Annotated in this window: 52 protein-coding genes, 1 other RNA gene, 1 pseudogene and 1 riboswitch (2 of these 55 only partly in view); of the genes and pseudogenes, 23 read left to right on the top strand and 31 right to left on the bottom strand. The window is 66.2% G+C overall.

From position 1 onward, the window contains the following. From carB to hrcA, 8 genes are all read right to left on the bottom strand, one after another. Positions 1–984, bottom strand: partial view of a carbamoyl-phosphate synthase large subunit gene (gene carB / locus ACYVBS_RS10995; protein WP_460823639.1) — the beginning only. Its footprint begins 2265 nt before the window's first position; 984 of the gene's 3249 nt are visible here — the first part of the coding sequence; it begins with the start codon at positions 982–984; its stop codon lies beyond the left edge, outside the window. Position 985: 1 nt separating this feature from the next. After that, positions 986–2122 carry a glutamine-hydrolyzing carbamoyl-phosphate synthase small subunit gene (gene carA, locus ACYVBS_RS10990; RefSeq protein WP_460823638.1) on the bottom strand — a complete coding sequence of 379 codons (1137 nt, stop codon included), beginning with the start codon at positions 2120–2122 and terminating at the stop codon, positions 986–988. A gap of 278 nt (positions 2123–2400) precedes the next feature. After that, on the bottom strand, positions 2401–3114 hold the full coding sequence (gene dapB, locus ACYVBS_RS10985; protein ID WP_460823637.1) for a 4-hydroxy-tetrahydrodipicolinate reductase: 714 nt from the start codon (positions 3112–3114) through the stop codon (positions 2401–2403). A 49-nt stretch (positions 3115–3163) separates the two neighbouring features. Then, complete coding sequence (locus tag ACYVBS_RS10980) at positions 3164–5353, bottom strand: DUF1631 family protein (protein WP_460823636.1); 2190 nt, start codon at positions 5351–5353, stop codon at positions 3164–3166. A 91-nt stretch (positions 5354–5444) separates the two neighbouring features. After that, a complete protein-coding gene (gene dnaJ, locus ACYVBS_RS10975) occupies positions 5445–6575 on the bottom strand; it encodes a molecular chaperone DnaJ (RefSeq protein ID WP_460823635.1) in 1131 nt (376 codons plus the stop codon). Positions 6576–6741: 166 nt separating this feature from the next. Next, positions 6742–8658, bottom strand: a complete 1917-nt coding sequence (dnaK, locus tag ACYVBS_RS10970; RefSeq protein WP_460823634.1) for a molecular chaperone DnaK — start codon at positions 8656–8658, stop codon at positions 6742–6744. A 102-nt stretch (positions 8659–8760) separates the two neighbouring features. Continuing rightward, positions 8761–9294: a nucleotide exchange factor GrpE gene (grpE, locus tag ACYVBS_RS10965; protein WP_460823633.1), complete on the bottom strand. Its 534-nt coding sequence runs from the start codon at positions 9292–9294 to the stop codon at positions 8761–8763. Between the two features lie 87 nt (positions 9295–9381). Next, positions 9382–10440: a heat-inducible transcriptional repressor HrcA gene (hrcA, locus tag ACYVBS_RS10960; RefSeq protein WP_460823632.1), complete on the bottom strand. Its 1059-nt coding sequence runs from the start codon at positions 10438–10440 to the stop codon at positions 9382–9384. Positions 10441–10622: 182 nt separating this feature from the next. Between hrcA and recN the strand changes: the two genes are divergently transcribed. Next, the gene (gene recN / locus ACYVBS_RS10955; protein WP_460823631.1) at positions 10623–12290 is read left to right on the top strand and encodes a DNA repair protein RecN; all 1668 of its coding nucleotides are present in this window, start codon (positions 10623–10625) and stop codon (positions 12288–12290) included. An 87-nt stretch (positions 12291–12377) separates the two neighbouring features. Here recN and fur read toward each other — a convergent pair whose 3' ends face one another. Continuing rightward, positions 12378–12782 carry a ferric iron uptake transcriptional regulator gene (fur, locus tag ACYVBS_RS10950; RefSeq protein ID WP_460823630.1) on the bottom strand — a complete coding sequence of 135 codons (405 nt, stop codon included), beginning with the start codon at positions 12780–12782 and terminating at the stop codon, positions 12378–12380. Positions 12783–12871: 89 nt separating this feature from the next. Here fur and ACYVBS_RS10945 point away from each other — a divergent pair, with 89 nt between their 5' ends. Further along, a complete protein-coding gene (locus tag ACYVBS_RS10945; RefSeq protein ID WP_460823629.1) occupies positions 12872–13261 on the top strand; it encodes an outer membrane protein assembly factor BamE in 390 nt (129 codons plus the stop codon). A gap of 45 nt (positions 13262–13306) precedes the next feature. On the opposite strand, the gene ACYVBS_RS10940 is transcribed toward ACYVBS_RS10945, so the two are convergent. Continuing rightward, entirely contained in the window at positions 13307–13576 is a 270-nt protein-coding gene (locus ACYVBS_RS10940) for an RnfH family protein (protein ID WP_460823628.1), read from the bottom strand. Beyond that, positions 13573–14007 (bottom strand): type II toxin-antitoxin system RatA family toxin, encoded by a 435-nt coding sequence (locus tag ACYVBS_RS10935; protein ID WP_460823627.1) that lies wholly within the window; start codon positions 14005–14007, stop codon positions 13573–13575. Before ACYVBS_RS10935 ends, ACYVBS_RS10940 begins: the two co-directional genes overlap by 4 nt. Before the next feature lie 42 nt (positions 14008–14049). Between ACYVBS_RS10935 and smpB the strand changes: the two genes are divergently transcribed. Beyond that, complete coding sequence (gene smpB, locus ACYVBS_RS10930) at positions 14050–14553, top strand: SsrA-binding protein SmpB (RefSeq protein ID WP_460823626.1); 504 nt, start codon at positions 14050–14052, stop codon at positions 14551–14553. A gap of 112 nt (positions 14554–14665) precedes the next feature. Here smpB and ACYVBS_RS10925 read toward each other — a convergent pair whose 3' ends face one another. Next, entirely contained in the window at positions 14666–16852 is a 2187-nt protein-coding gene (locus ACYVBS_RS10925) for a CHASE domain-containing protein (protein ID WP_460823625.1), read from the bottom strand. Between the two features lie 127 nt (positions 16853–16979). Between ACYVBS_RS10925 and ssrA the strand changes: the two genes are divergently transcribed. Continuing rightward, positions 16980–17333, top strand: a transfer-messenger RNA (tmRNA) gene (gene ssrA, locus ACYVBS_RS10920). Positions 17334–17384: 51 nt separating this feature from the next. Here ssrA and ACYVBS_RS10915 read toward each other — a convergent pair. The 9 genes from ACYVBS_RS10915 to ACYVBS_RS10875 all read right to left on the bottom strand — a co-directional run bounded on the left by ACYVBS_RS10915 (position 17385) and on the right by ACYVBS_RS10875 (position 25666). Then, on the bottom strand, positions 17385–17963 hold the full coding sequence (locus tag ACYVBS_RS10915; protein WP_460823624.1) for a TMEM165/GDT1 family protein: 579 nt from the start codon (positions 17961–17963) through the stop codon (positions 17385–17387). Positions 17964–17972: 9 nt separating this feature from the next. After that, positions 17973–18140: riboswitch (yybP-ykoY riboswitch) on the bottom strand. 159 nt (positions 18141–18299) lie between these two features. After that, the gene (locus tag ACYVBS_RS10910) at positions 18300–18998 is read right to left on the bottom strand and encodes an OmpA family protein (RefSeq protein WP_460823622.1); all 699 of its coding nucleotides are present in this window, start codon (positions 18996–18998) and stop codon (positions 18300–18302) included. An 83-nt stretch (positions 18999–19081) separates the two neighbouring features. Further along, the gene (locus ACYVBS_RS10905) at positions 19082–20497 is read right to left on the bottom strand and encodes a WS/DGAT/MGAT family O-acyltransferase (RefSeq protein ID WP_460823621.1); all 1416 of its coding nucleotides are present in this window, start codon (positions 20495–20497) and stop codon (positions 19082–19084) included. 110 nt (positions 20498–20607) lie between these two features. Continuing rightward, the gene (locus ACYVBS_RS10900) at positions 20608–22032 is read right to left on the bottom strand and encodes a cryptochrome/photolyase family protein (RefSeq protein WP_460823619.1); all 1425 of its coding nucleotides are present in this window, start codon (positions 22030–22032) and stop codon (positions 20608–20610) included. A gap of 128 nt (positions 22033–22160) precedes the next feature. Further along, positions 22161–23573, bottom strand: a complete 1413-nt coding sequence (locus tag ACYVBS_RS10895; protein WP_460823618.1) for a replicative DNA helicase — start codon at positions 23571–23573, stop codon at positions 22161–22163. A gap of 319 nt (positions 23574–23892) precedes the next feature. Beyond that, positions 23893–24345 carry a 50S ribosomal protein L9 gene (rplI, locus tag ACYVBS_RS10890; RefSeq protein WP_460823617.1) on the bottom strand — a complete coding sequence of 151 codons (453 nt, stop codon included), beginning with the start codon at positions 24343–24345 and terminating at the stop codon, positions 23893–23895. 133 nt (positions 24346–24478) lie between these two features. Next, positions 24479–24709: a 30S ribosomal protein S18 gene (gene rpsR, locus ACYVBS_RS10885; RefSeq protein ID WP_036136221.1), complete on the bottom strand. Its 231-nt coding sequence runs from the start codon at positions 24707–24709 to the stop codon at positions 24479–24481. An 11-nt stretch (positions 24710–24720) separates the two neighbouring features. Then, positions 24721–25149: a 30S ribosomal protein S6 gene (gene rpsF / locus ACYVBS_RS10880; RefSeq protein ID WP_460823616.1), complete on the bottom strand. Its 429-nt coding sequence runs from the start codon at positions 25147–25149 to the stop codon at positions 24721–24723. A 178-nt stretch (positions 25150–25327) separates the two neighbouring features. After that, entirely contained in the window at positions 25328–25666 is a 339-nt protein-coding gene (locus ACYVBS_RS10875; RefSeq protein ID WP_460823615.1) for a HesB/IscA family protein, read from the bottom strand. Between the two features lie 183 nt (positions 25667–25849). On the opposite strand from ACYVBS_RS10875, the gene asnS reads away from it, so the two are divergent. From asnS to ACYVBS_RS10800, 15 genes are all read left to right on the top strand, one after another. Next, positions 25850–27250, top strand: a complete 1401-nt coding sequence (gene asnS / locus ACYVBS_RS10870; protein ID WP_460823614.1) for an asparagine--tRNA ligase — start codon at positions 25850–25852, stop codon at positions 27248–27250. A gap of 3 nt (positions 27251–27253) precedes the next feature. Continuing rightward, on the top strand, positions 27254–27562 hold the full coding sequence (locus ACYVBS_RS10865) for a hypothetical protein (RefSeq protein ID WP_460823613.1): 309 nt from the start codon (positions 27254–27256) through the stop codon (positions 27560–27562). After that, positions 27559–27861, top strand: a complete 303-nt coding sequence (locus tag ACYVBS_RS10860; protein ID WP_460823612.1) for a hypothetical protein — start codon at positions 27559–27561, stop codon at positions 27859–27861. Before ACYVBS_RS10865 ends, ACYVBS_RS10860 begins: the two co-directional genes overlap by 4 nt. 122 nt (positions 27862–27983) lie before the next feature. Continuing rightward, a complete protein-coding gene (locus ACYVBS_RS10855) occupies positions 27984–28772 on the top strand; it encodes an SDR family oxidoreductase (RefSeq protein WP_460823611.1) in 789 nt (262 codons plus the stop codon). 52 nt (positions 28773–28824) lie between these two features. Beyond that, the gene (locus tag ACYVBS_RS10850; RefSeq protein WP_460823609.1) at positions 28825–30249 is read left to right on the top strand and encodes an aldehyde dehydrogenase; all 1425 of its coding nucleotides are present in this window, start codon (positions 28825–28827) and stop codon (positions 30247–30249) included. A 7-nt stretch (positions 30250–30256) separates the two neighbouring features. Further along, the gene (gene can / locus ACYVBS_RS10845; RefSeq protein ID WP_460823608.1) at positions 30257–30919 is read left to right on the top strand and encodes a carbonate dehydratase; all 663 of its coding nucleotides are present in this window, start codon (positions 30257–30259) and stop codon (positions 30917–30919) included. Position 30920: 1 nt separating this feature from the next. Beyond that, the gene (locus tag ACYVBS_RS10840; protein WP_460823607.1) at positions 30921–31358 is read left to right on the top strand and encodes a RidA family protein; all 438 of its coding nucleotides are present in this window, start codon (positions 30921–30923) and stop codon (positions 31356–31358) included. A 30-nt stretch (positions 31359–31388) separates the two neighbouring features. Next, positions 31389–31937 carry a 3-hydroxyanthranilate 3,4-dioxygenase gene (locus ACYVBS_RS10835; protein ID WP_460823605.1) on the top strand — a complete coding sequence of 183 codons (549 nt, stop codon included), beginning with the start codon at positions 31389–31391 and terminating at the stop codon, positions 31935–31937. A 13-nt stretch (positions 31938–31950) separates the two neighbouring features. After that, positions 31951–32961: an amidohydrolase family protein gene (locus ACYVBS_RS10830; RefSeq protein ID WP_460823604.1), complete on the top strand. Its 1011-nt coding sequence runs from the start codon at positions 31951–31953 to the stop codon at positions 32959–32961. A 48-nt stretch (positions 32962–33009) separates the two neighbouring features. After that, entirely contained in the window at positions 33010–34305 is a 1296-nt protein-coding gene (gene kynU, locus ACYVBS_RS10825) for a kynureninase (RefSeq protein WP_460823603.1), read from the top strand. Further along, positions 34295–35653, top strand: coding sequence for an FAD-dependent oxidoreductase (locus ACYVBS_RS10820; protein ID WP_460823602.1), 1359 nt, complete (start codon positions 34295–34297; stop codon positions 35651–35653). Before kynU ends, ACYVBS_RS10820 begins: the two co-directional genes overlap by 11 nt. 4 nt (positions 35654–35657) lie before the next feature. Beyond that, positions 35658–37130, top strand: a complete 1473-nt coding sequence (sbcB, locus tag ACYVBS_RS10815) for an exodeoxyribonuclease I (RefSeq protein WP_460823601.1) — start codon at positions 35658–35660, stop codon at positions 37128–37130. Between the two features lie 9 nt (positions 37131–37139). After that, positions 37140–37826 (top strand): DUF2461 domain-containing protein, encoded by a 687-nt coding sequence (locus ACYVBS_RS10810; protein WP_460823600.1) that lies wholly within the window; start codon positions 37140–37142, stop codon positions 37824–37826. 2 nt (positions 37827–37828) lie between these two features. After that, positions 37829–39118 (top strand): MFS transporter, encoded by a 1290-nt coding sequence (locus ACYVBS_RS10805; RefSeq protein ID WP_460823599.1) that lies wholly within the window; start codon positions 37829–37831, stop codon positions 39116–39118. 187 nt (positions 39119–39305) lie between these two features. Then, positions 39306–39869 carry a DUF2939 domain-containing protein gene (locus ACYVBS_RS10800; RefSeq protein ID WP_460823598.1) on the top strand — a complete coding sequence of 188 codons (564 nt, stop codon included), beginning with the start codon at positions 39306–39308 and terminating at the stop codon, positions 39867–39869. Positions 39870–39988: 119 nt separating this feature from the next. On the opposite strand, the gene ACYVBS_RS10795 is transcribed toward ACYVBS_RS10800, so the two are convergent. From ACYVBS_RS10795 to ACYVBS_RS10775, 5 genes are all read right to left on the bottom strand, one after another. After that, a complete protein-coding gene (locus ACYVBS_RS10795) occupies positions 39989–40897 on the bottom strand; it encodes a 5'-nucleotidase (protein ID WP_460823597.1) in 909 nt (302 codons plus the stop codon). Between the two features lie 265 nt (positions 40898–41162). Then, positions 41163–41936: an NAD kinase gene (locus tag ACYVBS_RS10790; RefSeq protein ID WP_460823596.1), complete on the bottom strand. Its 774-nt coding sequence runs from the start codon at positions 41934–41936 to the stop codon at positions 41163–41165. A 66-nt stretch (positions 41937–42002) separates the two neighbouring features. Then, positions 42003–46985, bottom strand: a complete 4983-nt coding sequence (locus tag ACYVBS_RS10785) for an NAD-glutamate dehydrogenase (RefSeq protein ID WP_460823595.1) — start codon at positions 46983–46985, stop codon at positions 42003–42005. A gap of 59 nt (positions 46986–47044) precedes the next feature. Then, a complete protein-coding gene (locus ACYVBS_RS10780; RefSeq protein WP_460823594.1) occupies positions 47045–47197 on the bottom strand; it encodes a hypothetical protein in 153 nt (50 codons plus the stop codon). 6 nt (positions 47198–47203) lie between these two features. Next, positions 47204–48379 carry an acyl-CoA dehydrogenase family protein gene (locus tag ACYVBS_RS10775; protein ID WP_460823687.1) on the bottom strand — a complete coding sequence of 392 codons (1176 nt, stop codon included), beginning with the start codon at positions 48377–48379 and terminating at the stop codon, positions 47204–47206. Between the two features lie 156 nt (positions 48380–48535). Here ACYVBS_RS10775 and ACYVBS_RS10770 point away from each other — a divergent pair. The 3 genes and pseudogenes from ACYVBS_RS10770 to metH all read left to right on the top strand — a co-directional run. Next, a pseudogene (locus ACYVBS_RS10770) lies at positions 48536–49462 on the top strand (ArsR/SmtB family transcription factor); the annotation flags it as partial. 27 nt (positions 49463–49489) lie between these two features. Further along, positions 49490–50590, top strand: coding sequence for a homocysteine S-methyltransferase family protein (locus tag ACYVBS_RS10765; protein ID WP_460823593.1), 1101 nt, complete (start codon positions 49490–49492; stop codon positions 50588–50590). 27 nt (positions 50591–50617) lie between these two features. Beyond that, on the top strand, positions 50618–53305 hold the full coding sequence (gene metH / locus ACYVBS_RS10760) for a methionine synthase (RefSeq protein WP_460823592.1): 2688 nt from the start codon (positions 50618–50620) through the stop codon (positions 53303–53305). Positions 53306–53341: 36 nt separating this feature from the next. Here the strand turns inward: metH and ACYVBS_RS10755 are convergent, their stop codons facing one another. Next, positions 53342–54199, bottom strand: coding sequence for a PA4780 family RIO1-like protein kinase (locus ACYVBS_RS10755; protein WP_460823591.1), 858 nt, complete (start codon positions 54197–54199; stop codon positions 53342–53344). 93 nt (positions 54200–54292) lie between these two features. On the opposite strand from ACYVBS_RS10755, the gene ACYVBS_RS10750 reads away from it, so the two are divergent. Next, entirely contained in the window at positions 54293–55003 is a 711-nt protein-coding gene (locus ACYVBS_RS10750) for an rRNA pseudouridine synthase (protein WP_460823590.1), read from the top strand. A 59-nt stretch (positions 55004–55062) separates the two neighbouring features. Here the strand turns inward: ACYVBS_RS10750 and ACYVBS_RS10745 are convergent, their stop codons facing one another. From ACYVBS_RS10745 to ACYVBS_RS10730, 4 genes are all read right to left on the bottom strand, one after another. Continuing rightward, positions 55063–55785 carry a DUF2058 domain-containing protein gene (locus tag ACYVBS_RS10745; RefSeq protein WP_460823589.1) on the bottom strand — a complete coding sequence of 241 codons (723 nt, stop codon included), beginning with the start codon at positions 55783–55785 and terminating at the stop codon, positions 55063–55065. Positions 55786–55849: 64 nt separating this feature from the next. Continuing rightward, positions 55850–56080, bottom strand: coding sequence for a SlyX family protein (locus ACYVBS_RS10740; protein ID WP_460823588.1), 231 nt, complete (start codon positions 56078–56080; stop codon positions 55850–55852). After that, complete coding sequence (locus ACYVBS_RS10735) at positions 56077–57426, bottom strand: UDP-glucose dehydrogenase family protein (protein WP_460823587.1); 1350 nt, start codon at positions 57424–57426, stop codon at positions 56077–56079. The genes ACYVBS_RS10740 and ACYVBS_RS10735 overlap by 4 nt, the downstream gene beginning before the upstream one ends. Positions 57427–57507: 81 nt before the next feature. After that, positions 57508–57671 carry the end of an FKBP-type peptidyl-prolyl cis-trans isomerase gene (locus ACYVBS_RS10730; protein WP_460823585.1) on the bottom strand. The gene runs 616 nt beyond the window's last position, so only the last 164 of its 780 coding nucleotides appear in the window; the start codon falls outside the window, past its right edge — the gene reads right to left on this strand; it ends in the stop codon at positions 57508–57510.

Genomic DNA, 57671 nt, shown 5'->3' with positions numbered 1-57671 from the left:
CACCGCCAGCTTGGCCGCGATCTTGGCAATCGGGAAGCCGGTGGCCTTGGACGCCAGTGCCGAGGAACGCGACACGCGCGGGTTCATCTCGATCACCACCACGCGGCCGTTCTGCGCGTTGATGCCGAACTGCACGTTGGAGCCGCCGGTGTCCACGCCGATCTTGCGCAGCACCGCGATCGACGCGTCGCGCAGGCGCTGGTATTCCTTGTCGGTCAGGGTCTGCGCCGGGGCTACGGTGATCGAGTCACCGGTGTGCACGCCCATCGCGTCGAAGTTCTCGATGGAGCAAACGATGATGCAGTTGTCCGCCTTGTCGCGGACCACTTCCATTTCGAACTCCTTCCAGCCGAGCACCGACTCTTCGACCAGCACTTCGGTGGTCGGCGACAGCTCGAGGCCACGGTTGACGATTTCGATCAGCTCTTCGCGGTTGTACGCGATGCCGCCGCCGCTGCCGCCCAGGGTAAACGAGGGGCGGATGATCGTCGGGTAACCCACGCGGGTCTGGATGTCGAGCGCTTCCTCCAGGGTGTGCGCGACTTCGGCCTTCGGGCATTCCAGGCCGATTTCCTTCATCGCCACGCGGAACAACTCGCGGTCCTCGGCCATGCGGATGGCCTCGCGCGAGGCGCCGATCAGCTCGACGTTGTACTTCTCCAGCACGCCGTTGTCGGCAAGGTCCAGCGCGCAGTTCAGCGCGGTCTGTCCGCCCATCGTCGGCAGCAGTGCGTCCGGCTTTTCCTTGGCGATGATCTTTTCGACCGTCTGCCAGTTGATCGGCTCGATGTACACGGCGTCGGCCATGTTCGGGTCGGTCATGATCGTGGCCGGGTTGCTGTTGACCAGCACCACGCGGTAGCCCTCGTCACGCAGGGCCTTGCACGCCTGCGCGCCGGAGTAGTCGAACTCGCAGGCCTGGCCGATCACGATCGGGCCGGCGCCGATGATCAGGACGGTCTTGATGTCAGTGCGCTTTGGCATGTCAGTTGTTCTCCGCGCGCTGGCTGTGCATCTGCGCAATGAAACGATCAAAGAGCGGGGACACGTCGTGCGGACCCGGGCTGGCTTCCGGGTGGCCCTGGAAGCTGAAGGCCGGCGCGTCGGTCAGTGCGATGCCCTGGTTGGTGCCGTCGAACAGCGAGCGATGGGTCACGCGCACGTTGGCCGGCAGCGTCGGCTCATCCACCGCAAAACCGTGGTTCTGCGAGGTGATCATCACGCGGCCGGTGTCCAGGTCCTGCACCGGGTGGTTGGCGCCATGGTGGCCGTGCGGCATCTTCATGGTCTGCGCGCCGCTGGCCAGCGCCAGCAACTGGTGGCCCAGGCAGATGCCAAAGGTCGGCACCTTGGCGGCAATGAATTCCTTGATGGCCGCGATGGCGTAGTCGCACGGCGCCGGGTCGCCCGGGCCGTTGGACAGGAACACGCCATCGGGCTTCATCGCGAGCACGTCGGCGGCCGGCGTCTGCGCCGGCACCACCGTCACGCGGCAGCCGCGCTCGGCGATCATGCGCAGGATGTTGATCTTCACGCCGAAGTCGTAGGCCACCACGTGGAACTGGCGATCGGCCTGCACGAATGCGCCGCTGTCCAGGTCGAGCTGGCCGTCGGTCCACTCGTAGCGCTCGGCGGTGGTCACCACCTTCGCCAGGTCCATGCCCTTCAGGCCCGGGAACTTGCGGGCGGCCTCGATGGCCTTCTCCGGGTCGATGTCGCCGGCCATGACCGCGCCGTTCTGCGCGCCCTTGTCGCGCAGGATGCGGGTCAGCTTGCGGGTATCGATGTCGGCGATGGCGACGATGCCGCGGGCCGTGAGCCACTCCGGGAGCGACACTTGGCTGCGCCAGTTGCTGGGGCGGCGCGGCACGTTGCGGACGATCAGACCCGAAGCCCACACCTTGGTGGCCTCGTCATCCAGATCGGTGCAACCGGTGTTGCCGATGTGGGGATAGGTCAGCGTCACGAGCTGACGGGCGTAGGACGGGTCGGTCAGGATTTCCTGGTAACCGGTGAGCGCGGTGTTGAACACGACTTCGCCGACGGAAAGGCCGGGCGCGCCTACGGAAACGCCCTCGAAGATGGTGCCGTCTTCGAGTGCGAGGATTGCGGGATGGGTCACGGGGGTCGCCTTGGGTGCCGAGGGGTGCTGATCCCTTCGCCCTGCGCACGGCCGTCGAAAGCGGCTTGCAGCAAAGCACGGACGCGGTCTTAAACCGGTCCGGCGAAAGGAGTTCAGGCGAGCGAGAATTCTAGCGGGAACGCCCTTCCCGCGCCAGCATTCATTTTTGACGCGGCTGACGCTCCAGCAACCGAATCGCGGGGCCAGGAAGGCGACGACCTCTGGGGTGCCGCCCTATTCAGGCAGCTGGGATGCTGAACGAATGCCGACCTTCGGCCTCAATCCAGAAGGTCTTTGACCCGGTATGCCCCTGCAGGGCGGCCGGCCAATCTCGCGGCACAGTGCAACGCCCCCCGGGCGAAGATGTCACGATTGGTGGCCCGGTGCACCAGCTCGATGCGCTCCCCCAACGTGGTGAACTGCACCAGATGTTCGCCAACAATGTCCCCGGCGCGCAGCGAGGCATAGCGGGGCTCCGCGCCTCCCATCCGGGCGTGGGCGCCGAGCGTCAAGGCGGTCCCGGACGGCGCGTCGAGCTTGTGCACGTGGTGGGACTCGACGATGTCGCAGTCCCACCCCTTCAGTGCCTGGGCCGCCCGTTCCACCAGTTCATTGAGAACGGCCACCCCCAGGCTGAAATTGGATGCCCACAGGACCGCGACCCGTTCGGATGCACGATCCAGTGCGAGCCGCTGACCTTCCTCAAGTCCGGTGGTCCCGGAAACGAGCGCCGAGCCACGGGACACGCACAATTCGACCAGCCGTTCCAGGCCCGCGGGCAAGCTGAAATCGATCGCGACATCGAATGCGGGCGCCGAGTCCAGGTCGGTCGCCGCGATGCATTTCGCGCCAGCCACGACGGGCGACTTGCCAGGGTCCCGCACCGCCGCTGCAACCACCTGCAGGTCGGGGCGCTCCGACGCCAAGCGGATCAAGGATTGCCCCATGCGCCCGGACGCGCCATGGATAAGGATGCGGATCGGCGAATTCATCGCCGTATCTTGACGCCAATCCCTGTTGGCGTCACCCGTCCACACTCGGTTAGTGGACCGAAGGCGAAGCGGCCTGCAGGCGCCCCATCACTTGCCGCATCGAATCCTCGAATGCCGAATCAACACCGCGCAGCGTCATCTTTCCGGCCTTCACCATCGCGGCCAGCTCCTCGGCCGACGCGACCAGCACGCGGATACCACGCCGGTTCACGAACAGCAGCCGCGCGGAAATCGGGCTGACCCACGACACCTTCGCGGGCTCACTGCGACCGCTTTCCGAGGTCAACTGCACCCAGGTGCCGATCTCGAGTTCGCGAATCTGCTCCGCCACGTCCGCATCAAAATCCAATCCCGCACTGACATTGACGAGCGTCAGTCGCGGCTCCACGACCGCAGGCGGGGCCGGAGGCAGGGTTGGCTGCGGCGGGAGCGACTGCTGCTCCGAAACCACTTCCCCCTCTGCAATCCGGGTGATCGTGTATTGCAGGGCCGCCAGGATCTCATCCGCGGCATGTCCCACACAGCCGGAGCTCTCCAGGATGGACAACAGGGCGGTGCGCTCCAGTGGCGGCAGGCGGTCCAGCGGCGTACCCAGCTCCGCGTGGTCGAAAGTGACCAGCAACGCCATGATTGCGTGCACCGAGGCGGCGTAGCGCGGCGAAGCCTGCCCGTCCTTCAGGATGACCTGCGTGAGGTGATGCGTGGCGTAGTGCGACAGGAACTCGCCCAGCGCCGGCGGCAGCTCCCGATCGGCGCGCTGCGAGGCAATCTCGGCCGCGGCCTGCTCACGCGCCTGCCCGAGCCGTTCCCGACCCCGCTGCGCCTCTGCTGCACGCTTTTCCGCAAGCTCCATGCGCTTGCGGTGCTGGTCCATGTACCCGCGGAGCTCCTGCTCCAGGGTCTCGAAGATCGCGAGATCCTCGTTGTACTCGGCGACGACGCGATCAATGACGCCATCCACGTGGTCGAGCAGTTGTCGCTCCTGTGAGCCTTCGCCGTGGTTGCCCTCGCAGGCTTCGGCAACCGCATTGAGCAGGCGCCGGGCCGGGTGGCCCTTGTACAGGAACATCCGTCGATCCTTGACGGCCACCCGCACGTAGGGCACGAGCAGGCGGCCAATCTTCTGGCGTGCCCCAAGCTCGAAATCCCGCTCATCCATCAGGACGTCGAAGAGCATTCCGACCAGGTCAACGGCATCCTCATCGGCCCCGGCCAGGCTGGTTCCCGGAGTGGCCATCCCCAGGCGCTGCGCGGTACTGAGCAACTCACGACGCAGTTCATCGGCGAGCGAAACGCGGTCGTCATCAAACGCCTTGGCCAGGCTGGCAGGCGGCTGCTGCTGCATTCGGTGGAGCACACTCAACAGGTCGCGGCTCGGCATGGGAAGCCCATACCCACCGGCCATGGCGCGCGGTCGCTCCTCGCCAGCGAGGCGTTGGCGCCAGCCTTGGAGCATGCCCACCAACGTATTGAAGAAGGCGGACTCGTTCGACCCCATGCCGTCGGCATCTTCGGCGACCGCCGCCTGCGCACTGGCGGTGGTCTCCACCGATTGCGGCTTGGCGGCACGCTGCGCCGCGTCCAGACTCGGGAGGACGCCGGCCAGTGCCAGCCGCTCGTTCATGCGCGCATAGAGATCCGGCAGCGCCGTCCCCAGCTCGCGCTCGAAGAACTTCAGCAGGGCGATGCACACACCGGCGGACAGGCCGCTGCCCCGCAACCCGTCGCGGGCGGCCGTGGCCAACGCCTTCGGCCCTGCCGGATTGTCGCCTCCCGGCCACGATGCGCGCGTCGCCAACGTGGCCATGCGCGCATCCAGCACCTCCAGCGCCTGCGCGTGCAGTCGCCCAAGGTTGTCAATGAGTTGCTCGTCGGCCAGTTGCTGCTGAAGGTCGTCGTCCTCCACCAGCCGCAGGACGTGCCCCACTTGCCCTTCTGGCTGGGCAAGCCCGGCGTACGTCCGGAAGGTCGACAACACGGACTGCCCGAAACGCTGCACGATCTGCGCGCGCACTCGCCTCAGATCGCGCAGCGCCGTCAGCTCAACGCCTTCGGAGCCAATCTGGGAGCGATCGAAAAGGTAGTCATCGGTCCGCCGCAAGGCGGACTCGATCACGTAGTTGAGGGCTTCGACGCTCGCCTGCTGCAACTGAAACACGAGCTGATGGGGGTCTGCCCCCAGCCCGGGACTGGCCGTTTGCGGGGCCACCCTGTGCAGCGATTGAACGGATGCGTCCATGGGGCATTTATACCCCCGGTAAACGGGGGTTCCAGCACCAAACTGACGCGAATTGTCAGAACCTTGACGAACTCGACAATTCCGAGGTGACTCAGGACGTCATGCGGTCCCAGAACCCCTTCACCCCGTCAATGAACGTCGAGGATCGCGGCGAATGCCGGCGGGCATCCTCACCCGAGAACGTGGCCTCGAACTTTTCCAGCAGTTCCCGCTGCTCGGGGGTCAGGTTGACGGGGGTTTCCACGACCACGCGGCAGTACAGGTCGCCCGGTTTGCGACTGCGGACCGACTTCACGCCCTTGTCGCGCAGGCGGAACAGTTTGCCGGTCTGCGTCTCGGCCGGGATACGCAATTCGACTTCCCCGCCCAAGGTCGGCACGCGCACCACGTCGCCCAGGGCGGCCTGGGAAATGCGGATCGGCACCTCACAGTGCAGGTCATCGCCATCGCGCTGGAAGATCTCGTGCTCGCGCACGCGCACTTCGACGTACAGGTCGCCCGGGGGCGCACCGGTCGGGCCGGCTTCGCCCTCACCCGCCAGACGGATGCGGTCGCCATTGTCCACGCCAGCCGGGATCTTGACCTGCAGGGTCTTGGTGCGCTCGACACGACCCTGCCCGTGGCAGTCGCCACAAGGATTGGCAATGGTCTGGCCGCGCCCGCCACAGTGCGGGCACGCCTGCTGCATGGAGAAGATGCCGCGCTGGAACCGGACCTGGCCTCGCCCGTGGCAGGTCGAACAGGTTTCGACCTTGCCGTCGGCCGAGCCACTGCCGTGGCAGGTGTCGCACTCGTCCAGCGTGGGTACTTCGATCTGCTTTTCGACGCCGCCGACCGCCTCTTCAAGCGCCAGCTCCATCACATAGCCGACGTCCGCGCCGCGCCTCGGCCCGCGCGGACCACCGCCACCACCGCCGAAGATGTTGCCGAAGATGTCACCGAAGATATCGCCCATGTCGGCGTAGCCCGGGCCACCCGCGCCACCGCCCATGCCGTGCTCGAAGGCGGCATGGCCGTGCTGGTCGTACATGCGGCGCTTGGAGGCGTCCGAAAGGACCTCGTAGGCCTCCTTGCACTCCTTGAACGATTCCTCTGCGGCCTTGTCGCCCGGGTTGCGGTCCGGGTGGTACTTCATGGCGCAACGACGATAGGCCTTCTTAAGGTCCTCTTCGCTGGCGTCGCGGGCTACACCCAGAACTTCGTAGTAATCGCGCTTGCTCATGTGTGGCTTCGGTTCCCCTGCCCGCCAAGGCAGGCAGGACTGGCATCGTTGGTGTGCATCTGGCTTAAACAACGAGGGTCCGGGACCGCGTCGCGAACCCGGACCCTCGTCCGATCCCCTTGCCCGCTCCCGCCATCAAGGCGCCGCGCCGGCACGGGGTAATCGGTTACTTCTTGTCGTCTTCCTTGACCTCGGTGAACTCGGCGTCGACCACGTCGTCGCCGGCCTTGGCGCCACCCGCGGCGGCACCGGCCTCACCCGGCTGCGCAGCCTGCGCCGCGGCGAACAGCCCCTGCGCAGCCTCTTCCAGCGCCTTCGACTTGGCCTCGATCTGGCCCTTGTCGTCGCCCTTCATGGCGGTCTCGAGTTCCGCAATGGCACCCTCGGCGCGGCCGATCACGTCGCCCTGCACCTTGTCGCCATTTTCCTTGATGGTCGTGCGCGTCATGTGGATCAGGCCGTCGGCGTGGTTGCGGGCCTGGACCAGCTCGTGGAACTTCTGGTCTTCCTCACGGTGCGCCTCGGCGTCCTGCACCATCTTGTTGATCTCGTCCTCGGACAGGCCCGAACCGGCCTTGATTTCGACCTTCTGCTCCTTGCCGGTCTTCTTGTCCTTGGCGGTCACGTGCACGATGCCGTTGGCGTCGATGTCGAACGACACCTCCACCTGCGGCATGCCGCGCGGCGCCGGCTCGATGCCGGACAGGTCGAAGCGGGCCAGCGACTTGTTGTAACGGGCCTGCTCACGCTCGCCCTGCAGCACGTGCACGGTTACGGCCGACTGGTTGTCCTCGGCAGTCGAGAAGGTCTGCGAGGCCTTGGTCGGGATCGTGGTGTTCTTCTCGATGATCTTGGTGAACACGCCGCCCAGGGTTTCGATACCCAGGCTCAGCGGGGTCACGTCGAGCAGCAGCACATCCTTGACGTCGCCCTGCAGCACGCCACCCTGGATCGCGGCACCCACGGCCACGGCTTCGTCCGGATTGACGTCCTTGCGCGGCTCCTTGCCGAAGAACTCGGCCACCGCGGCCTGCACCTTCGGCATGCGGGTCTGGCCACCGACCAGGATCACCTCGGTCACGTCGCTGGCACGCAGGCCGGCGTCGTTAAGCGCGGTGCGGCACGGCTCGATCGACTTCTTGATCAGATCCTCGACCAGCGACTCCAGCTTGGCGCGGGTCAGCTTGATGTTCAGGTGCTTCGGGCCGCTTGCGTCGGCGGTCACGTACGGCAGGTTGACCTCGGTCTGCTGCGCGCTGGACAGTTCGATCTTGGCGCGTTCGGCCGCGTCCTTCAGGCGCTGCAGGGCCAGCGGGTCCTTGCGCAGGTCGATACCCTGGTCCTTCAGGAACTCCTCGACCAGGTAGTCGATGACGCGCGCGTCGAAGTCTTCGCCGCCCAGGAAGGTGTCGCCGTTGGTGGCCAGCACCTCGACCTGCATTTCGCCGTCCACCGACGCGATCTCGATGATCGACACGTCGAACGTGCCGCCGCCCAGGTCATACACGGCCACCTTGCGGTCGCCGCCCTTCTTGTCCATGCCATAGGCCAGCGCAGCCGCAGTCGGCTCGTTGATGATGCGCTTGACGTCCAGGCCCGCGATCTTGCCCGCGTCCTTGGTCGCCTGGCGCTGGCTGTCGTTGAAGTACGCCGGCACGGTGATGACCGCCTCGGTGACGGTCTCGCCCAGGTAGGCTTCGGCCGTCTTCTTCATCTTGGCCAGCACCTCGGCCGAGACCTGCTGCGGGGCCATCTTCTTGCCCTCGGAGGTCTGCACCCAGGCGTCGCCGTTGTCGTGCTGCACGATGCCGTACGGGACGAGGTTGATGTCCTTCTGCACTTCGGCGTCGGTGAACTTGCGGCCAATCAGGCGCTTCACCGCGAAGAAGGTGTTCTTGGGGTTGGTCACCGCCTGGCGCTTGGCCGAGGCGCCGACGAGCACTTCGCCGTCCTTGGTGAATGCGACGATGGACGGCGTGGTGCGGTCGCCCTCGGCATTCTCGATGACCTTGACGTTGCCGCCCTCCATGATCGCCACGCACGAGTTGGTCGTGCCGAGGTCGATGCCGATGATCTTGCCCATGGTGATTCCCTCTCGAATCTTTGACTTGGGGGCGGCCGAACCGCCGATGGTCGCTATCTGGGGTCGCCGGAAAGCACTTCAAGCGCCCGGCAACGGATTGGTTCAGGCGTCCTTGGCCACCACGACGAGCGCGGGGCGCAGCAGGCGCTCGTTGAGCAGCCATCCCTTCTGGTAGACCTGCACGACATGGCCCGGCGCGTGGTCCGCGCTGTCAACCATGCTCATGGCCTGGTGGTGTTCGGGGTTGAAGGGCTGGCCCGCGGGGTCCACCGCCACTAGTCCGTTGTCACCAACCACCTTGAGCAGTTGCTTCAAGGTCAGCTCCATCCCGTCGCGCAGCGCGTTGGCCTCGCCACCGGCAACGGCCAGCCCTGCCTCGAGGCTGTCGATCACCGGCAGCAATTCGGAAAGCAACCGCTCGTTGGCGAACTTGCGGGCCATTTCGACATCGCGGGCAAGTCGCTTGCGCTGGTTGTCCAGCTCAGCCCGCTCGCGCAGAGCATCCTCGGCGACCTTGGCCAGTTCGGCCTTCAGCTCATCGATCTGGGTGTCAAACGATTGGAAGGACTCGGCGCCGCCGGTACGGTCGGCCGCTTCGGCCTGGTTGGGGTCGGTCTGGTGTTCGTGGGTCGTCATGCCTGGCTGTTCCCTGCGTGAAACGGACGCACCCTCCCTCCGCGGGACGGCGCAACAGCCCTGCTATGGGGCCCGCCCCAAGGGCTTTCAAGCGTCCAGGCCGGATTCCGCCTGAATCGCGTCCCCCAGCGCGTCCGCCGCCGCCTGCACCACAGGAATGACCCGGTCATAGGCCATGCGCGTGGGACCGATCACCCCGAGCACGCCCAGCACGCGGCCACCGGACACATAGGGCGCGGAGACCAACGAGACGCCTTCCAGCGGAGCCAGACCGGTCTCTTCGCCGATGAAGATGCGCACACCCGGCGCCTGCACGGTGCGCTCCAGCAGTTGCAGGATTTCGCGCTTCCGGGCGAACGCCTCGAACAATTCGCGCAGGCGATCCACGTCCGAGAGCTCCTGGACCCCCATCAGCCGGGTCTGGCCGGCCACGACCATGTCATCCCCACCCGGCAGCAGCACCTGCTCGGCCAACTCGACCGACTGGGCCAGCAGCGTCTCCATCTCCGACCGGGCGCTGCGCAGCTCACGCAACAACGTCGCCCGGATGTCCGCCACCGCGCGCCCGGCGAAATGGGTGTTGAGGTAATTGGCCACCCGCTCCAGCTCGCTGGCGTCGTAGGGGCGACGGGTCTGGATGATGCGGTTCTGCACGTCGTTGTCGGCCAACACCACGATTGCCAGAACGCGCTGGGCATCGATCGGCACGAATCCAATCCGCCGGAACGCAAACTGCGCCCGGTTGGGCACGCTCACCACGCCCACGAAGTGGGTCATCGCCGAGAGCAGTTCCGAAGCGCTGCCCAGCAACGCCTGGGTTCCCGAGCCGGCCGGCAATTCGCCGCGGAGGCGAGACACCTCGCCCTCCGGCAACGGCGAGACCTGCAACAGCGAGTCCACGAACAACCGGTAGCCCTGTGCCGTGGGCACGCGGCCTGCGGACGTGTGCGGCGCGCTGAGCAGCCCCACGTCCTCCAGGTCGGCCAGGATGTTACGGATGGTGGCCGGGCTGACATCGAGGCCGGCATGCCGCGCCAGTGTTTGCGACCCTACCGGCTCGCCACTCTGGATATATCGGCCGATCAGCGTGCGCAGCAGGTGCCGTGCACGCGGGTCAAGGATCGGGTCGGTCGGACGGCGGCTCATGCCGTTGATATAAGCGCCACGGACTGGGGACGCAAGCGCGCGGCACTGCGGCCGGACGGGCTGGTGTGGCCGCACGGCATACCTGGCCTCAAGCGCGAAGCGGTCTCGCCCCCTGCGACGCTGGCATGCCAGCCTGCCCACCCGCTTGGCCCTCCGGCCAAGTCCCGGCACAATCGCCCCGCATGCTCACCCACCTGTCCATCAAACAGTTCGCCGTCGTCACCGAAGCCGAATTGGCCTTCGGCCCCGGCCTGACCGTCATCTCCGGCGAAACCGGCGCCGGCAAGTCATTGCTGGTCGATGCGCTGGGGCTCATCTCAGGCCTGCGCGCCGACAGCAGCGTCGTTCGACACGGCGCCGAGCGCGCCGAGCTTGTCGCCGAGTTCACCCTCGCCGACACCCCGGCCGCGCTTACCTGGCTGCGCGAGACGGAACTGGACGAGGACGAAGGCTGTCAGATTCGCCGGGTCATCCGCGCCGATGGCGGCTCGAAGGCGTGGATCAACGGCCGACCGGTCACCCTGTCGCAACTGGCCGACCTGGCCGCGCGCCTGGTCGAGATCCATGGCCAGCACGAACACCAGGCCCTGATGTCCCGGCCCAGCCAACTGGCATTGCTGGATGCGTACGGGCGGACCGAATCACCCCGGGCCGGAGTAGTCGCCGCGGCCCGGCAGTGGACGGCGCTGCTCCAGGAACGCGAGGCGCTATCCGCCCGCGGGGACGTGGCCGAACGCACCGCGTGGCTGCAACACCAGTTCGCCGAACTGGATCGCGAGGCACTGGATGCCGAAACCATTGCCAAGCTGCAGGCCGATCACCGCCGGCTGGCGCACGCCACCGACCTCATTACGGCCTGCGACAACACCTTCGCCCGCGTGGGGGGCGACGAGGGGCCGTCGCTGACCCGGTTGCTCCAGCAGGCACGCCATGACCTCCAGCGCGTCTCCGAACACGAGCCCCGGCTGCTGGAAGTCGACACCATGCTCGACAATGCCGCCATCCAGATCGACGAAGCGCTGGTGCTATTGGACCGCGTCCGCAGCGACCTGGAGTTGGACCCCGAATCCTTCGAGGGGCTGGAACGCCGTCTCAGCCGACTGCACGAACTGGCCCGCAAGCACCGCGTGACGCCCGAGCAACTGGCCGCGCATCGCGACAGCATCGCCGAGGAACTTGAAGTACTGCGCACGGCGGGTGAGCGGGTGCACCAACTGGATGGCGAAATCGAGGCCGCCAAGGGCGCCTGGCAGCAAGCGGCCGCAGCCTTGACCGACGCGCGCCGTCAGGCCGCGCAGTCCCTGTCCGACAGCACGACAACCCTGATCGCCGAGCTGGGCATGGGCGGCGGTCGATTTGAAGTCGCGCTTGAGCCCACCCACGACGAGCGCCCCGACCCCAACGGCGCCGAACGCGTGGAATTCCTGGTGGCCGCCAACCCAGGCCAGCCCGCACGTCCCCTGCGCAAGGTCGCGTCCGGGGGTGAGCTGTCCCGCATCTCGCTGGCCATTGAAGTGGCAGCCCTGGGCCTGGATGCCGTGCAGACCATGGTGTTCGACGAGGTCGATTCCGGCATCGGCGGCGCGGTGGCTGACATCGTGGGCCAGAAGCTGCGGGCCCTCGGCGCCAGTCGCCAGGTGCTCTGCGTCACCCACCTGCCGCAGGTGGCCGCCAAAGGGCACGCCCATTACCGCGTCAGCAAGGCCGCCAGCGAAGGCATTACCCGCAGCGCTGTCCAGAAGCTGGATGCCAAGGCGCGGGAAGAGGAACTCGCGCGCATGCTGGGCGGCGTGGAATTGACCAAAGAGGCCCGCGCGGCCGCCAAACGCCTGCTGGCCGATGTCGACTGACCCGACGCCAAAGTCGATGCAGGCGCCCCTCCGCAAGGCCGGGCGTCCCCGCTGGGACCGGTTGCCCCGGCGCGGCGCGCGCCAGGGTCAGGCGCGCTTCTTGCGCACGTACAAAACCAGCGAGTGCGCCTCGATTTCGTAGCCGTACTTGGCCGCGATCTTGTGTTGCAGCGCCTCGATTTCCTCGCTTTCGAACTCGATGATCTTGCCGGTGTCCACGTCCACCATGTGATCGTGGTGATCGCCGCGATCCAGCTCATAGACCGACTGCCCGGCCTCGAAGTTGTGCTTGAGCACGAGCCCCGCCGCCTCGAACTGCGTCAGGACGCGATACACCGTGGCCAGGCCGATATCCTCACCCTGCTCCAAGAGATGCCGATAGATGTCCTCCGCCGTCATGTGGCGGGGCTTGGCCTGCTCGAGCAACTGCAGGATCCGCAAGCGGGGGTGGGTAACTTTCAAACCGGCATTGCGCAGGTCTTGCGATTCCATGTCGTCTCCATGAACGGACGGCACGCGGTGGGCGCGCAAACTTCCCTTCAGTGTATCATCGGCCTGATATCCGCCTGCCGCGAAGCCCAATGCGAAAGCTTGTCCTGGTCCTCACCGTCGCCCTTGCCACGTCCGGCTGCGGCATCGTCTATCGCCAGCCGATCTACCAAGGCAACCTGCTTGAGAAGAGCGCGGTTGACCAGTTGCAGGTCGGCATGAGCAAGCAGCAGGTTCAATTGCTCCTGGGCACGCCCTCGATTGCCGATCCTTTCAGCCAGAACCGCTGGGATTACACCGCCACGCAGCGCGTGGGCCGCCTGGCCCGCACCGAGAAGAAGAATCTGGTGATCTTCTTTGAGAACGATGCGGTCTCCCGCTGGGAAGGCGACTATTTCCCGGAGCAGGACGAGGAACTCGCCAGCTCTGCGCGCAAGCAGTTCGGGCCGAACCTGGCCAAGGACAAAAAGAAGGGGCGCTGACCCGCCACCCTCCGAACAGGGCCGCTGATCGCGGCCCTTTTCACATCAGCGGCCCTTCAAGGGGCGCGCCTCGGCACGCTTGCGGCGTGCCGTCATCGGGTCGATGGTCAGCGCGCGAAGCAGTTCCACGCGATCGCCGTCGGCCACCAAGGCCTCCGGCGCCGCCCTCGCCCCGAATATCGCGAACCCGGTGACGTCTGCGTCGGCGGTCCACCCGGCGGCTTCCACGGCGTCACGCACGCAGGCGCCGGACGGCAGGGTCACCTCAACTGCCTCATGGCGGCGCGGCCACGCCCGCACCACGTGCACCTTCACGAGACGTCGCCCCGGTCCGCGACCCGAACGAAATCATCGACCATCCGGTCGGCCAGCCCCTGGAAGCCGACGGCCATCGCGGCGCCCAGCAGCTTTACGGACGGCTCGAAATCCAGTGTCAGGGTGACCTTGCATGCGGACTCGTCGAGCGAATGGAACTCCCAACGGCCACCGAGCTTGCGAAAGGGGCCATCGATCAGCCGCATGTCGATATGGTGCGGGGGCGCAAGGGTGTTCTCGGTCATGAACCAGGTGCGCAGGGCGCCCATGCGCAGATCCAGCCGGGCGACCTTGCGCGACTCGCCCTCTTCCAGCACCTGCGCGGCTTCACACCAGTCAAAGCGCCGCGGATAAGCGGCCACGTCGTTGACCAGCGCGTACATGCGCGCGGCTGAATGCTCCACAAGGGCGGATCGGCGAATGGTTGGCATGGGTTGTCGCCAGTCGCCCCCACTTCGGGGACAATAGGCCCAATGGCAAAGAACAAGACTGGAAAGGATAAGGCAAAGGGCGCAGGTGGCGGCACCATCGCGACCAATCGCCGTGCCCGGCACGATTACCACCTGGAGCAGAAGTTCGAGGCGGGCTTGGCCCTGCAGGGCTGGGAGCTGAAAGCGATCCGCGCCGGACGCGCCAACATTGGCGAAGCCTACGCCCACATCCGCGACGGCGAGATGTTCCTGCACAACGCGCAGATCACCCCGCTCATTTCCGCATCGACCCACGTCGTGGCGGATGAGCGTCGCACGCGCAAGCTTCTGTTGCACCGGCGCGAGATCGACAACCTCATTGGCCGCATCCAGCGCGATGGCTACACCGCCGTACCCACGGCGCTTTACTGGAAAGGCAACAAGGTCAAGGCTGAAATCCACCTGGCCAAGGGCAAGCAATCGCACGACAAGCGCGATGCAAGCAAGGAACGCGACTGGCAGCGCGAGAAGCAACGCGTGATGCGCCGCCACAACAAGGACGCCTGAGTCCTCGCCGTGGGGCCAACCCGCACGAGCCCCCACGGCGGCGCCGTACGCCCGTTACTCTCCGGTTGTCGTTCAGGCGTTTACTGGCGCTTCGGGCCTCACCGCCTTGGCCCTACCGCCCGGTGCTGATGGCCGGCAGGCTGAAGTAGAACGTCGCCCCCTCGCCTTCGCGCCCCTCCGCGTGGACCTCGCCTCCGTGGCGCTCGACGATGCGCTTGACCGAGGCGAGGCCAATACCGTGACCGGCAAAGTCTTCCTGTCGGTGCAGCCTCTGGAACGGCCGGAACAGCTTGTCGGCGTAGTCCTGGGTGAAGCCGGCCCCGTTGTCGCGCACGTAGACCCCTAGCATGCCGTCTTCGACACCCGTGCTTCCGACCTCGATCCGCGCATTGGCACGGTCTCGCGTGAACTTCCACGCGTTGCCCAGCAGGTTGCCCAGCAGGTTGCGCACCAAGGTGGCGTCGCCTTCAACGGCTAAGCCTTCGGCGATGACCGCCTCCACCTTCCGTCCCGGTGAAGAGGCACTCAACTCTTCCATCACCTCGCCGGCCATGCGCGACATGTCGAGCCTTTCAAGGCGCATCTCGCCACGGCTGACCCGCGACATCTTGAGCAATGCATCGATCAGCTCGCCCATACGCCCGGCCGCCCTGCGCACGCGATTCAGGTAATCGACGCCCTCCTGATCCAGCACCGAGGTGTATCTCTCCGCCAGGATGCGGCTGAAGCCATCGATGGCCCGCAACGGCGCGCGCAGGTCATGTGACACGCTGTATGCGAAGGCCTCCAGCTCCTGGTTGGCATGACTGAGCTCGCGCGTTCGCAACGCCACCCGGGCCTCCAGGGTCCGATTCAGCGCGTGGACGCGCGCCTCTGCCCTTACCCGCTCGGTAATGTCCTCCACCTGCACCAAGGCGGCCAGGTCCTGTCCGATGTTGCCGGGAATGATCGAGAAGGTCAGCTGGACTTCGCGTATATCGCCATCGTGACGAACGACCTGTCGATTGGCCCGACGCACGCCCTCTTCGTCGACGGTCTCCCCCGTATTCCCTGCCGCAAACAACGCGTTTAGAGGCTGCCCCAGCAAAGATTCCCGGCTCCGTCCGACGATCCTGCACAGGGCTGCGTTCACACCGACAATCCGGTCCTCCCGATCGAGCTGCGCCTTGCCGATGGCCGAATGTTCGGCCGCAATACGGAAACGCTCTTCACTGCGGCGGAAGTCTTCCGTCATCCGCTCCGCCAGCTCGCGCGCACGGCCCTGGGTGCGCACGAGGATCCACGCCACCGCATAGAGCAGCAGCGAGACCAGAATCCCGAGTGCGCCGCTCCAGTACAGCCCTCCCAGGTGCGGTACCGCTTGCGCCAGTGGAGCGGACTTGAAATCGAAACGCCAACGGCGGCCGTAATGCTCCAACTCGAGGCTGTGCTCGAAGGCGGGCGATTCCTGCGCGGCGGGTGGAGCATCGTAGATCTCCCGGTCCCGTGACCGGGTCACATCGACAATCCGAAAAGCGACGTCCCCGATGCCCCCCAGCTCGCCCAAGGCCGCGTGGACGAGAGGTTCGGCCCGGAGCGGCACGTACACCCATCCAAGAAGGGCTTCGCGGCGCCCCGCAACGGTCGGCGGCTCCACCCCGCCCAAGTAGACGGGCAGGTACATCAGCATCCCCGCACGCGGGTCGGCTCCGTCCTGGACGAGTTGTACCGGCCCAGTCATACGCGGCAGGCCCGTCTCGGCCGCATCGGCCATGGCGCGTCGGCGCACGTCTTCGGCGTACATGTCGAAGCCGATGGCTTCGGCGTTCACCCGGGTGCGAGGTTCCAGATACAGGATCGGTCCGTAGTGGGAGCGAACGCCGCGTGGGCGGACCTCCAATCGACCGTAGCCTGAGTCCAGCCACTCCCGTTGCAGCGCGACCATCCGCCCTTGGCTCACGTAGCCGGCGAACCCCAGCCCGACCATCCCCGGGAACCGCTTTTCGACGTCCAGACGCTGGACATAGTCGTGCCACTGCCGAGGGGTCGGCCGGGCCAGGGACGCGAACAACGACGCGCCCCCGCGGAGCACCAACTCGTACTTGACCAGCCGCTGGCGGACACGCTCGGCCACCTCTTCGGCATCCTGCACAAATGCCTGGCGGGCGCTGTCCATTTCACGTTGATAGGCAACGCGCCACAGGGACATCACGATACCCAACGAACCCAGGAGGACCGCAAGCGCCAGCAGGTGCGCGCCCGGTCCGGATCGCCAGCGGTGTCCTCGGTCCTTCCCGGACGCAGGATCAAATGCACTCATGCGGGCGAGCATAACGCGTGGCTGTGGAGGGCACGTCATCTGAACGGCCGCCACATGGTGGGTCGCCACCCCTTGAGTACCGACCAGTCGCCCCTATACTGGTCACGTCAGCGAAAATGCTGTCCCCGGGGGTGCACTGGCTTCGACGGGGGTTGCGAAATCGCCTGGCGCATGCCGAGGGGGTAGCTTTCCTCGTAAATCCAGCTGCAAAACTCTAGTTGCCAACGACGACAACTACGCTCTCGCCGCTTAAGGCGTAAGCCCCGAAACTGCTTGTGTCCGTGCTCGCAGCGTAGGGTCATCATCACGGAATCGCCGGGAGTGGCTGCCTGTCAGCTCCTGGCTAACCTAAAGCAGGCTGGTCCTTGGGTGCGCTTTGCGCACCGTGCTGCCCCGGGACGAGATCCAACGGTGAGCTAAGCATGTAGTGCCGGGGATGGAGTGCCTTCGGACGGCGGTTCGATTCCGCCCACCTCCACCATCCACCTGGAAAAGCCCTTGGCATCGCCAAGGGCTTTTTCTTTGTCTGTCGTCAGAAGCCGAGCTTCGCGCCGGCGCCCAGCAATGTCGCCACGCCCAGCAGCGCGAAGATGCCCGCCGCGATCGTGTGCACCAGCTTCCTCGGGATCTTCGACGCCAGCTTGTCGCCCACGAACACCGCCGGGACATCGGCAATCAGCATGCCCAGCGTGGTACCGATGACCACGAGCAGCGGCGTCGCGTAATGGGCCGCCATGGCCACGGTGGCCACTTGGGTCTTGTCGCCCATTTCGGCCAGGAAGAAGGTGATCAGGGTGGCCCCGAACACGCCAAAGCGCTTGGCCACTTTGGTCTCCTCTTCCTCGATCTCGTCGGGGATCATTGTCCAGACTGCCATGCCGAGGAACGACAAGCCCAGCACCCAGCGCAGGACTTCGGGGCTGACGCTCGCGGTGATCCAGGCACCCAACGCCCCGGCCAGGCCATGGTTGATGATGGTGGCCACGAGGATGCCGGCAATGATCGGCAGCGGCTTCTTGAAGCGCGCGGCGAGGATGAAGGCGAGCAACTGCGTCTTGTCGCCGATCTCGGCGAGGGCCACGACACCGGTCGAAACGAGGAGGGATTCCATGGGACTTCCAAGGCCGGGCAACGGACGAATGACCACGATCCACCCCCGGCCATATCGGAGGCATCGTGGTCAAAGGTCTTGCCAGGAACGGGACTGCCTGCGCCATGGCCTGCGGGCCAAGTGTGTTGACGAAGGCCTCTTCCGAAGGAAGAGCGGCTACTCCCCAATGACCTTTTCATTATAGCCAAGAGGGGGAACAGCCGTCGATCGGGACCGGCCCCCTCATCACCATCAGACCCCTGACAATGACCTGGCGCAAAATCACGCCTCCCCAAAAGGAAACGGGCCGCATGCTGGCGGCCCGTTCCACGTTCAGCGGAAGATCCTGGGTACCGATTACGAGCGCAGCGGCACCAAGGTGATCTCGACACGACGGTTCTGCGCGCGGCCCGCCTCGGTATCGTTGCTGGCCACCGGACGGGTTTCGCCGGCGCCGACCAGGATGAATCGGTCACGCACCAGGCCCTTGCTCATCAGGTAGTGGCCCACCGAGGCGGCGCGGCGCTCGGACAGCTGCTGGTTGTAGCTGTCGGTGCCCACGCTGTCCGTGTGACCCGCCACTTCCACGATGGTCTGGTTGTACTCCTGCAGGGTCGCGGCCACGTCGTTCAACACCGGGTAGAACTGCGGCTGCAGGTCGGCGCGGTCAAACCCGAACGTGATGTTGCTCGGCATGTTCAGCGTGATGTTGTCGCCATTGCGCACCACCTCGACACCAGTGCCGGCCATTTTCTCGCGCAGGGCACGCTCTTGGCGGTCCTGGTAGTTGCCGATGGCGCCACCGGCGAGACCGCCGACACCGGCGCCGACCAGGGCGCGCTGGCGGCGCTCGGTGGCGTCGTCACCGGACAACAATCCGGCCACGGCGCCAACAGCCGCGCCAATGAGGGCGCCCTTCTGCGTGCGGCTCATGCCGTCCTGGCTGGTCGTGGTGTCGGCGCTACCGTAGGTGCCGCCGCCGGCCGTCGTTGCGCAACCGGTCAGCATGGCCGTGGACAGGGCAGCAGCAAGCGCGATCTTGAGCGTGTTGTTCATGACGTCATTCCTTGGGGGGTGTCGGGATGGGCACAAGCTAAACACGCCCCTGTCAGCAACGGGTGATGGCTCGCCTGCCCCGTTCAGCTTTCGGAAGGCATCAGGTTTACGGCACTCTCCGCATCCAGCCTGTGCTCCCAGTTGCCCATCAGCGAGAGGTAGAGCAGCTTGTCGAACTCGGTGCCGAATCGCCGGATGACGTCATCCGGGTCGGGGATCAGCTTGGCGTCGGCAATCAGGCCGAAGTGGACACGGCCGTTGTAGCTGAGGATGGAAATGCCCACGCCGATGGACCCGGTCTGGGGCACCCAGAACATCATTTCGCGCAACGCGCAGCCCGCCATGTACAGCGGCTGCTGCGGTCCCGGCACGTTGGTCGCCACGGCCGAGGCCTTGCGACTGAAGAGGTCCAGCGCGAGCGACTGCACCGGCGACGGTGCCATGCCCAACGCCGCCAGGAGGCCGTAGGCGACGATGGCCTGGCGTGAGTTCTTGAGCGCTTCCATGCACTCGGCCACCCGCTCGACCCTACGAATGGGGTTGGCCTCGCCCACGGGCAGATCCAGGAACACCAGCCCAAAGTGATTACCGAGCTTTCTTGCATGCTCGAGCGGTCGAAGGTTCACCGGGACCGTGGCGCGCATGGTGAGGCCATCGACCGTGGCGCCGCGTTCGACCATGTAGCTGCGCAGCGCGCCGGCTGCCGTGGCCATCAGCACGTCGTTGACCGTGCATTCGCAAGCGCGACCTACCGCTTTGACCTCCTCCAGGTCCAACGGCTCGGCCCAGGCGACACGCTTGCTGGGACCCAGGGCGCCACGCAGCAACGATGGCGGATCGTCCGACAAGGCAACCGCGTGCAGCAACTCGCGGGCGATCTCGCCGCCTTCCTTGGCCAACACTGCCGCCAGGCTGGGGTCGCGGTACATCTCCATGCCCTTTTCGACCACGCGCGTGCCCAACTTGACGTAGCGGTCCACCGCGCCCACCCGACGGGCCACATGGGCGTGATCATGCTTGAGCCAGGTGGCGTGCAGTTCGCTGCCATCGGCGGGGTCGCGCGTGGTGTCGGTCAGCGACAGCAGCACCTGCACCAATGCAATGCCATCGGCATAGCTGTGGTGGATGCGCGCGACCAGCGCGGAGCCCCCGCCATACCGTTCCACCAGATGGAACTGCCACAGTGGGCGGGCATGATCCAGCGGACTCGACGCCAACTGACTGACGAAGCGCTCCAACGCCGGCTTGTCGCTTCGCCCGGGCAGGGCCGTGGCCTGCACATGCCACTCAATGTCGAAGTCGCGGTCGGTGACCCAGGACGCACCGGTCGGGGTATCGACCGCCTTCTGCTTGAAGCGACGGTACGCGATGAAGCGCTGTTTGATCACCTCGCGCAGACGATCCAGGCTCATCGGTTCGGCGAACATCAGCACGCCGGTGATCATCATCGGGTTGGTGGGCCGCTCCATGCGCAGCCACGCCGTATCCACCTTGGACATGGCTTCCCGACGCGGCCCTTGGGGCCTGCGCGCACGCTGCCTGGGCGCCGCTGTGGCCATGCAACCCTCCCGTGGTCTGGTGGGAGTGAATCACGCAGCCGCGAGCAGCGTCAACGCGACTCCCGCAATGCCCGGTAGGCCGCCAATGCCGCATCGCGCCCCACCGCCAGGTCGACGATGGGGTGCGTCGGGTAATCCGGTGCCAGCCGCGCGGCCGAAGCCGGATCAACCCAGGGCGAAAAACGCTGCTTCACGGGCAGGCGCGCCAACTCGGGCACCCAACGGGTGATGTAGCGCGCCTCGGGGTCGAAACGGGTGGCCTGCGTGACCGGATTGAAGACCCGGAAGTACGGCGCAGCGTCGGCTCCGGTGCCCGCCACCCACTGCCAGCCCAAGGTGTTGTTGGCCAGGTCGGCGTCCACCAGGGTGTCCCAGAACCAGCGCGCGCCTTCCAGCCAATGCGCGCGCAGGTGCTTGGTCAGGTAACTGCCCACGATCATTCGCACCCGGTTGTGCATCCAGCCGGTCGCCCAAAGCTCACGCAGGCCCGCGTCGACGATGGGCACGCCTGTGCGGCCAGTGCGCCACCGCTCCAGCGTCTCCTCGCGCACGTTGGCCCATGCAAACTTGTCGAATGCGGGATTGAAGTTGTGCTGTGCCGAGCGCGGGAAATGGTGCAGGAGATGGTGGGCAAATTCGCGCCACCCCAGCTCGCGCAGCCACGCATCGGCGCCGGTCGCCGTCGCCGCCGATCGGGCGGACTGGATGCCGGCGGCCAACCGCCACGGAGCGATCTCGCCAAAGTGCAGGTGCGGTGACAGCCGCGAGGTGCCCACCTGGTCGGGACGGTCGCGTCCTTCGGCATAGCCGCTGAGCGCGCCGTCGACGAAGATCTCCAGCGCCGCGTGAGCACCGGCTTCCCCGGGCGTCCAGCTGTCCCAGAACGGAGCGTCCCAGCGGGGTCTGGGCACCAGCGCCAAGGCGTCCAGTGGCACGCCGGCGGGACCGGCGGGCGCCTCGGTCAGGGTGGCCGGAGGGTCCCACAGCGGCTCGGTATGCCACTGGGCCAGCGCTGCGCGCCAGAACGGGGTGAACACCTTGAAGGGCCCGCCCTGGCGGGTACGCACCGTCCATGGTTCGAACAGCAGACTGCCGTTGAAGCTTTCGACGCGCAGCCCCTGCCCCCGCAGCGCCTGCTTGATTCGGGCATCGCGTTGCTCGATCGACGGTTCGTAGCGCCGGTTCCAGAACACCGCCTCCGCGCCACTGGCATCAATCACGGCCTGCAGGATCGCGAGACTGGGACCATGGAACAGGCGCAGATGGGTGCCACGTCGCCGCAGCTCGGCATCCAGTGCCGCCAGCGAACGGTGGCGCCAGGCCAGGCTGGCCGCGCCGGGCGCCCACGGCGCCTCTTCATCCGGGGCATGGATGTACAACGGAAGCGGCGTGTAGCCCGCTTCAAGGGCCGCCCGCAGCGCCGGATTGTCGGCCAGGCGCAGATCGTTTCGGAACCACACCAAGGCGGTAGGCATCGTCGTCCGTGGGCTGTCAGGAACCGTGGATTCTGCCAGACATCACGGCGCCCCAACCCGGTGGCGGCAAGGTCCGGAGACGACGGTCGATCCGCCGTACTCGGCCAGAACCGCCCGCTGGGCGCAGGCTATTCGAAGCTGCCGACCGAGTCGTGCGACAGGTTGTCGAACCGCGTGTACTCGCCAAAGAACTTCAGCTTGATCGAGCCTGTCGGGCCCGAACGTTGCTTGCCGATGATGACCTCGGCCAAGCCCTTGTCCGGCGAATTTTCCTTGTTGTAGTAGTCGTCGCGGTAGATGAAGACGATCATGTCGGCGTCCTGCTCGATAGCGCCCGATTCGCGCAGGTCGGCCATCACCGGGCGCTTGTCAGCGCGCGTTTCCAGCGAGCGGTTGAGCTGCGACAGCGCGATCACAGGCACCTGCAGCTCCTTGGCCAGGCCCTTGAGCGATCGCGAGATCTCGGAGATTTCGGTCGCGCGGTTCTCGCTGTTGCCAGGCACGGACATCAGCTGCAGGTAGTCGATGACGATCAGGCCCAGGCCGTGCTCGCGTTTGAGGCGGCGGGCCTTCGCGGCAAGCTTGACCGGTGACAGGCCGGGCTCGTCGTCGATGAAGATCTTCACTTCCTTCAGCTGGCGGATGGCGCTGGTGACGCGGCTCCAGTCCTCGTCCTCCAGCTGGCCGGTACGCAGGCGCTGGGCGTTGACGCGCCCCACCGACGAAATCAGGCGCAGCGCCAGCTGGCTGGCGGACATTTCCATGGAGAACACCGCCACCGGCAGCTTGCTCTTGAACGCGGCGAACTCAGCCATGTTCAGCGCAAGCGTGGTCTTACCCATCGCCGGGCGCGCCGCGAGGATGATCAGGTCAGTCTTCTGCAGGCCGGCGGTGAGCTCGTCGAACTCGGTATAGCCGGTGGGCAGGCCGGTGACGCTGCCGCCGTTGGCGTAACGCGTCTGCAGCACGTCGAAGGCCTCGACCAGCGCCTTCTGCACGTCGGTGAAGTCGCTACGGCCGGAGGTGCGGGACTGGGCGATCGCCAGCACCTGCTTCTCGGCTTCCTCCAGGATCATGTCGCTGTCGCGGCCGTCGGGCTGGAAGCCGTCGTTGACGATGCCGGTACCAACATCGATCAGCTGGCGCAGCACCGCCTTGTCGCGGACGATCTCGGCGTAGGCCACGATGTTGGCCGCCGACGGCGTGGTACTGGCCAGCTCGATCAGGTACGCGCCGCCGGCCACCTGTTCGGCCAGGCCCATCGACTCGAACCACTCACCCAGCGTCACCGCATCGAATGGCTTGCTCTTCTGCGCCAGCTCGGCAATGGCGCGGTAGATCAGCTGGTGGTCGCGACGGTAGAAGTCGTTGTCGGTGAGCTGGTCGGCTATGCGGTCGTACGCATTGGGGTCCAGCATGAGGCCGCCCAGCACGGCCTGCTCGGCCTCGACCGACTGCGGCGGGACCCGCAACTGGTCCATGCGCTGGTCGGAACGGGTCTCGAACCGCTTGTCGTTGCGGAAACCGGGACGTGCGCTCATTGCAGGTGGAATCCCCTGGAGTGGGCCGTCTGCGCGGCCTTGGTGGCGGCCTTGGCGACAAGGCTGGTCGGCCATGGTATGCCCCGATGGTCGACGGGTGTTGCAGACAAGTCTGTGGATAAGCTGCGGATAGCTGTGCGGCGGTTCATCCAGCCAACCTGTGGCAATACGGTCTCAGCCGCTGCGACGGAAGCAGGGCGATGGCCGCGCACGCTTGCTGTGAACCCCGACTTCGATCCGGGCCAACGGCGCGAATGCACCCGGAAAGCACGAAGGGCGCCTTGCGGCGCCCTCCGGCAGCACAACCTAGATCCGTGGATCAGGCGGCTTCGGCTTCGACGATCACCTTGACGGTGGTCTCGACGTCGGCGTGCAGGTGGACCAGCACGTCGTACTCGCCGATGTGGCGGATCGCGCCTTCGCCCATGATGACTTCGGACTTGGCCACTTCGTAGCCGTGCTTGGTCAGCGCTTCGGCGATGTCACGGGTGGTGACCGAGCCGTACAGCTTGCCTTCGGTGGCGGCGTTGGCGCGGATGGTCACCGACACGCCTTCCAGCTTGGCCTTGCGGGCTTCGGCGTCGTCGTGGATGGCCTTGGCCTTGGCTTCGTACTCGGCGCGCTTGGCTTCGAACTCAGCCAGGTTGGCGGCGGTGGCCGGCACGGCCTTGCCCTGCGGCACGAGGTAGTTGCGGCCGTAGCCCGGCTTGACGTCGACGGTGTCGCCCAGGCCGCCGAGGTTGGTGACCTTCTGCAGGAGGATCAGCTTCATGGTGTTGCTCCGGATTCGTTAGCGGGGCGTCGGCCCCGCAGCAATGACTGTTGTCCGAATGAATGCGGCCGGAAGGCAGGCAACGCCCGCCCTCCGCCGGTCATCCACGGGCCAAGGCCCGCGGACGCGCCAATCAAACGTTGTGGTTGTCGGTGTACGGGATCAGGGCCAGGAAGCGAGCGCGCTTGATCGCGGTCGACAGCTGGCGCTGGTACTTCGACTTGGTGCCGGTGACGCGGCTCGGCACGATCTTGCCGGTCTCGGTCAGGTACTGGCGCAGGGTGTTGAGATCCTTGTAATCGATCTCCTTGACACCCTCGGCGGTGAACTTGCAGAACTTGCGGCGGCGGAAGAACTTGGACATGTCAGTGATCCTCAGGCGGCTTCGGCGTTGTCGTCGGTCGACTCTTCGGCAGTGCCGGCGTCGGTACCTTCGTCGTCACGGCGGCGGCGCTCGCCGCGCTCCGGCTTGTCACCCTTCTCGTCCTTGAACTTCATGATCAGGGACTGCTCGGTGTCGGCCGCATCGCGCTTCATGACGAGGTGGCGCAGGACGGCATCGTTGAAGCGGAAGCCATCGACCAGCTCGTTCAGCACGTCCTGGGTGCACTCGATGTTCAGCAGCACGTAGTGCGCCTTGACCAGGTTCTCGATCGGGTAGGCCAGCTGGCGGCGGCCCCAGTCTTCCAGGCGGTGGACCTTGCCCGAACCGTTCTCGATCAGGCCCTTGTAGCGCTCGATCATGGCCGGGACCTGTTCGCTCTGGTCCGGGTGGACCAGGAACACGACTTCGTAATGACGCATTGTGTTGTTCCTTGTGGATGATGGCAGGCGGAAGCCGGCCGGATCAGCCCCCCGCCACCCCTGCATCAGGGCGATGCCGGGCGCGGTAGGGCAAGGGTCTCCCGCAGCAGGGCCGCGGGAGCCGGAAAGTATGGCAGGACGCGGGCTTGCGCGCAAATTGGCGCCGCCCGGGGTCAGCTCAGGCGGCGTGGACCGTGGTGGTGAAGCTTTCCCCGCAGCCGCATTCATCGGCCACGTTGGGATTGCGGAACACGAACTGCTCGCCCAGCCGCTGCTTGATCAGGTCGATCTCGGTGCCATCGACCAGCGGCAGGCTGATCGGGTCCACGAAGATGCGCACCCCGCCCTGCTCGAAGATGCTGTCGCCGGGCCGCTCCTCCGTCGCCAGGTCCGCCTTGTGCTGCCAGCCCGAGCACCCGGTCTTGCTCACCCCGAAGCGCAGGCCGAGGGCACCCGGCGTTTCGGCCAGGTAACGCTGTACACGGTCAAGGGCGGCGGGACTAAGGGTGACGGCCATGGGGACTCCAACGGGTGCGGGCACAGTATACGTCCGGCATCCTGCATGGCGGCGGACCGAGGAACAGGTGCTCGGATGCCCCCTCGGGCCTGGGAAAGCCGGGATGGCTCGCAAGCCCGAGGCGGCAACCGGTAAACTCGCCCTCTTTCCCCATATCGGCCCTTTGCGGCAAGGATTCAAGGCATGACGGTGGTCAGCGTCTCGCAGGCGCTCGCGGGCAAGGTGCCCGCCGGCGGAGAAGTCACGGTCCGCGGCTGGGTGCGCACCCGGCGCGACTCGAAGGCCGGGCTCAGCTTCGTGAATGTCAGCGACGGCTCCTGCTTCGCGCCGATCCAGGTGGTCGCGCCCAATACCCTCTCCAACTACGAGGATGAGGTGAAGCGCCTGACTGCCGGCTGCGCGGTCATCGCCACCGGCACGCTGGTGCAGTCGCAGGGCCAGGGCCAGGCCTACGAAATGCAGGCCAGCACGGTGGAGGTGGTGGGCTGGGTGGACGACCCGGAAACCTACCCGATCCAGCCCAAGGCGCACTCGCTGGAGTTCCTGCGCGAGGTGGCCCACCTGCGTCCGCGCACCAACCTGTTCGGCGCCGTGACGCGCATTCGCGACTGCCTGGCCAAGGCCGTGCACCGCTTCTTCCACGAGCAGGGCTACTACTGGATCAGCACACCGATCGTCACCACGTCCGATGCCGAGGGCGCGGGCCAGATGTTCCGCGTGTCCACGCTGGACCTGGCCAACCTGCCGCGCACGCCCACGGGTGACGTGGACTTCAGCCGAGACTTCTTCGGCAAGGAAACCTTCCTGACGGTGTCCGGCCAGCTCAACGTGGAGGCCTACTGCCTGTCGCTGAGCAAGGTCTACACCTTCGGCCCGACCTTCCGCGCCGAGAACAGCCACACCACCCGCCACCTGGCCGAGTTCTGGATGGTGGAGCCGGAGATCGCCTTCGCCGACTTGGCCGAAGACGCGCGCGTGGCCGAGGAGTTCCTCAAGTACCTGTTCCGCGCGGTGCTGGGCGAACGCGCCGATGACATGGCCTTCATCGCCGAGCGCGTGCAGCCGGATGCGATCACGCGCCTGGAGAAGTTCGTCAATGCGCCGTTCGAGCGCATCGAATACACCGACGCGATCAAGCTGCTGCAGAACGCCGGCAAGAAGTTCGAGTTCCCGGTGGAATGGGGCCTGGATCTGCAGACCGAGCACGAGCGCTGGCTGACCGAAGAGCACGTGGGCCGTCCGGTGGTGGTGACCAACTACCCGGAGCACATCAAGGCGTTCTACATGCGCCTGAACGACGACGGCAAGACCGTCGCGGCGATGGACGTGCTGGCGCCGGGCATCGGCGAGATCATCGGCGGCTCGCAGCGCGAGGAGCGCATCGACGTACTGGACAAGCGCATGGGTCAGTTCGGCCTCGACCCGGCGCACTACGAGTGGTACCGCGATTTCCGCCGCTACGGCACCGTGCCGCACGCTGGTTTCGGCCTGGGCTTCGAGCGCCTGGTGGTCTATGTCTGCGGCCTGTCCAACATCCGCGACGCGATCCCCTACCCGCGCGCACCCGGCAGCGCGGAGTTCTAAGACGTGATCCTGTTCCTGGCCCTGTGCTGCCTCGCGCTGGCGATTGCCGGCGCCACCGCGCTGGCGATCTTCTGGCCGCTGACGCTGGTGCACGTGCGTGACCGCCACCCGGAGTTGCAGCGCAACCTGGGTGAGCTCGCATTCGCCAAGCCCGCGTCGCTGTGGTGGCTGCTGCGTGGCGGCTACCGCGCGGCGAATGATCGTAATCTCAACGGCCTGGCCACGCCGGCCCGCATTTCGCTGATGTGCATCATCGGCGGACTCGTGGCAGGCGGGCTGCTGTGGTTGTTGTCCCTGGTGGTGTCGGCATGAGCATGCGTGACGAATGGTGGCTGGCGACACTGGGCCGCACGGTGGTCTGGGCACGCCTGCGTCTACTGGAAGCAGGCACGGCCGAAGTCTTCGACAGCGACGGCAATGCGCAGCCCTACGACAGCGAAGACAGTGCGCGCGCGGCCCTGATGGATGCCGAGTACGTGGCGCTGGACGGCATGGATGCGGACGATGCGTCATCGCGTGGCTTGGCACTGGATGAACTGGTGCCGCCGCAGGCAGCCGATGATGCGCAATTGCGCGACCTGATGGTGCAGAAGCTGCCCCTTCGCCACTGACGGCGGCGCTACGCCCCCGCGCCAACGGCCGTGCTACGAATGGGCAATGGGCCAGGCCCCGCCTGGACCCGACACTTCCGGATTACTGCGCGCATCCGCCGCGCCCTGCGTTGGAGACCCAGATGAACCTGAACCTGTCCGGCAAGCACGCCCTGGTCTGTGGCGCCACGCAAGGCATCGGCCTGGCGACGGCGAAGGCGCTCGCTGAGTTGGGGGCGGATGTCACGCTGCTCGCGCGTCGCGAAGACGTGCTGCGCGAGGTGGTTGCCGCCCTGCCCCACCCGCATACCGGGCAGGCACACGGCTGGATTTCCGCCGATGCGGCCGACACCGACGCGCTGCGCGCCAAGGTCGAGGCGTTGGCGGCCGGCAAGCCGGTCCACATTCTCGTCAACAACAGCGGCGGTCCGCCGCCGGGCACGGTGCACGGCACCGACATCGCCGCCTTCGAAGCCGCGTACCGCCAGCACCTGCTGGCCAACCATGTGTTGGCCGAAGCCGTGATCCCCGGCATGGAACGCGACGGCTATGGCCGCATCGTCAACGTCATCTCCACGTCGGTGAAGGAACCCATTTCCGGGCTGGGCGTGTCCAACACCACGCGCTGGGCAGTGGCGAGCTGGGCCAAGACGCTGGCGACGGAACTGGCCGCCAAGGGCATCACCGTCAACAACGTGCTGCCGGGCTCTACCGAAACGCCGCGCATCGAACAGATCATCGACACCACGGCCGCCAAGACCGGCCAGAGCCGCGAGGCGGTGTTCGACAAGATGGTGGCGGAGATCCCGATGCGAAGGTTTGCCAAGCCGGAGGAAACGGCGGCGGCGATTGCCTTCCTGTGCTCGCCGGCAGCCGGCTACATCACCGGGGTGAACCTCCCGGTGGACGGCGGACGCACGCGCTCGCTGTAACGCCCCTTCCATACCCTGCCGAAGGGATTGACGCGACTGCTACATTAGCCGGATGCGTCTCGGCCACTTCATCGCGGGTGAATACCGAGACCCCTCCGGGGGTCAATGGCTCGACGTTTTTGATCCGGCCCGGGGTCAGCCGTTCGCTCAGGTGGCACGAGGCACCGCGCAGGACGTGGAAGCGGCCATTGCCGCGGCCGAAGCCGCCGCGCCCGGCTGGGCCGCACTGCCAACCACCGAACGTGCCCACTGGATGGAGCGGCTGGCCGATGCCCTGGAGGCGCGGCTGGATGATTTCGCCCACGCCGAGGCACGCGACGGCGGCAAGCCGTTCAAGCTGGCACGCGATGCGGAAATTCCACGCGCGATCAGCAACCTGCGTTTTTTCGCCCATGCCGCCACGCAGTTCGCCAGTGAATCGCACCACGGCCAGGCGGGCCTGAATTACACCCTGCGGCAGCCGCTGGGCGTGGTCGCGACAATTTCGCCGTGGAACCTTCCGCTGTACCTGTTCACGTGGAAGATCGCGCCCGCACTCGCTGCGGGCAACGCGGTGGTCGCCAAGCCGTCGGAAGTTACGCCGGTCACGGCCACGATGCTCGGCGAGCTGATGCAGCAGATCGGCTTCCCGAAAGGCGTACTCAACATCGTCCACGGCCTGGGCCCCGAGGTCGGCGAACCGCTGGTGGTGGATTCGCGCGTGAAGGCGGTGTCCTTCACCGGCAGCACGGCCGTCGGCAAGCGCATTGCTGGCCTGGCCGCGCCGATGCTGAAAAAGGTGTCGCTTGAGCTGGGCGGCAAGAACCCGACGCTGGTGTTCGCCGACAGCAGTTGGCGTGAGCACCTCGACACCATCGTCCGCTCCGCGTTCCAGAACAGCGGGCAGATCTGCCTCTGCGGTTCGCGCATTTTGGTCGAGCGCAGCATCTATGCTGAGTTCCGCGATGCGCTGGTCGAGCGTGCATTGGCCTTGCGCATCGGCGACCCGATGGACGATGACAGCCAGATGGGACCGCTGGTCTCCCAAGCCCACTTCGACAAGGTCGGCGCGGCGCTGGTGCGGATACGCGAGGAAGGCGGCCACGTACTGTGCGGGGGACACGCCCTCGATCGCCCGGGCTGGTTCGTGGCCCCCACGGTCGTGGAAGGCCTGGGACCCGATTGCGCCAGCAACCGTGACGAGATTTTCGGACCGGTGGTGACTCTGCAGCCGTTCGATAGCGATGACGAGGCGCTGACCTTAGCCAACGCCAGCGACTACGGGCTGGCCGCCTCGGTCTGGACAAACGACCTCAACCGCGCGCACCGCATCGCCGCAAGGCTCCGGGTGGGCATGGTCTGGATCAACACCTGGCTGATGCGCGACCTGCGCACGCCGTTCGGTGGCGTCGGCGCTTCGGGGCTGGGTCGCGAGGGTGGTCTGGAGGCCATGCGGTTCTTTACCGACGCCAAGAACGTCGGGCTCAATATCGGATAAGGATCCAATGAATTCTTTGAACGAACTGCTTGAACGCAACCGTGCCTGGTCTGAACGGATCTGCAAGGAAGACCCTGGCTTTTTCGAGCGCCTGTCCAAGCAGCAAGCGCCGGAATACCTGTGGATCGGCTGTTCGGACTCGCGCGTGCCAGCCAACCAGATCACCGACCTGGCGCCGGGCGAAGTCTTCGTCCACCGCAACATCGCCAACGTGGTCGTGCATACCGACCTGAACTGCCTGTCGGTGGTGCAGTTCGCGGTGGACGTGCTCAAGGTCAAACACATCATGGTGGTGGGCCACTATGGCTGCGGTGGCGTGCATGCCGCGCTGACCGGTGCGCGCGTGGGCCTTGCCGATAACTGGATCCGCCATGTGGCCGATGTGGCCGACAAGCACACGCGCTGCCTGCACGGCTTCAAGAGTGAGGCGGACCAGCATGACCGCCTATGCGAGCTCAACGTGCTGGAACAGGTGGTCAACCTGACGCATACCAACGTCGTTCGGGATGCATGGGCGCGCGGCCAGGACCTGACGGTGCATGGCTGGGTCTACAGCCTCACCAACGGCCGGGTGAATGATCTGGCCATCAGCATGAATGCGCCCGGGCAGCTGGCCTCGACCTACGCGCTGTCGCTGGCGCGCATTGCTGACGGTTGCGGGGTGACCTGACATGGGTGAAGTGATCCGCACCGACAGCGCCCCCAAACCGGTGGGCCGCTACCCGCACGCGCGCCGCGTGGGCAACCTGCTGTTCCTGTCTGGCATCGGGCCGCGCCATCCGGATGGCGACCACATCCCCGGCAACGAATATTTTGCCGACGGCCGCCTCAAGCATTACGACATCGCGGCGCAGACGCACTCGGTATTCGACAACGTCCGCTCGGTGCTGGAGGCGAGCGGCGCACGCTTTGCCGACCTGGTGGACGTGACGGTGTACTTGACCGACATGGCGCGCGACTTCAAGACGTACAACGCCATCTGGGCAGAGTACTTCCCTGACATCGACACGGCCCCGTGCCGCACGACGCTGGGCATCACCGCCCTGCCCACCCCGATCGCCATCGAGCTCAAGTGCATCGCCGTGGTGCAAGATGGGCCCAAGCCCTAAGCCGAACGCCGACCACCAGGATCTGCCCTCATGCTGCCCGCCCCCATCAATCTGCAGGCCTGGATCGACGAACACCGCCACCTGCTCAAGCCGCCGGTAGGCAACAAGTGCATTGTCGATGGCGACTACATCGTGATGATCGTGGGCGGGCCGAACGCCCGCACCGATTACCACTGGGAAGAAGGCCCGGAGTTCTTCTACCAGCTGGAAGGCGAAATGGTGCTGCGTATACAGGAAGATGGCGCGGTGCGCGACATTCCGATCCGCGCCGGTGAGATGTTCTACCTGCCTCCTCGCGTGCCGCACAGCCCGCAGCGCATGCCGGGGTCGATCGGACTGGTCATCGAACGCAAGCGCCTCGCCCACGAGGACGACGCGCTGATGTGGTTCTGCGTGAACTGTAACCACAAGCTCTACGAGGAAGTGTTCCACCTGGTGGACATCGAGCAGGACTTCTTCCGCGTGTTCGAACGGTTCTACCGCGACGATGCGCTGCGCACGTGCGGCCAGTGCGGCACCCTCAACCCGCGACCCAGCCGCTACGAACTGCAGGCCGACTCGCAGGCCGACATTACCTGAGCCCGGATACGCGATGCTGAAGATCGACACCCACGCCCACTACCTGCCGCGCGACTGGCCTGACCTGGCGCGCAAGTACGGCGACCTGCGTTTCCCGGTGATCCACCACACCGAGGATGGACGCCACCGTATCTACAAGGACGGCAAATTCTTCCGCGAGGTGTGGTCCAAGACGTGGGATCCGCAGGAGCGCATCGATGACTACGCGCGCTTCGGGGTGCAGGTGCAGGTCATCAGCACGGTGCCGGTAATGTTCAGCTATTGGGCCAAGCCGCACCACGCGCTGGAGCTGCATCAGGCGCTCAACGACCACATGGCCAAGGCCTGCCGCGATTACCCGCGCCACTACGCGGGCATTGGCACGGTCCCGCTGCAATCGCCGCGCCTTGCGATCCAGGAACTGGAACGCTGCATGGACCAGCTCGGCCTGCAGGGCGTGCAGATCGGCAGCCACGTCAATGACTGGAACCTCGACGCGCCTGAGCTTTTCGAGTTCTTCGAGGCGGCCGCAGAGCTGGGCGCGGCAATCCTGGTGCACCCGTGGGACATGATGGGTACCCCGTCGATGCCCAAGTACTGGCTGCCCTGGCTGGTGGGCATGCCGGCCGAGCAGTCGCGCGCGGCCTGCTGCCTGGTCTTCGGCGGCGTGCTGGAGCGCCTGCCCAAGCTCAAGGTGTGCCTGGCCCACGGCGGCGGCAGCTTCCCCTACACCATCGGCCGCATCGAGCATGGCTTCAACATGCGCCCGGACCTGGTGGCCACGGACAACCCGCGCAACCCGCGTGACTACCTGTCGCAGCTGTACTTCGACTCATGGGTGGCCGACGACCGCGCGTTGCGCTACCTGCTCGACACCTGCGGCACGGACCGCGTGATGCTGGGCACCGACTACCCGTTCCCCCTAGGCGAGCAGGAACCCGGGGCGGGCATCGCATCACTCGCGCTGTCGCCCGGGGACCAGGCACGTCTGTACCACGGCACGGCGCTGGAATGGCTCGGCCTGCCGATGTCGCGCTTCGCCTGAACTCCCTCTTTGATCGCCCGTCCCGCTAGGGACCTGGAACCTTTTGACGTGACCGACGCCACTCTCGACGCCTCTACCGATCCGTTCACCGACGCCTACGCAGCCCACCTCGATGCCATCGCGCCGCGCTCGCGACGCGCCGACTTCCTGATCCCGCACCACGAAGGCCGGGAGATGGCGTACTTCGTCGGCAACTCACTGGGCCTGCAGCCGCGCGGCGCACGGGCACACGTGGAAGAGGTGCTGGACAAGTGGGCGGTCGAAGCGGTCGAGGGCCACTTCACCGGGCAGGCGCAGTGGATGACCTACCACGAGCTGGTGCGCGAACCGCTGGCGCGACTGGTGGGTGCACTGCCGTCCGAAGTGGTCGCGATGAACTCGCTGACTGCCAACCTGCACTTCATGATGGTCAGCTTCTACCGGCCCACGGCCGAGCGCCCGGCCATCCTAATGGAGGCCGGCGCATTCCCCTCGGACCGTTACGCGTTGGAGTCGCAGGTGCGATTCCACGGGTTCGATCCGGCCACGGACCTGATCGAAGTCGAGCCCGACGAAGCCGACGGCACGTTCTCGATGGAGGCGATTGCGCGCGCGATCGCCGAACACGGCCCGAGGCTGGCGCTGGTGGTGTGGCCCGGCGTGCAGTTCCGCACGGGGCAGGCATTCGACCTCGCCGAGATCACGCGCCTGGCGCACGCCCAAGGCGCCTTGTGTGGCTTTGACCTCGCCCACGGGGTCGGCAACCTGCCGCTGCAGTTGCATGACGCCGGCGCCGACTTTGCCGTGTGGTGCCATTACAAGTACCTCAACGCCGGGCCGGGCGCGGTCGCCGGCTGCTTCGTCCACGAACGCCATGCGAACACGCAGCGGCCGCGGTTTGCCGGCTGGTGGGGACACGATGTTGCGAGCCGCTTCCGCATGGGACCTGACTTCGTGCCGACCCCCGGTGCGGATGGCTGGCAGCTCAGCAATCCGCCGATCCTGGGCCTCGCGCCGCTCCGTGCGTCCCTCGCGTTGTACGACGAGGTGGGCATGGCCACGTTGCGGTCCCGCTCCGAATCACTGACCGGCTACCTGGAGACGCTGATCCGCCAACGTCTGTCGGACGTGCTGCAGATTGTCACCCCCAGCGAACCTGCCCGCCGCGGCTGCCAGTTGTCGATCCGTGTCGTCGGCGGCCGAGTGCAGGGTCGCGCACTGTTCGACTACCTCGCGGCCAACGGCGTGCTGGGCGACTGGCGCGAACCCGACGTAATCCGCATTTCCCCCGCCCCGCTCTACAACACCCATGCCGACGTGCTGCGCTTCGCACGGACGGTGGAGGCCTGGCGCGATGCCCGCTGACCGACACATCACCGTTATCGGCGCCGGCTTGGCCGGCGCGCTGCTCGCCACCCTACTTGCCCAGCGTGGCTGGAAGGTGGATGTGTACGAGAAGCGCGGCGACCCGCGGGTCAAGGGCTACGCGGGTGGACGCTCGATCAACCTCGCGCTGGCCGAACGCGGTCGCCATGCCCTTCGCATGGCCGCGGGCGATGACGAGGTCATGGTGCACGCCGTGATGATGCGGGGCCGCATGGTGCACTTCCGCGATGGCCGCACCGACTTGCAGCGCTACGGCAAAGACGACAGTGAGGTGATCTGGTCGGTGCACCGCGGCGACCTCAATATCGTCCTGCTCGATATCGCGGAGCAGGCCGGGGCGCGCCTGCATTTCAACCGATCGCTGGATAACGTGGATTTCGACGCCCGCATCGCCACCTTCACCGATGACACAGGCGGCCCGACGCATACGATCGGCTTCAATGCGCTGGTGGGCGCCGACGGTGCGGGCTCCGCGCTACGTGCCGCGATTTCGCAAGAGAGTGACCTGGGCGAACGCACCGAGTTCCTCGGCCATTCCTACAAGGAACTGGAGATCCCTCCTTCAGCGGATGGCGGCTTCAGCATCGAGCCGAATGCACTGCACATCTGGCCGCGCGGCCGTTATATGTGCATCGCGCTGCCCAACGACGAACGCACGTTCACCGTCACCCTGTTCCTGCCCAACGAAGGCGACCCGAGCTTCGCGACGCTGCGCAACGGCGCCGAGGCGCGCGCATTGTTCGAGCGCGATTTCGCCGATGCGCTGCCGCTGATTCCGAAGCTGGAGGAGGACTTCGAGCGCAATCCTGCAGGTCTGCTTGCCACGCTCTATTTGGACCGCTGGCACCTGGATGACCGGGCCGTGCTGATCGGCGACGCCGCGCACGCCATGGTGCCGTTCCACGGCCAGGGCATGAACTGCGCCTTCGAGGACTGTGTTGCCTTGGCGGAGCACCTGGATCGGGAGCCCGATTTGGCGACAGCATTTGCCGCGTTCCAGGCCGAGCGCCTGCCAAACGCGCGGGCCATCCAGCAGATGGCGCTGGAGAACTACCTGGAAATGCGCGACCGGGTGGACGACGACGACTACCTGCTCCAGCGTGCGCTGGAACTGCGCCTGGCCGAGCGCCACGCGGACCGGTTCATGCCCCGCTACGCGATGGTCACGTTTCAGCGCATGCCTTATGCCGTCGCCTTCGAGCGTGGACAGCTGCAGCGCCAGCTCCTGGTGGACCTTACCCGCGGGCACACTACGCTGGACACCCTGGACTGGGAGGCGGTAGACGCCACCGTGCGCGAACGCCTGACCCCGCTGCCCCGCGACTGAGCCGATGCCTGCCAGCTTCCTGTTCTACGATTTGGAGACTTTCGGCAAGGACCCGCGCACCACGCGGATCGCGCAGTTCGCCGCCATACGCACGGACGCGAACCTCAACGAGGTCGAAGCGCCAATCAGCGTATACGTACAGCCTGCTGACGACCTGTTGCCCTCGCCCGGCGCCACCCTGGTCACGGGCATCACGCCACAGCAGGCCCTGCGCGATGGGATCAGCGAAGCCCAGGCGTTCGCGCTGATCCACGACGAGATGGCGAGGCCCGAGACCTGCAGCCTCGGCTACAACTCCCTGCGGTTCGACGACGAGTTCATCCGCTTCGGCTTGTTCCGCAACTTCTATGACCCGTACGAGCGGGAGTGGCGTGGCGGCAATACACGGTGGGACTTGCTCGACGTGCTACGGATGGCCCACGCCCTGCGTCCGGAGGGTCTGGTGTGGCCGCGCAACGAGAAGGGCGATCCATCGTTCAAGCTGGAGCACCTTGCCGAAGCCAATGGCGTGCGCGAGGGCGATGCACACGAAGCCTTGTCCGACGTGAGGGCGCTGATCGGCCTCGCACGCAAGCTCAAGGCCGCGCAGCCCAAGTTGTGGGAGTACTCACTGCGCCTGCGCGACAAACGATTCGCCGCCAGCCTGGTGGACGTGGCGGCCATGACCCCGCTGCTGCACGTGTCGCAACGCTACCCCGCCAGCCGGTTGTGCGCGGCGCCGGTGCTGCCCATCGCCCGGCACCCGAAGATCGACAACCGCATTATCGTGTTCGACCTGACCCAGGATCCCAAGAGCTTGCTCGAGCGCGACGCTGAGGAGATCGCGGCGACGATGTACCTGCGCGCCGAACAGTTGCCGGAGGGTCAGGACCGGGTCGCACTGAAGGAACTGCACCTCAACCGCTGTCCCGCCCTGATGGCCTGGCAGCACCTGCGACAACCGGATTTCGAGCGCCTCGGCATTCAACCGGATGAAGTGGCCACACGTGCCCAGCAGTTGCAGGCAGTGGGTCCGGCACTCGCGGAAAAGGTCCGCCGGGTTTTTGCCAAGGACGAGGCCCGCGCGCCGGCCGATCCCGACGCTGCGCTGTACGACGGCTTCCTCGGCGACGGCGACAAGCGGCTGTTCCAGGACGTGCGCACCACTCCGCCCGAGGCATTGGGGCAGCGCAGCATCCCGTTCCGCGACTCGCGCCTACCTGAGTTGCTGTTCCGCTACCGTGCGCGCAACTGGCCCCACAGTCTGTCAGTCGAGGAGCGGATGCGATGGGATGACTACCGTCGCACACGCCTGCGCGGCCCCGCCGGGCTGTCGGAATACACCTTTGAGAGCGTCCGCCATGAGTTGGCCGAACTGCGCGCCCGGGGCGACCTCGATTCGCACCGCTTGGCGCTGCTGGACGCCGTGGAGGCCTGGACGAACCATCTGGATGCCACCCTCACTGACGCGCGCGATACTGTCGCACCTGCCCCCTGATTGCCTGCCATGAGCCAGTATTTCAGCGACGCCAGCCTCAAGTTCCTGCGCGGCCTGGCGCGACATAACAGTCGGGAGTGGTTCCTCGCGCACAAGGCCGACTACGAGACGCACGTTCGCGAGCCGTTCCAGCGGCTGTTGACGGACCTGCAGCCGGCATTGCTGGCCATCAGCCCCCAGTTCCGCTCCGATCCACGCCCGGTGGGCGGGTCGATGTTCCGCATCCAGCGCGATACGCGCTTCGCCAACGACAAGGCACCCTACAAGCCCTGGCAGGGTGCACGGCTGTTCCACGAGCGTCGACGCGAAGTGGCGGCGCCTTCCTTCTACCTGCACCTGCAGCCCGGCAACTGCTTCATCGGCGCCGGCCTCTGGCACCCGGAAACACCCACGGTACGCAAGGTCCGCCAGTTCATCGTCGACAACCCCGGTAGTTGGAGGGCGGCGGCCCACGCCCCCGCGTTCCGCAAGCGCTTTGACCTGGAAGACAGCGAGATGCTGGTGCGCATGCCGCGCGGTTTTCCCGACGATTTCGAGTTTGCCGAGGACCTGCGTCGGAAGAACTTCGTCGCCCTCCGCTCACTCGACGACGACGTCATGACCGGGCAGCGCCTGCGGCAGACCGTCGAAAAGGACCTGGTCGCGCTCGGGCCGTTCACCGACTACCTCTGCGCCGCCCTCGACCTAGAGTTCTGACGGTGTCCCCAGCCGATTTCCGACGCTTTTCGCTGTTCTACCTCGGGTACTACGGCGCCTTGGGTGCATTCACGCCGTACATAGGCCGCTGGGTGGTGGCGCAGGGTCACGGCGGCTACGTGGTCGGTGCGGTGCTCGGGCTGTGGTACGGCGGGCGCATGCTCGCACCGCCCACGTGGTCACGCTGGTCCGCCCGCAGCCCAATGCCGGGCCGTTGGCTGGTGGCCGGCTGTCTGCTGGCGCTATTGGGCTTCGCGGCACTTTCAGGTATCACGGGCGCGATTCCCATCTTCCTAGCCATTGCGTGGTTCGCGTTGTTCTTCAACGCGGTGATGCCGCAGTTCGAGGCGATGACGCTCTCGGCACTGGCCCATCGCAGCCACGAGTACGGGCGAATTCGCGTATGGGGTTCGATCAGCTTCCTGATCGTGGCAGCGAGTTATGGCTGGCTGCTGGATCGACTGGGGGAAGGCGCATTCGTATGGCTAACCTTGCCCTGGCTGGCGTTGACCGCTGCAGCGGCTTGGTTGCACCGCAACGACCAACCGCATGCGTCAGGGCAGACGACTACGGTGAACCAATGCGCGTCGGTCCGTGGATCGAATGAGCCATCGTCGTCCGCCGTCGGTGATCCCGGCGCCAAACTCGCCCCCCTGCCCTCCGCCGAAGTCAGCGTGGCGGCCAGTCCTGCAGACCGCCTCGCCACGACACCCCTCTGGCAACGCCCGGGTGTCCGCAGCCTGCTACTGGTCACGCTGCTCATGCAGCTGGGTTTCGGCCCGTTCTACGTGTTTTACACCCTGCACCTGCGTGCACAGGGCCACGACGGCACGGCCGTCGGCCTGCTGTGGGCCATCGGCGTGATCTGCGAGGTGGCCATGTTCTGGCTCGCGCCCAGGCTGCTGCAGCGCTTTGGCGCATGGCGTGTGATGCTCACCTGCATGGGTTTCACCGTGGTGCGATGGCTGGCCGTGGCATGGCTGGGCCCCTCCTTTGGCTGGATGGCGCTGGCGCAGACCGGGCATGCCCTCAGCTTCGCCGCGTTCCATGCCGGTTGCATGCGCCGCATGGCCGAACTGTTCCCGGCACGGCAGGACATGGTGGCCGCGCAAGGCCTCCTGTATGGCTTCAGCGGTGGGATTGGCGGCGTACTGGGCGCCGGCGTTGCCTCGGTGGCCTGGCAGCACGGCGGCGGCCAATGGGCTTTCGTTGCAGGGGCATTGGCCACGCTTGTGGGATTCGGTGTGTTGCTGGCCACGGCGGCGTCGTTCCGGCGGACCACGGCGACCTGATGGGATGCGGTCTCGTGGGGCCCTGAGCAGCCGGGCGACCGCCACGTATTTGCGACCGTGAGCGAAATGCGCCCCCTCGCCTCGCCTCGCCTCGCCTCGCTTCGCTTCGAATCGGAATTCGGAATTCGGACCAGAATGGGGCCGGACTGCGAATATCCTGTATCCATTGTCAATTGGAGCGCACCCAATGAAGAAGCTGCTGGCCGTTGGCCTCGTCCTCCTCGTCCTGCTAGTGGGCGTCTGGGCTTCGGGCCCCTTCCTTGCCGTGCACAACATCCGCAAGGCTATTCAAGCCCAGGACACGGCCGCGCTGTCTCAGCACATCGACTTCCCAGCGCTACGGGCCAACATCAAGCTGCAGTTGGATGACCAGTTGGTGCGCAGGGCCGGCGCCGACGTCCAGTCCAGCCTGCTGGGTGCGATGGCGTTGGGCATGGCCGGTAGTCTCACCGATGGCATGGTGGACATGCTCGCCACACCCGCCGGTCTGGGTGCGCTGATCGAAGGTCGAGGACTATTGAAGCGGGTCACCAGTGCCGACATCGACCCCAACGAAAAGGCCTTGAACACCGCGCCAAGCGATCCCCTGGAAGGGGCGAAATATCGCTTCCAGTCGCCCTCCCGCTTCACTATCACGCTCCACCCCCAATCGGAGGAACCGCTGGTCGTGGGCATGACGCGGGACGGCATGCGCTGGCGGGTAACGGACATCCGCCTGCCGTTTGACGCGGGGGCGTTAGCAGCCGAGTAAACCCCGACCACTATGGGTCGGGCGAGTCAGGTGATCCAGGCGGAGCAGACGATCCACGCGCACCAGAGGGAGCAGGCAGAACAGTCGGAACAGACAAGCCATACGGGCGGGCCAGCGCGCTACCGCGGGTTGGCCACACCGTGCGGCACGTGACCCGCTGCCACATGATCACGCGCCGAAACGATGTTGTGCTCGGAGTCGTCGAAGAAGATATCGGCGCCGAATGCTTCAAGGAATGGGCCCTTGGCGCGCCCCCCCAGGAACAGCGCCTCGTCCAACCGGATACCCCATTCCCGCAGGGTGCGGATCACGCGCTCGTGCGCCGGCACGGAACGCGCCGTGACCAGCGCGGTACGGATCGGTGCCGTCTCACCAGTGGGGAACGCCGCCTGCAAGCGATGCAGCGCATCCAGAAAGCCCCGAAACGGTCCACCCGACAACGGTTGCCCCGCGTTCGCACGCTCATAGGCCGCAAATGCCGCCAGCCCGCCCTCGCGGGAGACGCGCTCGCCTTCGTCGCCAAAGATGACCGCGTCGCCGTCGAACGCAATGCGCAGCTGGTCATACCGGTGCTCGGGGGCCTGCGACGGCAGCAGCGTTGCCGCCGCCACGCCCGCCGCCAAAGCCGCGCGCACATCCTCCGCGTGGGCTGAGAGGAACAGGTCCGCGCCGAACGGCTTGATATACGGGTACGGCGGCGCGCCATTGCTGAATACCGCACGCTTGATCGACAGGCCGTGGTGCTCGATCGAATTGAAGATGCGCAGCCCGGTATCGGCCGAGTTGCGCGAGATCAGGATGACCTCCACCCGAGGCGCCTCAGGCGGCGCACCCTCATTGAGGCCCAGTAGTTTGCGCACCAGGGGAAATGCCACCCCAGGCGCGAGCACGTCATCTTCGTGACTGCGCTGGAAGTCCGCGTAGGCATCCAGACCGTCGCGTTCAAACAGCGTGTGGCTGTCCTCCATGTCGAACAGCGTTCGCGAGGAGATTGCAACGATCAGCGGGTCGGCATTGGCGTCTGGCATGGGGGTATTGTGCAGGGTGTTGGTCTCTGTGGCTGAGACGGTGTGGGAGCGCGCATGGGGTGGTCTGCCAAGTCGCTCCATGGAATTCGCTTGGTTCGCAGACCACCCAATGCGCACTCCGAGCGGTGATGGAGTTTCCAAAAGCCGACACCGTCGCTTTTGACTCCGCCCACACCGCCGGAGTGCGGGTATCGGCAGGTCCGGGCACCGAGCGAATTACGTGGAGCGAATGCCCGGGCCTGCCGATACCCGCCCCCCATAAACCTCACCCGCTCGTGAACTGCTCCGCCAGCATCCGTTCCTCGAGGTTGTGCTCCGGGTCAAACAGCAGCGTCACCGTCCGGTCGCGCGACTCGCGGATCACCACCTCCACCACGTCGCGCACTTCGTGCGAGTCCGCCGTGGCGCTGACCGGCCGCTTGTACGGGTCCAGCACCTGGAAGCGCACTTCGGTATCGGCCTTCAGCACCGCACCGCGCCAACGGCGGGGCCGGAACGCGGCGATGGGCGTCAGCGCCATGACGTTGGCGCCCAGCGGCAGGATCGGGCCGTGGGCGGAAAAGTTGTAGGCGGTGCTTCCAGCGGGCGTCGCCACCAGGACGCCATCGCAGATCAGTTCGTCCAGCCGAGTCTGGCCGTTGAGTTCAATGCGAATGTGCGCGGCCTGTCGCGTCTGACGCAACAGCGAAACCTCGTTGTAGGCCAGAGAACCCACTGTAGCCCCGGACTCGGTTTGCGCCAGCATCTCCAGCGGGCGCAACACGGCGGGCTCCGCGGCTTGCAGGCGTGCCAGCAGGCCATTCGGGCTGTGGTGGTTCATCAGGAAACCGACGGTACCGAGCTTCATCCCGTACACGGGTTTGCCCAGGGTGCCGTGGCGGTGCAGCGTCTGCAGCATGAAGCCGTCGCCGCCCAGGGCGACCAATATGTCGGACTCTGCGGGTGCGTGCTGCCCATGGCGCTCGACCAGTTGGGCGAGCGCGTTCTGGGCGTCTTCGGTGTGACTGGCCAGGAAGGCGATGCGAGGCGTCGAGGTCATCGGAGGCTCCGGGGCATGCCGACAGCATAACCCGGAGCTCCGTCATGACCATGACAACCGCGCCGCTTACTCCCCGGCCGAGGCCAACTGCGCCAGGCGCCGCGCGGCCACCGACAGGGTCGGATAGTCGAGCGACTTCTGGCTCAGAAGGTCGCTGAGCATGGCCACGGTGAAGCGAAGGGTCGAATCATCACGCTGCATCCATGCCTCCACCTTGGCCTCGGGCGCCTTCTTGCCGCCGCCCGCGAGGATCTGACTCACCAGACTGCGCTGCTGGGTCGCCAGTTCGTCGCGCAGCGCGCTGCGGGCCATGGCCTGCCAGCGACCGTCGACATCCAGCGCATCCACCTGCTCGTACAACCACGGCATCTGCAGCGCAGCACCCAGGGCAAAGTAGCCCTTGGCCACGTCCACCGGGGTCAGCTTGCGCGACTGCGCGACGTCCACGATGTCGCAGGCGAACTCGAGCGTCGGCAGGGCCGCCAGTTGGGTGGCCAGCGGTGCCGGCAGCCCCTTGGCCTTCCACTCGGCCAAACGGGCGTCATATGCCGTACGACGCGCGCCGGAGAGCACGGTTGGCAACACGTCGCGCACGGCCTTGAAGCCATCGCCATACCGCGCCATCGCCATGGTGATCTCGGGGATGGCACCCGGGCGCGACAGGATCCAACGGCTCATCGAGCGCAGCAGGGTCCAGATGGTCTTCAGCGCGTCGATCTGCACGCTTTCCGGCACCTTTCCGTCCAGCGCGTCGATCTGCGCCCACAAGTCACGCGCTTCCACCGCTTCGCGCGCAATGGTGTAGGCCTTGGCCACTTCAGCCGGCGTGCGACCGGTGTCCTCGGTCATGCGCAGGGTGAAGGTCGCACCCATGCGGTTGACCATGGAGTTGGTCACGGCCGTGGCGATGATCTCGCGCTTCAGGCGGTGACCCTCCATGACCTTGGCGTACTTCTCCTGTAGCGGCTGCGGGAAGTAGCGCACCAGTTCCTTCGACAGGTACGCGTCCTCCGGCACGTTGGAGTCCAGCAACTGCTGGAACAGCACCAGCTTGGAGTACGACAGCAGCACCGCCAGCTCCGGACGGGTCAGGCCCTGGCCGCGCGACTTGCGGTCGCTGATCTCGGCGTCGGTCGGCAGGTACTCGATCTGGCGATCCAGCAGGCCCTGCGACTCCAGCGTGCGGATGAAGTGCTGCTTGGAACCCAGGCGGCTCAGGCTCATCCGCTCCATCAGGCTGATGGCCTGGTTCTGGCGGTAGTTGTCGTTCAGCACCAACTCGCCGACCTCTTCGGTCATCGCGGCGAGCAGCTTGTTGCGACCTTCAAGCGTGAGCTTCTTGGACTGCACCACATCGTTGAGCAGGATCTTGATGTTCACCTCATGGTCCGAGGTGTCCACGCCCGCCGAGTTGTCGATGAAGTCGGTGTTGAGCAACACGCCGTGCTGCGCGGCCTCGATGCGGCCCAGCTGGGTCATGCCCAGGTTGCCGCCCTCGCCCACCACCTTGCAGCGCAGGTCGCGGCCATTCACGCGCAGGCCGTTGTTGGCGCGGTCACCCACGTCGGCGTGGCTTTCGCTCGCGGCCTTCACATAGGTGCCGATACCGCCGTTCCAAAGCAGGTCGACCGGCGCCTTGAGGATGGCGCTCATCAGATCTGTCGGGCTCATGGCGGTGACCGATGCGTCCATGCCCAGCGCCACCTTGATCTCAGGCGACAGCGGAATCGACTTGGCCGAACGCGGGAACACGCCGCCGCCCTTGCTGATCAGCTTGGCGTCGTAATCAGCCCAACTGGAACGCGGCACCTTGAACATGCGCTGGCGTTCCTTGAACGTCACCGCGGCATCCGGGTTCGGATCAAGGAAGATGTGGCGATGGTCGAACGCGGCCAGCAGTCGGATGTGCTTGCTCAGCAGCATGCCGTTGCCGAACACGTCGCCCGACATGTCGCCTACGCCGACGGCGGTGAAGTCCTGCTTCTGGCTGTCGCGACCCATGGCGCGGAAGTGGCGCTTGACCGACTCCCATGCGCCACGCGCCGTGATGCCCATGCCCTTGTGGTCGTAACCCACCGAGCCGCCCGAGGCGAACGCATCGTCCAGCCAGAAGCCGTGCGCGCGCGCAATGCCATTGGCGATGTCGGAGAAAGTTGCAGTGCCCTTGTCGGCAGCCACCACCAGGTACGGGTCATCGTTGTCGTGGCGCACCACGTTGAGCGGCGCCACGATCTTGCCGTCGACAATGTTGTCGGTGATGTCGAGCAGGCCGTTGATGAAGCGCTTGTAGCAGGCCACGCCTTCGTTGAACCACGCGTCACGGTCCACCGACGGATCCGGCAGCTGCTTCGCGAAGAAGCCGCCCTTCGAACCCACCGGCACGATGACGGTGTTCTTCACCATCTGGGCCTTCACCAGGCCCAGCACCTCGGTGCGGAAGTCCTCGCGGCGGTCCGACCAGCGCAGGCCGCCACGGGCCACCGGGCCGAATCGCAGGTGCACGCCTTCGACGCGCGGGCCGTATACGAAGATCTCGCGGTACGGGCGCGGCTTCGGCAGGTCCGGGACCTTGGACGAGTCGAACTTGAAGCTGACGTAGTCCGCCGGGCCACCGTCAGCGCGGAGGCCGTCCTTGCGGTCCATGTAATAGCTGGTGCGCAGGGTGGCTTCGATCACGCCGATGAAGCTGCGCAGGATGCGGTCCTCGTCCAGGCTGCTGACGCGGTCCAGCAGGCCCACCAGCGCGGCACGCGCGGCGTCGGTCTGCGCCTCACGCTTGCCGGCGCGGGCCTCGATGACCGGCTTGACCACCGCCATTACGGCTTCATCTCCACCGGCCAGTGCTTCGATCTGGCGGGTGAAGTGCTCCATGCCAGCCTTGATCTCGGCCTTGCTTTCCTTGCCGGTGGACGGATCGAAGCGGGCCTCGAACAGTTCCACCAGCATGCGCGCCAGCAGCGGGTAGCGATTGAAAGTCTCTTCCACGTAGTGCTGCGAGAACGGCACGCCGACCTGCAGCAGGTACTTGCAGTACGCGCGGAGCATGGCGACCTGGCGCCACGACAGGCCCGCGCCCAGCACCAGTCGGTTGAATGCGTCGTTCTCGACCTCGCCACGCCACGCGCGCACGAAGGCATCCTCGAACTGCGCGCGGTTGGCCTCCACGTCCAGGTCCTTGCTGGCCACGGCCACGTCGAAGTCCTGGATGTAGGCGACGGTGTCGCCGTCGGTCACGCGGTACGGGTGCTCGGTGAGCACGCGCAGGCCCATGTTCTCCATCAGCGGCAGAGCGTCGGACAGCTGCAGGTCAGAGCCCAGGCGGTAGAACTTCAGACGCAGGTCGCCGATGCCATGTGCGCGATACAGGCACAGGCGCAGGTCGTCGTCGCCCTTGAGCGCCGACAGGTTCTCCACGTCATCGGCGGCGACCGCGACCGAGGCGCCTTCGATATAGCCGCGCGGCAGCGCACGGCCCAGGCCGTTGGCCAGCTTGAGGCCCTTTTCCTCGCCATGGCGCTTGACCAGCGCCTCGCGCAGGTCGTCCTGCCAATTGCGCACGATGGCGGCCAGTTCTGCCTCGATCGCGGCGTTGTCGACCTCCACCGCGTCACCGGACTTCGGGCGGACGATCAGGTGCAACTGCGCCAGCGGCGACTCACCCATCATCACAGACGAGTCGATGTGTTCGCCGTTCAGTACGCGCTTGAGCATCGCCTCGATGCGCAGGCGGACGTCGGTGTTGAAGCGCTCGCGCGGGATGTAGACCAGGCCGGAGAAGAAGCGGCCATAGCGGTCACGGCGCAGGAACAGCTTGCTGCGCACGCGCTCCTGCAGGCCGAGGATGCCGCTGGCGGTCTTCAGCAGTTCCTGCTCGTTGGCCTGGAACATCTCGTCGCGCGGCAGCGTCTCGAGAATGTGGCGCAGCGCCTTGCCGCTGTGGCTGTCCGGCGCGAGGCCCGACTGGGCCATGACGTACTCATGGCGCTGGCGCACCAGCGGGATATCCCACGGGCGGCGGGTATAGGCGCTGGAGGTGTACAGGCCGAGGAAGCGTTCCTCGCGCACCGGCTTGCCGTCCTTGTCGAAGCTCAGCACGCCGATGTAGTCCATGTAACCCGGACGGTGCACGGTCGAGCGCGCATTGGTCTTGGTCAGGATCAGCGCATCCACCGAACCGGACTGCGGCATGTAGTGCGCCGCAAGGGATGTCAGCAGACGCGACTTGCCCACTTCCTTGCCGCGCAGCAGGCCCAGACCCGTGTCCTTCACCGCGCGCAGCACTTCCTTGCCGCCTTCCTTCGCCACTTCATACTCGCGGTAGCCGAGGAACGTGAAATGGTTATCCGAGGCCCAGCGCAGGAACTCCTGCGCTTCGGTGCGCCCCGCTTGGTCCACTGGCATGGTGCGGTTGACCAGGTCGTTGGCGACACCCGTCATCTTGTCGCGCATCTTCGACCAGTCGTTCACGATAGCGCGGACGTCTTCCAGCACGTCCTCGACCAGCGTCTTGATCTGCGCCATCGATTCCGGCGCCTGGCGATCAATCTCCAGGCACATCATCGACTCCGACACGCCTTCGCCGACCTGGGTGATCTTGCCGGCCTTGTCACGGGTCAGCTTGACCACCGGGTGGCCCAGCACGTGCACGCCAATCCCGCGCTCGGCCAGGGCCATGGTGACCGAGTCCACCAGGAACGGCATGTCGTCATTGGAAATCTGCAGCGCGGTGTGCGGCGACTCCCAGCCCTGCTCCTTGCGGGTCGGGTTGAACAACCGGACCAGCGGCTTGCCCGGCTTGCGCGTGCGCGCGAAGTCCAGCATGTCCACGGCAAGCGCGGCCCAGCCATCGGCGTCGTGCTGCGGCAACTCGTCCACGCTCATGCGGCGGTAGAAGGCGCTGACGAAGGCCTCGGCCTCCGCTTGGCGCGCCTTGGGCACGCGCTTGCGGACCGCGACCAGGATGGGTTCAAGGGAGACGGCGTCGGTTTCGGCCACAGCGGCGCGGGCTTTACCGCGGGATTTGGCTGGAGCTTTGGCGGCAGTACTCATGGGTACGGTAGTTCCAATGCAGTGAGGCCCACGCTTTCGCGCAGGCCAGTCGGGGAAAGTCAGCGGGGAACAACACCGTCGCGCACGTCGTACGACCCGGAAAGCGGGCCGGTCACGACGCCACGACGGGCGATCGGTTTATCGCGGCGATCGCCACCGCGATGCACATGGCAGGCGGTGGCGGGCGCGACAGTGCCTTGGAGGCGCTTCATGGGAGATCAGCGCAAGCCGGTCTCGTTGCGGGCGATGACCAGGCGCTGGATCTCGCTGGTGCCCTCATAGATCTCCGTGATCTTGGCGTCGCGGAAGTAACGCTCCAGCGGCATTTCCTTCGAGTAGCCCATGCCGCCATGGATCTGCACGGCCTGGTGGGTGATCCACATCGCGGCCTCGGAGGCCACCAGCTTGGCGACGGCCGCCTCGTTGCTGAAGCGGGCGCCGCCCTTCTCGAACTCGCCCTTCTGCCAGGCCGCGCGCAGGGTCAGCAGCGTGGCCGCGTCGAGCTTGCACTTCATGTCGGCGATCTTGGCCTGGGTCATCTGGAAGGTGCCGATCGGCGCGCCGAAGGCCTTACGCTCCTTCACGTAGGCCAAGGTGGCCTCGTAAGCGGCACGCGCGATGCCCAGCGCCTGCGACGCGATGCCGATGCGGCCGGCGTCCAGCACGCTCATCGCGATCTTGAAGCCCTCACCCTCGGCGCCCAGCACTTCGTGCGGCTGCACCACGTAATCGGCGAATTCGATCTCGCAGGTGGCCGAAGCACGGATGCCCAGCTTCGGCTCGGTCTTGCCGCGGTGGAAGCCAGCGCGGTCGGTGTCGATCATGAAGGCAGTGATGCCGCGCGCGCCCTTGTCCGGGTCGGTCATGGCGAACAGCACGATGTACTTGGCCACCGGGCCGGAAGTGATCCAGCTCTTCTTGCCATTGACGATGAAGGTGCCGTCGGCCTGCTTGGTGGCCTTGCAGCGCATGGCGGTGGCGTCGGAGCCCGACTGCGGCTCGGTCAGCGCGAACGCGCCGATCTCGCGGCCCTCGGCAATCGCACGCACGTAAAGCTGCTTCTGCTCCTCGGTGCCGAACTTCAGGATGCCGTTGCAGAACAGCGAGTTGTTGACCGACACGATGGTCGAGTGCGCTGCGTCAGCATGCGCGATCTCGATCATGGCCAGCACATAGCTGATCGGATCCATGCCCGCGCCGCCGTATTCGGCCGGCACCTCGATACCCATCAGGCCGTTCTCGCCCAGGGTGCGGATGTTATCCAGCGGGAACTCGCCGGTCTGGTCGTGGTGCTCGGCACTCGGAGCAATTTTTTCCTGGGCGATACGGCGCGCCACGTCCTGGATCATCAACTGCTCTTCGGTAAAGCGGAAATCCACGAAGCACCTCGATATGGCTGTGGGGCGACGTGCGCCCGCGATTGGTTACGTTTGCAATTGTAGCCGGCCCGGTCACCGAACCCCAATGATCGAGGTCATGCGGCTTGACCCCCGTCGCGCCACCCGCCACAATTATCGCTATATCGCGATAGATTGATTGATAGGTGCGCAATGGACTTGGAAGGCTGGTCTTCCCGACTCAAGGTATTCGCCGACGCCACGCGCGTACGGCTGCTGGCCCTGCTGGAGCGCGAGGAACTGACCGTCGCGGAGCTGTCCGCCATCACCCGCCTGGCCCAGCCGCGCGTCTCCACCCACCTGGCCAAGCTCAAGGAAGCCGGGCTGGTCCGCGACCGCCGCGCCGGCGTGTCGGCCTACTACCGTTTCGACGACACCGCACTGGACTCGGCACAGCGCGCATTGTGGCAGACCCTGCGGGAGGGTAGCGACGATCCCTTGCTCCGACAGGACGCCGAGCGCGTCACTGAGGTACTGGCCAGTCGCGCCGCAGACCAGAACTGGGCGGACGCAGTGGCCGGCGACATGGAGCGCCATTACTCCCCCGGCCGCACGTGGGAGGCCATGGCGCGCTCCGCGCTGCCGCTGCTGGAGCCGGGCGACGTGCTGGACATCGCTTCGGGCGATGGGGTGATGGCCGAACTGCTGGCCCCGCACTCCCACCGATACGTCTGCCTGGACTCCAGCACCAAGGTGGTGCTGGCGGCCTCCGAACGCCTGCGCAAGCTGAAGAACGTGGAAGTGCGCGAGGGCGACATGCACGCCCTCCCCTTCGCCGACGAGCAGTTCGACCTGGTTGTGCTGATGCATGCCCTCACCTACGCCGAGCACCCGGCGCAAGCCGTGCTGGAAGCCTCGCGCGTGCTGCGCCCGGGTGGCCGGTTGCTCTTGACCAGCCTGGCCAAGCACGAGCACCGGTCCGTGGTGGAGGCTTATGGCCACGTCAACCTTGGCTTCACCGAGAAGGAACTCAGCCGGTTCGTGAGCCGTGCCGGTTTCGACATCGTCTCGTGCGAGACCGTCACCCGCGAACGCCGCCCGCCCCACTTCGAGGTGATCGCGCTGATTGCGCGCAAGCCACTCGTTGCCCGCTGAACCCCGTTGCCCATGAACACCCTCCCCTGGCTCAATCCTGCCCGTGCCGAGGCGCTCCAGCAGCGTCTGTCCCAGCGCATCCTGATCATCGACGGGGCCATGGGCACCATGATCCAGCGCCACCACCTGCAGGAAGCCGATTACCGCGGCGAGCGCTTCGCAGAGGGATACGACAGGCTCTGGTCACCCGGCGCGGGCCATGCCCACGGTGACGCCTGTGGCTGCGGCCACGACCAGCGCGGCAACAACGACCTGCTCAGCCTGACCCGCCCGGACATCATCACGGACATCCATCGCCAGTACCTGGATGCCGGCGCGGACCTGATCGAAACCAACACGTTCAACTCCACCACGATCTCCTTGGCCGATTACGGCCTGCAACATCTGGCCCGGGAGTTGAACGAGGAAGGCGCGCGCCTGGCCCGAGCCGCCTGCGACGAGGCCGAGGCCCGCGATCCGTCGCATCCCCGTTTCGTGATCGGCGTACTGGGGCCGACCAGCCGTACCGCCTCGCTCAGCCCGGACGTCAATCGTCCCGGGTTCCGCGCCATCAGCTTCGACGAACTGCGCGTGGCCTACCGTGAAGCCACGGACGGCCTGATCGACGGCGGTGCCGACGTGCTGATGGTGGAGACCGTGTTCGACACGCTCAACGCGAAAGCCGCGCTGTTCGCCATCGAAGAGGCATTCGACGCCCGCGGCGTCCGCGTGCCGGTGATGGTGTCCGGCACGATCACCGATGCCTCCGGGCGCACGCTCTCCGGCCAGACCGCCGAAGCGTTCTGGTATTCGCTGCGCCATGCGCAACCGCTGGCCATCGGCCTGAACTGCGCGCTCGGCGCCAAGGACCTGCGCGTGCACATCGACGTGCTGGCGCAAGTGGCTGATGCCTACGTAAGCTGCCACCCCAACGCGGGCCTGCCCAACGCGTTTGGCGGTTACGACGAGACACCGGAAGACATGGCCGCGGTCCTGCGCGGCTTTGCAGAAGCCGGGTTGCTGAACCTGGTCGGTGGCTGCTGCGGCACCACGCCCGAACACATTGCCGCCATTTCGGCCGCGGTGGCAGACCTGCCCCCGCGCGAACGCCCTCCACTGGAAGCCGCGGCCTGAAGCCGACAACGCGCCACTGAACCCCCCATGCACATCCTCCCCCGCCAGACGCGCCTAAGTGGCCTTGAGCCACTGCAGATCACCCCGCAGAGCAACTTCGTCAACGTCGGCGAGCGCACCAACGTCACGGGCAGCGCGCAGTTCAAGAAGCTGATCCTGGAAGGACGCCTTGATGAGGCCGTGGTGGTGGCCCGCCAACAGGTCGAGAACGGCGCGCAGGTCATCGACGTCAACATGGACGAGGGGCTGCTCGACTCCGAGCAGGCCATGGTCGCCTACCTCAACCTGATCGCCGCCGAACCCGACATCGCACGCGTGCCGGTGATGGTGGACAGCTCCAAGTGGAGCGTGATCGAGGCTGGCCTGAAGTGCCTGCAGGGCAAGGGCATCGTCAACTCCATCTCGATGAAGGAAGGCGAAGCCGAATTCCTGCGGCAGGCACGTCTCGTGCGCCGCTATGGCGCCGCGGTGGTGGTAATGGCCTTCGACGAAACGGGCCAAGCCGACACGGTCGAGCGCAAGGTCGAGATCTGCACGCGTGCCTACAAGCTGCTGACCGAAGAGATTGGCTTCCCACCCGAGGACATCATCTTCGATCCGAACGTGTTCGCGATCGCCACCGGCATCGAGGAGCACAACGACTATGCGGTGGCCTTCATCGAGGCCTGCCGCGAACTGAAGCGGCGCCATCCGTTCAGCCATATCTCCGGCGGCGTCTCCAATGTCTCGTTCTCGTTCCGCGGCAACGAGCCGGTGCGCCAGGCCATCCATGTCGTGTTCCTTTACCACGCCATCAAGGCGGGGATGGACATGGGCATCGTCAACGCCGGCGCGCTGCCGCTGTACGACGACCTGGACCCACTGTTGCGCGAGCGCGTGGAAGATGTGGTGCTTAACCGCCGCGCCGATGCCACCGAGCGACTGCTGGAAATCGCCGACCGTTACAAGGGCAAAAAGGGCGAGAAGAAGGTCGAGGACCTTGCCTGGCGCGAGAAGCCGGTGCGCGCACGCCTGAGCCATGCGCTGGTGCACGGCATCGACCAGTACATCGAGGGCGACACTGAGGAAGCGCGTGCCTTGTCCTCGCGCCCACTGGATGTGATCGAAGGTCCGCTGATGGACGGCATGAACGTCGTCGGCGACCTGTTCGGCGCGGGCAAGATGTTCCTGCCTCAGGTGGTGAAGTCCGCCCGGGTGATGAAGAAGGCGGTGGCCTACCTGCTTCCTTTCATCGAAGCCGAAAAGCTGCGTACCGGCGATGCGGGCAAGTCCAACGGCAAGATCGTGATGGCCACGGTCAAGGGCGACGTGCACGACATCGGCAAGAACATCGTGGGCGTCGTGCTGGCCTGCAACAACTTCGAGGTTATCGACCTGGGCGTCATGGTGCCGGCTCAGACCATCCTCGACGCTGCCGTGCGCGAAAACGCTGACCTGGTGGGCCTGTCCGGGCTGATCACGCCCTCGCTGGAGGAAATGAGCCACGTGGCGCGTGAAATGCAGCGCCAGGGCCTGAGCATGCCGCTGATGATCGGCGGTGCCACCACCTCGCGCGCGCATACTGCGTTGAAGATCGACCCGCACTATCAGGCGCCCACCGTGTGGGTGAAGGACGCGTCGCGTGCGGTCGGTGTGGCCCAGTCTCTGATCAGCGTCGACCTGCGCGACGCGTTCGTCGCCGCCAATTCAGTAGATTACGCGGACATCCGCGAACGCCATCGCAACCGCGGCGATGGCAAGCGCCTGGTGTCACTGGAGAAGGCCCGTGCGCAGCGCTTCGATGGCGGCTGGGCGGACTACGCGCCTCCCGCCCCGAACCAGCCCGGCCTGCATGTCTTCAACGATTGGCCGCTCGACGACCTGGTGGAGCTCATCGACTGGACGCCGTTCTTCCAGGCCTGGGAGCTGGCCGGACGCTTCCCCGCCATTCTTGATGACGAGGTCGTCGGAACGCAGGCGCGCGAGCTCTACCGCGACGCGCGCGCCATGCTGGAGCGCATCGTCAAGGAAAAGTGGCTGACTGCAAAGGCCGTGTTCGCTCTTTGGCCCGCGCAGTCAATCGGCGATGACGTGGTGATCGAGGTGGACGGCCGCACCGAGACCCTGCACTTCCTGCGCCAGCAGGCCGACAAGCCGCTCGAGCGCCCGGACTTCTGCCTTGCCGATTTCATCGCGCCACAGGGCAGCGGGCGCCAGGACTGGGTGGGCGGCTTTGCGGTGACTGCCGGGATCGGCATCGAGGAGCACGTTGCGCGCTTCGAGGCCGACCATGACGACTACAACGCCATCCTGCTCAAGGCCCTCGCCGACCGCCTCGCCGAAACCCTCGCCGAGCGCCTGCACCAGCGCGTGCGCACTGAATTCTGGGGCTATGCGGCTGATGAGGCCCTGGATTGCGAATCACTTATCGATGAAAAGTACCGCGGCATTCGCCCGGCACCCGGCTACCCCGCCTGCCCCGAGCACAGCGAGAAGGCCACGCTGTTCCGCCTGCTGGATGCCGAGCAGCGCATCGGCCTGCGCCTGACCGAGAGCTACGCGATGTACCCGGCCGCGGCAGTGTCCGGCTACTACTTCAGCCACCCGCGCAGCCAGTACTTCGTCGTCGGACGGGTGTCCAAGGAGCAGGTAGAGGACTACGCGCGGCGCAAGGGCGTGGGATTGGTGCAGGCGGAGCGGTGGCTGGCGTCAAACCTGGATTACGACCCGGAATAGCGGCCACCCAGCCAGGCCTGAGAGTGCGCCGCCGGCTTAGTCGGCCTCGGCGGCCGCTTCGCGGCCCTGCTGCCGGATCAACGCCTCATCGCGTGCATCATTGATCGCATGCCGCACGCTGTCGATGTCGGCTACGGATTCATCGTGTTCGAACTGGCCGGTCAGTTCGCTGTCCGGATGCAACTCACCGGCCTCGAACAGCGCCCACATCTCTTCCGCGTACCAGGTCTCCAGCAACTCCGGCGCCCAACGGCCCAGGCTGGCCGTGATGTTATTGACGTCGCGCAACAACATCGTTCGCGCGGCATTGTTGCCGGCAGCGCTCACCACCTGCGGGAAGTCAATGATGACCGGGCCGTCCGGTGCGACCAGCACGTTGTACTCCGACAGGTCGCCGTGGATCAGCCCGACGCACAGCATCTTCACGATGTGGCGGATCAGAAAGCGGTGGAAGCCGCGGGCCTGGTCTGGCGCCAGTTCCACTTCGCCCAAGCGCGGCGCGGAATGGCCGTCCGCGTCGGTCACCAGCTCCATGACCAGGACGCCGTGGTAGTACCCGTACGGCTCTGGCACACGTACCCCGGCTTCGCGCAGTTGGTAGAGCGCGTCGACCTCGGTGTTCTTCCAGGCGACTTCCTGCTGCTTGCGCCCGTACTTGCTGGCCTTGCCGATCGCCCGGGCCTCACGACTGCCGCGCACCTTGCGGCCTTCCTGGTACTGGACCCGTTGCTGGAAGCTGCGCTGGGCCATGTCCTTGTACACCTTGGCACAGCGCACGTCGTCGCCAGCGCGCACCACGTACACCGCCGCCTCCTTGCCGCTCTTGAGGGGACGCATCACTTCGTCGATAACGCCGTCGTCAATCAGCGCCTGCAGGCCGGGGGGAGTCTTCATGGGTTCCTGAATCGCGAGCGGCGTCGACGTCGGACTTCCGAATCGACGGGGGGCATATCATTACACTTGCTGCCCGCCGCCACGAATCCCGTCATGCCCGAACCCACCCGCCTCGACAAATGCATCGCCGCAATGGTCCCGTGCTCGCGCGCGGACGCGCAACAGTACATCGAAGGCGGCTGGGTGCTGGTCGATGGCGTCGTGGTGGAAGAGCCGCAGGCCCCCATCAGTGGGCAGCGGGTGGAACTTGCCCCCGGCGCGCGCCTGGAGCCGATCGAGCCCGCCACGGTATTACTGCACAAGCCCGCCGGGGTGGACATGCAGGACGCCGCGGCCCTGGTCACGCCGGGGATGCATTCCGAGGGCGACTTGTCAGAAATCCGCATGCTGAAGCGCCATTTCCACCGTCTGGCGCCGCTCATGCCACTGGACGCAGAGGCCAGCGGCCTGCTGGTACTCACCCAGGACGGCCGCGTCCGCCGTCGACTGACCGAAGACTACGCCCTCATCGAGCAGGAATTCGTGGTGGAGGTGGCCGGCGATATCGCGCCTTACGGCATGTCCCGGCTGGGCAGCGGCCTTCACTATCGGGGAACCCCCCTGCCGCCCTGCAAGGTGAGCTGGCAGAACGAGACCCGGCTTCGATTTGCCATCAAGGCCGTGCAGCCCGGGCAACTGCGCCACATGTGCCGCGAAGTGGGACTTGATGTGGTCTCGATTCGACGCCTGCGTATCGGCCGGATCGCGCTGAGCAAGATGCCGGTGGGAGAATGGCGATACCTTCCGGTCGGCGAGCGGTTCTGACGCGCCAGCCGGTCAGCCGCAATGACGGCCGACGCCCTCACCCACCCTTCAACAGTCCTTCACCAGACCAGATCGTCGGGCACCTGGAACTGCGGATCGCTGTACGGATCGTCTTCCGCGGGCGCATTCGGATCCACCTTGAGCGCCACGGCGGCGGCAAAGATCGCCTCCGCCTCGGCCAGCACGTCGGCGGCCACCAGCAGATAGCGTCCTTCCACTTGCACGACGCCCAATTCGCCGGCGTTCAGAGCCTTCAGCTGCTCGGCGGTGACGTAGATGCGCTTGATCTTCCCGCCGTACGGAAAGTGCCGGGCGATCTCCGCATCCGCCACGTTCAGGCCCTTGTCCTTGACGAACTCGGCCAGCTTGGCGCGGGCTTCGCGCTTGATACGCGCCTCTTCCTGCTTGGCCTTTTCCGCGGCGATGCGCTCATCCTTCTCGCGCTGGGCGCGGATGGCGTAGGCCTTGGCGAGGTCAATATCCTCGCGGCTGGCCGGCTTCTGGCCGCCGTGCCGCTGAGCGCCGGGATTCTGGCCACCGCGCTTCTGTTCGCCATGTGACCGACCGCCTCCGGGTTGGCCACCGCGTCCATGGCCGCCCTTGGCATCGGCACCCCGATGGTGCGCCGCGCCGCCGGGCCGTCCCTTGCCGCCGGGCCGTCCCTTGCCGCCGGTCGCGCCAGGGCCGTGCTTCCCACCCGACGGCTTCTCACTGCGCTCGGGCTTGGCTGGCCCCTTGAACCCCAGGCCAAGCAGTTGGTCGCGAAGGCTGTTACTACTCATGCTGTCTCTCTTGCCTGTTGCACCCGGTACGCGCGGCCATGCCGCTGCGACAGCCGGACGGAAATCAGTAATGCGGCGGGGGCGGTTCGCTGGCCGGATCCCCGGTCAGGGGTGCGTTCGACATGGCCACACGCAGCTGCCGCAATTCGTCCATGACTCGATGCAGCCGCAATGCGTTGCGAGCCTCCTCGTCACGAGCCGCCGCCAGCGCGTCGCTCAGCTCAGTCAACGCCTGCTCCTGGAAGGCCAGACGCGTCTCCAGGTCCACCAGCCGCGCTTCAAGTTCGCTGCTCACGAAGCCGCCTGAATCGAGCGGCCGCGACCGATGCCGTAATACGCCAATCCAATGGCCTCCAATTCATCGGGGTGGTACAGGTTGCGGCCGTCGAAGACCACCTTGTCACGCAGCGCGTCGCGCACGCGGGCAAGGTCGGGGCTTCGGAACTGCTTCCACTCCGTCACCACCACCAGCGCGTCCACGTCGACCAACGCCTGGTAGGCCGAATCGCACAGAACCAGATCGTCGCGCTCGCCGAAAATACGCTGCGCCTCATGGTGGGCCTCGGGGTCGTACGCCCGCACCTTGGCTCCCGCCTGCCACAGCAGGCCGAGCAACGTACGGCTGGAGGCCTCGCGCATGTCATCGGTGTTGGGCTTGAACGCCAGCCCCCAGACGGCCACGGTCTTGCCGCGCAACGCCTCGATGCCACCGTAATGGCGCACCATCAACTCGAAGAGGTGGGCCTTTTGGCGGTCGTTGACTGACTCCACCGAGTTCAACAACTCGGCGTTGTAGCCGTGCTGCTGCGCGGTCTTGGCCAGCGCCTGCACATCCTTCGGGAAGCAGGAGCCGCCGTAACCCGCACCGGGGTAAATGAAATACCAGCCAATGCGCGGATCGGAGCCGATGCCTTGCCGCACCATTTCCACGTCGGCACCGACGCGCTCGGCAATGTTGGCGATCTCGTTCATGAAGCTGATCTTGGTAGCCAGCATCGCGTTGGCCGCGTACTTGGTCAGCTCCGCCGAACGCACGTCCATCACCACGATGCGCTCGTGGTTGCGATTGAACGGCGCATACAGGCGCTTCAGCTTCTCGACCGCACCCGCGTCGTCGGCGCCGATCACGATGCGGTCGGGGCGCATGCAGTCATTGACCGCATCGCCTTCCTTCAGGAACTCGGGGTTGGAAACCACATGGAAGGCGACGTCCTCGCCACGGCTTGCCAGCTCTGCGGCAATCGTCGCGCGCACCTTGTCGGCGGTCCCGACCGGCACGGTGGACTTGTCCACCACGATCGCGGGCTTCTGCAGGTGCTGGCCGATGGTGCGTGCTACCGCCAGCACGTACTTGAGGTCCGCGCTGCCGTCCTCGTCGGGGGGCGTACCGACCGCGATGAACAACACATCGCCATGGCCAATGCCCGCGGCCGCGTCCGTCGTAAAGCGCAGGCGACCGGCCGCATGGTTGGCCTTCACCATCGGCTCCAGGCCCGGCTCGAAGATCGGGATGATGCCGTTGTTCAAGCCATCGACCTTGGCGGTGTCGATGTCGACGCAGACCACGTCGTGGCCGACATCGGCCAAGCAGGTGCCGGTGACCAGGCCTACATAGCCGGTGCCGAAAATGGTGACGCGCATTCCCTGGATCCTTCAGTGCGGTGATGCAACAAACTGCCGGGCATACGGCGGCCGCTGCATCGCAGCGGCCGCCGGTGTGGCTTACTTCTTCGCCGGCTGCACCACGTCCTGCAGCTCAACTTCGAACACCAACGTCTCGTTCGGGCCGATCGGGCCACCCGGGGTGCCGGCTTCGCCGTAGCCCAGCTTCGCCGGGATCCAAAGCTTGTACTTGCTGCCCACGGTCATCAGCTGCAGACCTTCCT

The organism is Lysobacter olei, assembly GCF_054777355.1.
The sequence above is the reverse complement of the archived record's forward strand: the minus strand, read 5'-3'. Positions and strand labels throughout refer to the sequence as shown.

Coding starts and splice junctions, on each gene's coding strand:
- can (WP_460823608.1), top strand. CDS start 30,257: ATGAATTCTTTGAACGAACTGCTTGAACGCAACCGTGCCTGGTCTGAA.
- ACYVBS_RS10945 (WP_460823629.1), top strand. CDS start 12,872: ATGCGAAAGCTTGTCCTGGTCCTCACCGTCGCCCTTGCCACGTCCGGC.
- ACYVBS_RS10860 (WP_460823612.1), top strand. CDS start 27,559: ATGAGCATGCGTGACGAATGGTGGCTGGCGACACTGGGCCGCACGGTG.
- metH (WP_460823592.1), top strand. CDS start 50,618: ATGCACATCCTCCCCCGCCAGACGCGCCTAAGTGGCCTTGAGCCACTG.
- ACYVBS_RS10850 (WP_460823609.1), top strand. CDS start 28,825: ATGCGTCTCGGCCACTTCATCGCGGGTGAATACCGAGACCCCTCCGGG.
- ACYVBS_RS10820 (WP_460823602.1), top strand. CDS start 34,295: ATGCCCGCTGACCGACACATCACCGTTATCGGCGCCGGCTTGGCCGGC.
- smpB (WP_460823626.1), top strand. CDS start 14,050: ATGGCAAAGAACAAGACTGGAAAGGATAAGGCAAAGGGCGCAGGTGGC.
- ACYVBS_RS10830 (WP_460823604.1), top strand. CDS start 31,951: ATGCTGAAGATCGACACCCACGCCCACTACCTGCCGCGCGACTGGCCT.
- ACYVBS_RS10925 (WP_460823625.1), bottom strand. CDS start 16,852: ATGAGTGCATTTGATCCTGCGTCCGGGAAGGACCGAGGACACCGCTGG.
- ACYVBS_RS10905 (WP_460823621.1), bottom strand. CDS start 20,497: ATGTCCAAGGTGGATACGGCGTGGCTGCGCATGGAGCGGCCCACCAAC.
- sbcB (WP_460823601.1), top strand. CDS start 35,658: ATGCCTGCCAGCTTCCTGTTCTACGATTTGGAGACTTTCGGCAAGGAC.
- ACYVBS_RS10800 (WP_460823598.1), top strand. CDS start 39,306: ATGAAGAAGCTGCTGGCCGTTGGCCTCGTCCTCCTCGTCCTGCTAGTG.
- recN (WP_460823631.1), top strand. CDS start 10,623: ATGCTCACCCACCTGTCCATCAAACAGTTCGCCGTCGTCACCGAAGCC.
- ACYVBS_RS10935 (WP_460823627.1), bottom strand. CDS start 14,007: ATGCCAACCATTCGCCGATCCGCCCTTGTGGAGCATTCAGCCGCGCGC.
- dnaK (WP_460823634.1), bottom strand. CDS start 8,658: ATGGGCAAGATCATCGGCATCGACCTCGGCACGACCAACTCGTGCGTG.
- ACYVBS_RS10840 (WP_460823607.1), top strand. CDS start 30,921: ATGGGTGAAGTGATCCGCACCGACAGCGCCCCCAAACCGGTGGGCCGC.
- ACYVBS_RS10810 (WP_460823600.1), top strand. CDS start 37,140: ATGAGCCAGTATTTCAGCGACGCCAGCCTCAAGTTCCTGCGCGGCCTG.
- dapB (WP_460823637.1), bottom strand. CDS start 3,114: ATGAATTCGCCGATCCGCATCCTTATCCATGGCGCGTCCGGGCGCATG.
- ACYVBS_RS10875 (WP_460823615.1), bottom strand. CDS start 25,666: ATGGCCGTCACCCTTAGTCCCGCCGCCCTTGACCGTGTACAGCGTTAC.
- ACYVBS_RS10910 (WP_460823622.1), bottom strand. CDS start 18,998: ATGAACAACACGCTCAAGATCGCGCTTGCTGCTGCCCTGTCCACGGCC.
- asnS (WP_460823614.1), top strand. CDS start 25,850: ATGACGGTGGTCAGCGTCTCGCAGGCGCTCGCGGGCAAGGTGCCCGCC.
- fur (WP_460823630.1), bottom strand. CDS start 12,782: ATGGAATCGCAAGACCTGCGCAATGCCGGTTTGAAAGTTACCCACCCC.
- ACYVBS_RS10735 (WP_460823587.1), bottom strand. CDS start 57,426: ATGCGCGTCACCATTTTCGGCACCGGCTATGTAGGCCTGGTCACCGGC.
- rpsF (WP_460823616.1), bottom strand. CDS start 25,149: ATGCGTCATTACGAAGTCGTGTTCCTGGTCCACCCGGACCAGAGCGAA.
- ACYVBS_RS10915 (WP_460823624.1), bottom strand. CDS start 17,963: ATGGAATCCCTCCTCGTTTCGACCGGTGTCGTGGCCCTCGCCGAGATC.
- ACYVBS_RS10780 (WP_460823594.1), bottom strand. CDS start 47,197: ATGAAGCGCCTCCAAGGCACTGTCGCGCCCGCCACCGCCTGCCATGTG.
- ACYVBS_RS10765 (WP_460823593.1), top strand. CDS start 49,490: ATGAACACCCTCCCCTGGCTCAATCCTGCCCGTGCCGAGGCGCTCCAG.
- ACYVBS_RS10900 (WP_460823619.1), bottom strand. CDS start 22,032: ATGCCTACCGCCTTGGTGTGGTTCCGAAACGATCTGCGCCTGGCCGAC.
- ACYVBS_RS10750 (WP_460823590.1), top strand. CDS start 54,293: ATGCCCGAACCCACCCGCCTCGACAAATGCATCGCCGCAATGGTCCCG.
- ACYVBS_RS10745 (WP_460823589.1), bottom strand. CDS start 55,785: ATGAGTAGTAACAGCCTTCGCGACCAACTGCTTGGCCTGGGGTTCAAG.
- hrcA (WP_460823632.1), bottom strand. CDS start 10,440: ATGAGCCGCCGTCCGACCGACCCGATCCTTGACCCGCGTGCACGGCAC.
- grpE (WP_460823633.1), bottom strand. CDS start 9,294: ATGACGACCCACGAACACCAGACCGACCCCAACCAGGCCGAAGCGGCC.
- ACYVBS_RS10980 (WP_460823636.1), bottom strand. CDS start 5,353: ATGGACGCATCCGTTCAATCGCTGCACAGGGTGGCCCCGCAAACGGCC.
- ACYVBS_RS10790 (WP_460823596.1), bottom strand. CDS start 41,936: ATGACCTCGACGCCTCGCATCGCCTTCCTGGCCAGTCACACCGAAGAC.
- ACYVBS_RS10855 (WP_460823611.1), top strand. CDS start 27,984: ATGAACCTGAACCTGTCCGGCAAGCACGCCCTGGTCTGTGGCGCCACG.
- dnaJ (WP_460823635.1), bottom strand. CDS start 6,575: ATGAGCAAGCGCGATTACTACGAAGTTCTGGGTGTAGCCCGCGACGCC.
- ACYVBS_RS10895 (WP_460823618.1), bottom strand. CDS start 23,573: ATGAGCGCACGTCCCGGTTTCCGCAACGACAAGCGGTTCGAGACCCGT.
- ACYVBS_RS10755 (WP_460823591.1), bottom strand. CDS start 54,199: ATGAAGACTCCCCCCGGCCTGCAGGCGCTGATTGACGACGGCGTTATC.
- rpsR (WP_036136221.1), bottom strand. CDS start 24,709: ATGTCCAAGTTCTTCCGCCGCCGCAAGTTCTGCAAGTTCACCGCCGAG.
- ACYVBS_RS10835 (WP_460823605.1), top strand. CDS start 31,389: ATGCTGCCCGCCCCCATCAATCTGCAGGCCTGGATCGACGAACACCGC.
- ACYVBS_RS10785 (WP_460823595.1), bottom strand. CDS start 46,985: ATGAGTACTGCCGCCAAAGCTCCAGCCAAATCCCGCGGTAAAGCCCGC.
- ACYVBS_RS10795 (WP_460823597.1), bottom strand. CDS start 40,897: ATGCCAGACGCCAATGCCGACCCGCTGATCGTTGCAATCTCCTCGCGA.
- rplI (WP_460823617.1), bottom strand. CDS start 24,345: ATGAAGCTGATCCTCCTGCAGAAGGTCACCAACCTCGGCGGCCTGGGC.